The organism is Kitasatospora dryopteridis (genome assembly GCF_050749075.1).
Taxonomy (GTDB): domain Bacteria; phylum Actinomycetota; class Actinomycetes; order Streptomycetales; family Streptomycetaceae; genus Kitasatospora.
In genome coordinates this window covers 3998900-4055471 of sequence record NZ_CP192749.1, presented here as the reverse complement: position 1 = coordinate 4055471, position 56572 = coordinate 3998900, and the positions used below count along the sequence as shown (strand labels likewise).

The window sequence follows — 56572 nt, the reverse complement described above, 5'->3', positions numbered from 1 at the left end:
CGGACCGGGTGCTGCTGCTCGCCGCCGACCTGCCGTTCCTGGACCGGCGGACGGTGCACCGGCTGCTCGACGCCCTGGACGACACCGAGGCCGAGGCCGCCGTCCTGGTCGACGCCGGGGGACGGGACCAGCCGCTCGCCGCCGCCTACCGGACGGCCGCGCTTCGCGCCTCCCTCGCCGCCCTCGGCACCCCTGCCGGGCAGCCGCTGCGGCGGCTCACCGGCCCGCTGCGGACGGTCCGCCTCGCCGACACCGACGCGGTCGCGTACGACTGCGACACCTGGGAGGAGCTCGCCCTGGCCCGCGACCGCGAACGGCGCGAGCGCGCCGAACCCTGAGCTCACCGGCCGTCCGGGCCGGACGTGAGGAATCGGACTCGTGCCGCACACGGCGGCCGCTGCACCGCCGGCACCCGGATCGGGCAGCATGGGGCCATGGAGCGCACGCTGGATGACTGGATCGCCGAGGTCCGCACCGAACTCGGCCTGGAACTCGACGTCGACGTGCCCGGGCTGCTGGACCTCGCCCGGGTGGTCGCGCACGGGGTCGCCCGCCCCGCCGCGCCGCTGACCGCCTTCCTGGTCGGGTACGCGGCGGCCGCGCAGGGCGGCGGTCCGGAGGCGGTCGCGGCCGCCGCTGCCCGCACCTCGGCCCTCGCCGAGCGGTGGGCGGCCGAGGCGCCGCCGGAGCAGGCGTGACGGGCGCCCTCGCCGACGTGAACCGCCCGCGCACCGAGCCGGCCGCAGCGCCGGCGGGAGACCGCCCCTGGCCGGTCGCCCGCCGGACGGCCAGGCTCGCCGTCGCGGCACCGCTGTCGGCCGAGGCCGTCCCGCTCGCCGCCGCACTCGGGCGCACCCTCGCCGAGCCGCTGGCCGCCGTCACCGACCTGCCGGGATTCGACACCTCCGCGATGGACGGCTGGGCGGTCGCCGGCCCCGGGCCGTGGCGGCCCGAGGGACGGCTGCTGGCCGGCGGCACGCCCGCCCCGCTGGCGGACGGCGCCGCCGTGGAGATCGCCACCGGTGCCCAGCTGCCGCCCGGCGCCACCGGGGTGCTGCGCCGCGAGCACGGCCGCGTCGAGCACGGGCTGCTGCACGGCGCCGTCGGCCCCGGCCAGGACGTCCGCCCGCGCGGCCAGGAGTGCCGCCGCGGCGAGGTGCTGCTGCCGGCCGGCACCCGGGTCACCGCGGCGGTGCTCGGTCTGGCCGCCGCCGCCGGCCACGACCTGCTGCAGGTGCGCCGCAGTCCGACCGTCGAGCTGCTGCTGCTCGGCGACGAACTGCTGGGGTCCGGGGTGCCCGGGCCGGGCCGGGTGCGGGACGCGCTCGGCCCGCTGCTGCCGCCGTGGCTTGCCGCGGCCGGCGCCGAGGTGTGCGGGGTGCGCCGGGTCGGCGACGACCGCGGGCTGCTGCTGGAGGCGCTGCGCCACTCGCCCGCCGACGTGGTGCTCACCACCGGCGGTACCGCCCTGGGCCCGGCGGACTTCCTGCACGGCGCGCTGGCCGATGCCGGGGCCCGGCTGCTGGTCGACGGCGTCGCCGTCCGGCCCGGGCACCCGATGCTGCTGGCCTCGCTGCCCGGCGGCCGCCACCTGGTGGGCCTGCCCGGCAACCCGCTGGCCGCTGCCGCGGGGGCGCTCACCCTGGCCCTGCCGCTGCTGTCCGCGCTGGCCGGGCGCAACCTCCCGTCGGCCCGGACGGAGCCGGCCGCGGTGGACCTGCCGGGCCACCCCCGGGACACCCGGTTGGTGCCGGTGGTCCGGACGGGCGACGGCGTGGTGCCGCTGCGCTTCGACGGGCCGGCCATGCTGCGCGGCCTGGCGCTGGCCGAGGGGGTGGCCGTGGTGCCGCCCGGCGGCCTCGCCGCGGGCAGCCGGGCCGAGGTGCTGGAGCTGCCCTGACCGCCCGGTGCGGGGTCAGGCGTGGCTGTGGGCGTCCCTGATGACGATCACCCGGTCCGAGGGCTTCAGGACGGCGACCTCCGGGTCGGCGTAGTCCAGCAGCCGGCGGCCGCGGACGACCGCCACCACGAGGTCCGCGCACTCCCGCGGGGAGCGGCCGGCCTCCTCGGCGGTCACCGGCCGCTCCGCCACGTCCAGGCCGGTGCCGTGGGTCAGCAGGTCCTCCATGACCGCGCCGGCGTGCGGGCTGAGGATCGACATGCCGAGCAGCCGGCCCGCCGAGCTGGAGCTGGTGACCACCACGTCGGCACCGGACTGCCGCAGCAGCGGCGCGTTCTCGTCCTCCCGGACGGCGGCGACCACGGTGGCTCCGCGGTTCAGCTGGCGGGCGGTGAGGGTGACCAGCACGGCGGTGTCGTCCCGCTCCGGGGCGACCACGATCCGGGCCGCGCGGGGCAGTTCGGCCTGCATCAGGGTCTCCGTCCGGGTGGCGTCGCCGACCACTCCGGTCAGGCCGTCCATGGTGGCCTGGTCGATCGCCTTGCGCTGCGGGTCCACCACCACGATCGACGTGCGGCGGATGCCCTGGCCGAGCAGCGCGGCGACGGCGCTGCGGCCCTTGGTGCCGTAGCCGACGACCACGGTGTGGTCGCGCACCGTGGAGCGCCAGCGCCCGATCCGCCACTGCAGGCGGGTGCGCTCGGTGAGGACCTCGAGGGTGGTGCCGACCAGGATGATCAGGAACAGCACGCGCAGCGGCGTGATCACGAAGATGTTGGTCAGCCGGGCGCTGTCGCTGACCGGGGTGATGTCGCCGTAGCCGGTGGTGGAGAGGGTGACCGTGGCGTAGTACGCGGAGTCCAGCAGGTCGAGCGAGTCGTCGGAGTTGTCGTGGTAGCCGGCCCGGTCGAGCCAGACGATCAGCGTGGTGGCGACCAGGACGCCCAGGGCCAGCAGCAGCCGGCGGGAGACCTGCCGGAACGGCGGCGGGGGAGTCCGGGTCGGCAGGGACACCCGGCCGCCCGACTCCACCTCGGCGTCCTGCGATCGGCCGGTGCGGTAGGCGCGCAGCCGGGAGGTTCTGCCGTCGGGGCCGGGGGAGCGGGTGCCGTTCGTCACGGGCACCAGCATGGCGGTGCGGCGGCGCCGCGGGCCACTGCCGCGCGGGGCGGGTCCGGTGGAGACCGGGTGCCGGTCCGCGGCGGGTGCGGGCCGGTGCGGCGGGCCCGGCGGTATCGTCGCCTGCGGCGGTGCGGCCGTGCCGCCGCAGGTCGGCGGTTCGCTGGAGGTCCGGTGCGGGAGCACACTGTCGTGGTCGGCTACGGCACCAAGGGCCGCAGCGCGGTCACCGCCCTGCTCGGCCAGGGGCTGCGCAAGGAGTCGATCGTGGTGGTCGACCCGCAGCGCAAGGCGTGCGACCAGGCGGGCCGGGACGGCCTGACGGCCGTGCTGGGCGACGCCACCCGGACGGACACCCTGATGCGGGCCGAACTGCCGCGTGCCGAGAAGGTGGTGATCGCGCCGGACCGCGACGACACCGCCGTGCTGGTGGCGCTGACCGCGCGCCAGCTGAACTCCGAGGCGATGCTGGTGGCGGCCGTCCGGGAGGACGAGAACGCGCCGCTGCTGCGGCAGTCCGGTGCCGACGTGGTGGTCACCAGCTCCAGCTCGGCGGGCCGGCTGCTCGGCATGTCGATCCTCAGCCCGCACGCCGGCGCGGTGATGGAGGACCTGCTGACGGTGGGCTCCGGCCTCGACCTCACCGAGCGCCCGGTCACCAAGGCGGAGGCCGGCCGCTCCCCGCGCGAGTGCGAGGACCTGGTGGTGGCGGTCGTCCGTGGCCGCCGGCTGCTGAACTTCACCGACCCCGAGGTCGCGGTGCTGCAGCTCACCGACCGGATCATCACCGTCCGACGCGGCGTCAACCACGGCTGACCGCAGGCCGGTACCGGCGGGCCGACGGTCGGCGGCAGCGGCGGCGCGCGTAGCGTGGCGGGCATGCGAGCCATCACCATTCCCCAGCCGGGCGGGCCCGAGGTGCTGACCTGGGCGGAGGTGCCCGACCCGGAGCCCGCGGCGGGCGAGGTCCTCGTCGAGGTCGCCGCGACCGCCGTCAACCGTGCGGACCTGCTGCAGCGGCAGGGCTTCTACAACCCGCCGCCCGGCTCGTCCCCCTATCCGGGCCTGGAGTGCGCCGGGCGGATCGCCGCGCTGGGCGCGGGCGTGGCCGGCTGGGCGGTCGGCGACGAGGTCTGCGCCCTGCTCACCGGCGGCGGCTACGCGGAGCGGGTGGCCGTTCCGGCGGGCCAGCTGCTGCCGGTGCCCAAGGGCATCGCGGTGGAGGAGGCGGCGGCGCTGCCGGAGGTGGCCTGCACGGTCTGGTCGAACGTCTTCATGGTGGCCCACCTGCGTCCGGGCGAGACCGTCCTGGTGCACGGCGGTGCCAGCGGCATCGGCACGATGGCGATCCAGCTGGCCAAGGCGGTGGGCGCCCGGGTGGTGGTCACCGCGGGCGGCCCGGAGAAGCTGGCCCGCTGCGCCGAGCTGGGCGCGGACGCCGGTGTCGACTACCGGCAGCAGGACTTCGTGGAGGCCGTCCGGGAGTTCACCGGCGGCGCCGGGGCGGACGTGATCCTGGACATCATGGGCGCCAAGTACCTGCAGCGGAACGTGGAGGCCCTGGCCGTCAACGGGCGGCTGGTGGTCATCGGCCTGCAGGGCGGTGTGAAGGCCGAGCTCGACCTCAATGCGCTGCTGCGCAAGCGCGGTGCGATCGCGGCGACCAACCTGCGCGGCCGCCCGGTGGCGGAGAAGGCGGCGATCGTGGCCGCCGTCCGCGAGCACGTGTGGCCGCTGGTGGAGTCCGGGGTGGTCCGCCCGGTGGTGCACCGGGTGCTGCCGGTCTCGGAGGCGGCCGAGGCGCACCGCCTGATCGAGCGGGGCGAGCACGTCGGCAAGGTGGTGCTGCGGCTGGGCTGACCGTGGCGCGGGCGGCGGCGGGCACGGGGAGTGAGCGTACGAAATGCCCGTTTTGTCGGACTGTGTGACGCTGGTCCGGAGCTGTCCCGCCGCCGACCGCGCCACTGCGCGGCCGCCCGTCGGAAGGACCTCCCGCCGTGGCTGCACCGCCGTACGCGTTCCGCGCTCTTCCTTCCGCGTTCCCCGTCGTGTACCGCCGGGCGGCCCTCGTCGGGGCGGGCCTCGTCCTTCCGGTCCTGCTGGCGGTTCCGGCCGTCGCCGCCGACGGTGCGGAGACCACCGGCGCGCCCCGCTCCACGGCCGAGGCGGCCGTGCAGCAGGCGCTCGAACAGGCGGCCTCGGCCCTCCCGCAGCCGGTCGTACCCACTACGGCGCTGCCCACGGCCCAGGGGGGTTCCGGCATGTCCGGACTCCCCGTCAGGCCGCCCGTGAACACCCCGGCGACCGTGCCCGAGCCGTCCGCCCCGGCTTCCTCGCAGCAACCCTCGTCCGAGGCTCCGGCGAGCCCCGCCTCCCCGTCCGGCCAGGACGCGCAGCCCGGGCCCGAGGACGGCGACGACTGCGCCGAGGAGGCGGAGGAGGCCGGGGACACCACGACGGAGCCGACCACCGCGCCCGCCGCCCCCGCCACTGTGCACTCCTCCGCGGACCCGGGCACCGTGCCTGCGGCCGCCGCGCCGACGCACGTCCGGCACACCCGTCCCGCCGCCGTGGTCGGGCACCCCGCGCACGGCCGTGCCGCGGGGTCCGCCACCACCGCGGCCAGGCCCGCCGCACCGGAGTCCTCCGCCGACCTGGCCGAGGCGCTGCCCGGCGCCACCGCCGCGGCGCCCCTCCCGCAGGCCGCCGACGTCGCCGCCCCGCTGCGCTGGTCCGACCCCTCCACCCGCCAGCTGCCGCTCGGCGCCGGGCTGACGCTGATCGGCATCGGCCTGGCCATGGTCGGCCTGCGGATGCGCCGCGGCTGAGCCCGAACTCCCGCATCCGGCCCGGAACTCCCGCATCCGGGACTGGACAAGATCGCCGGGCACTCCCCGTACCGAACCCCGGTGAGGGAGAATGCCATGCATGACGAACCCGATGAACGAGCGCTCGCTGCAGCAGGCCGTCGAGGCGTCGGGCGGACAGCCGGACGACAACCCGAAGGTGCTGATCGTGGGCCCGGACGGCATGCCGATCGGCGCCGTCCCGGGCGGACTGGGCCGGGGTGACGACCAGGGGGAACCGCGCGAACTGCCGGTGACCGAGATGGTCGAGCAGCCCGCCAAGGTCATGCGGATCGGCAGCATGATCAAGCAGCTGCTGGAGGAGGTCCGGGCGGCCCCCCTCGACGAGGCCAGCCGCGCCCGGCTGAAGGACATTCACGCCAGCTCGATCAAGGAGCTCGAACTCGGCCTCGCACCCGAGCTGGTCGAGGAGTTGGAGCGGCTCTCGCTCCCCTTCACCGAGGACACCATCCCCACCGAGGCCGAACTCCGGATCGCCCAGGCGCAGCTGGTCGGCTGGCTGGAGGGCCTGTTCCACGGCATCCAGACCGCGCTGTTCGCCCAGCAGATGGCCGCGCGGGCGCAGTTGGAGCAGATGCGCAGGGCGCTGCCGCCCGGTCTGCACGGCATGGAGCCGGGCGAGGAGGAGGTCGGTCCGGGCCGCGGAATCCGTTCGGGTCCGTACCTGTAGCGGCCCCGTGTCGCAGCTGTTCGGCAACCGCGTTGCAGGCCGGACACAGCTGCGCCCCTGCACCCGATCACGTCGGCGCGAGCCGATACCCTGGGCCCCTGCCGGTCGGCCTGCGTGCTGCCGGCGGGGGTCGGCGGCGCCGCGGGCCCGCGGACCGGGCAGGCCCCGGACGAGAGACCTGGAAGCAGGGGGACATGAGCGAGGACGGCACCACGGTCGAGGGCCACGCCCTGGGCAACGGTCGGTACGTGCTGCAGCGCCTGCTCGGGCAGGGCGGCATGGCTTCCGTGCACCTGGCGTACGACACGGTGCTGGACCGCCAGGTCGCGGTGAAGACCCTGCACACCGAGCTGGGCCGGGAGGCCTCGTTCAAGGAGCGCTTCCGCCGCGAGGCGCAGGCCGTCGCCCGCCTCCAGCACACCAACATCGTGCAGGTCTACGACAGCGGCGAGGACATCGCCGCGGACGGCGCGGCCACCCCGTACATCGTCATGGAGTACGTCGAGGGCCAGGCCCTGCGCGACGTGCTGAACGACGCGATCGCGCAGCACGGCGCGATGCCGACCGCCCAGGCGCTGAAGATCACCGCCGCGGTGCTGTCCGCGCTGGAGGCCTCGCACGACCAGGGCCTGGTGCACCGGGACATCAAGCCGGGCAACGTCATGGTCAACACCAAGGGCATCGTCAAGGTGATGGACTTCGGCATCGCCCGCGCGCTGCAGTCCGGTGTCACCTCCATGACGCAGACCGGCATGGTGGTCGGCACCCCGCAGTACCTGTCGCCCGAGCAGGCGCTCGGCAAGAGCGTCGACGCCCGCTCCGACCTCTACTCGGTCGGCTGCATGCTCTTCGAGCTGCTGACCGGCGGCCTGCCGTTCGACGGCGACTCGGCCTTCTCCATCGCGTACAAGCACGTGCAGGAGCCGCCGCCGGCGCCGTCGACGATCAACCGGGCGGTCACGCCCGCGGTCGACGCACTGGTCGAGCGTGCGCTGCGCAAGGACCCGGCGCACCGCTTCCCGACCGCGGAGGCCATGCGCGAGGAGGTCGAGCGGGTCGAGTCCGCCGCGCAGGCCGGCGGCGCGTCGCTGCAGGCCTCCACCCCGCTGGTGATCAGCGAGGGCCCGCGCTCGGTGCACGCCGCACCCTCGATGACCAACTTCCCGCAGGTCACGGGGGACATCCGGACGCCCACCCCGCAGGTGCAGCAGCCGTACCAGCCGCCGCAGGCCAGCACGCCGCCGCCGTACCCGCAGGCCCAGGCACCGCACACCCCGCAGCCCTTCCAGCAGGCCCAGGCGCCCCACACGCCGCAGCCGTTCCCGCAGGCACCGCACACCCCGCAGCCGTTCCCCCAGGCGCACACGCCGCAGCCCTTCCCGCAGGCCCCGCAGCCGTACCAGACCCCGCGGCCGTTCCCGCAGCAGGCGCACCCGACCGGGCCGATGCCGGCCCAGCCCGGCCCGTTCGTGGCCAAGCCGCAGCCGGCGAACAACAACGCGGGCTGTTCGACGGCGCTGGTCGTGGTCGGCGTGATCTTCGGCGTGATCGTCCTGGCGGTGATCATCGTGCTGATCGCGGCCGCCAAGGGCGAGCAGAACAAGAACAGCACCTACGGCAGCAGCTCCTCGGCACCGGTGGTCTCGCGGGTGCTGGAGCTGCCGCAGGACGGCCGGAACTGATACGCCGGCCCGAGCCGTGCGTTCCACGGTGACCGCACCGAAGCGGTAGCGTTTCACAGGACGTAACCGACAGGGCGACTGCGCGCCGAGCGAGGGCCCGGGGCGAGGAGCGATGGCACAGACCGATCGGCCGGACGACGGCGAGGGCGCGGACGTCCGGGCCTCCACCGAGGACGAGGCGGCCCGGGAGCCGGAGACCGCCGCGACCGAGGTCGTGCAGACCCCGGCCTTCGGGCACACCCCGGGCCGCGGTACCAAGGCCGCGCTCGGCACGGTCGGCGACGGCCGCTACCGGATCACCGGCCGGCTCGGCCGCGGCGGCATGGCGGAGGTCTTCTCCGCCCAGGACGTACGGCTCGGCCGCACCGTCGCCGTCAAGCTGCTGCGTGCGGATCTGGCCGAGGACGAGATCGCCCGGCTGCGCTTCACGCGCGAGGCGCACGCCGTCGCCGCGCTCAACCACCACTCGATCGTGGCGGTGTACGACACCGGCGAGGAACTGCTCGACGGCGAGTCCACGCCGTACATCGTGATGGAGCTGGTCGAGGGCCGGACGGTCCGCGAGCTGCTGGTGGACGAGGAGGCGCCGCCGGTCGACCAGGCGCTGATCATCATCGCCGGGGTCCTGGAGGCGCTCGCCTACAGCCACAAGCACGGCATCGTGCACCGCGACATCAAGCCCGCCAACGTCATCATCACGACCGGCGGCGCGGTCAAGGTGATGGACTTCGGCATCGCCCGCGCGCTCACCGGCGCGGCCACCACCATGACGCAGACCGGCATGGTGATGGGCACCCCGCAGTACCTGTCGCCCGAGCAGGCGCTCGGCCGGGCCGTCGACCACCGCTCCGACCTCTATGCGGCCGGCTGCATGCTCTACGAACTGCTGTCGCTGCGGCCGCCGTTCACCGGTGAGACGCCGCTGTCGGTGGTCTACCAGCACGTGCAGGACAACCCGGTGCCGCCGTCCCGGGCCAACGGGCGGGTGCCGGCCGAGCTGGACGAGCTGGTGCTCCGCTCGCTCGCCAAGAACCCGGACGACCGCTTCCAGACCGCCGACGAGTTCCGGGCCCACGTGCAGCACGCGCTGCGCACCATGCACGGGTCGCAGGGTGCCGGCTACGCGGCCGGAGCCGCCGCGGCGGCCGCGGCCGCCGCCGGTCTGGCGGCCGCGGGGCAGGGCGGCCACGGCCACCCCGGCCCCGAGGGCACGCCCGGCGGCGGCACCGCCGTCACCGAGCCGGTCGGCCGGACGGAGCCCACGGACCCGACGGCGGCACTGCCCTTCCAGGTCACCTCGCCCTACCAGACGCCGTCCCGCCCCTACCCGCCGACCGGCGGCCAGGGCTACGGGGACCACGGCTACGGGAACCAGGGCTACGGCGGCGGCGACGGGCCGGGCGACTACGAGGAGGACCGGCGCAGCCCGTGGGGCTGGGTGCTGGGCGTCCTCGCGGTGCTGGTGGCGGCCGGCGTCGGCATCGGGCTGGCGCTCAGCGGCGGCGGCGGGGGCGGGGGCAACACGCCGACCCAGCAGAACACGCAGACCACCGCCCCGGCGGACACCGGGCAGCCCACCGAGCAGCCGACCACGGCCGCCCCGTCGCGCACCCAGAACGAGACGACCCGGCCGACCGAGCCGACCTTCGGGACGCACTCGCCGACCGGCAGCCCGACCGCGACGGGTTCGGCCTCGCCCTCGGCCTCGCCGACGGAGACCACGTCGCCGTCGCCGACGCCGACCCAGACCAAGCCGACCCAGACGGTCCAGCCGAGCGACACCGCGACCCCGACCGCCAACCCCACGGCGACCTCGACCCAGTGACGCCCGGCCCGGTCAGTTGGTGAAGGCGTCCAGGACCTGCTCGTACTCCTGGCACCACCAGCGCAGCTGGCCGGCCGCGGCGGGGAACAGCGGGTCGGCCCGGTGGTCGCTGCGCTGGTAGTGCCACTGCAGCATCCACAGGTCGTTCAGCCGCTCCCACCAGACCCGGTGCACGGCGGCGGCCAGCTGGGCCGGTCCGGCCCCGGAGACCTCCCGGTAGGCGCGGGAGTAGGCGCGCACCCGGCAGAGGTCCAGCACGCCGGTGCCGCGGTCGTTGAAGACCAGGGTGGCGGCCCGGACGGCCTCCTCCGCGGTGGGGTGCAGGCCGAGCTTGTCCCAGTCGAGGACGGCGGCGACCCCGCCGTCCCGGTAGAGCAGGTTGAGCCCGTGGAAGTCGCCGTGCGTCCAGCCGGTGGGCGGGGCGGCGGCCGGCGCGGGGCGGCGGTGCCGGTGCGTGGAGATCAGGTCGAGCCGCTCGGCGAGGTGCTCCTCGGCGAGGGCGTCGAAGGGCTCCTGCGGCCGGTGCCGGGCGGCGAGCCGGCGCAGGTCGGCGACGAGCCGCGCGGTCTCGTCCGGGTCCGCGGCCAGCCGCCCGGCGGGCTGGCGGACAGGGGCGCAGACCTCGGCCAGTGCGCCGTGCAGCCGGCCGAGCAGCGCGCCGAGGTCGGCGCACTGCGAGGGGTCCAGCGAGGTGCCGTGCCGGTGGCCGCCCTCGATCCAGGGGAAGAGGCCGAACAGCCGGTCCCCGTGCGCCACGACGGTGTCCCCGCCGAGGGCGGGCAGCGGCCGGGCCACCGGCAGCCCGCGGGCGTGCAGCGCGGTGGTGGCCAGGTGCTGGGCGGTGACCGCGTCCCGCGAGGCGGTGGCGAGGTCGACGTAGCACTTGAGGAAGTACCGGCCGTCGGTGGTGGTGACCCGGTAGCCGCGGTTCAGCAGGCCCTCGGCGACCGGCCGGACGGAGACCGGCGGTGCGGTGCCGAAGCGGCGGAGCACGCCCGCCAGGGAGGTGTCGGCGACCGGCGGGCTGAGCGTGCCGACGGGCGGGGCGGACGGGTCGGGACGGGCCGGTGCGGCGGCGTGGCGGAGCGGCCGGGTGCGGCGGGCGGCGGGGGCGAGGAGGGAGACGGTGCCCTCCCCGAGGACGGGCGGGGAGGCCGGACTGGGAATCACGGAGTGAGCGTAGTCAGGGCGCGCAGGGGTGGTTGACAGATCGTCAGCCGTGTGCCTTTGCCTCCGGCGGGAGGTTGCGGGCCACGTAGGCGGCGGCCTGGGTGCGCCGCTTCATCCCCATCTTGGCGAGCAGGCTGGAGACGTAGTTCTTCACGGTCTTCTCGGCGAGGTGGAGTTCGTTGCCGATCTGCCGGTTGGTCATCCCCTCGCCGATCAGGTCGAGGATGCGGCGCTCCTGCCTGGTGAGCTGGGCGAGCCGCTCGTCCTCCTTTCCGCTGCCCTCGCGCAGCCGTTCCAGGACGCGGCCGGTGGCCACCGGGTCGAGCAGCGAGCGGCCGGCCGCGACGTCCCGCACCGCGGTGATCAGGTCGGTGCCGCGGATCGCCTTCAGTACGTACCCGGAGGCGCCCGCCATGATCGAGTCGAACAGGGCCTCGTCGTCGGAGAAGGACGTGAGCATCAGGCAGCGCACCCCGGGCACCCGGGAGCGGACCTCGCGGCAGACCTCCACGCCGTTGCCGTCCGGCAGCCGGACGTCGAGCACCGCGACGTCGGGCTCCACCGCGGGAATCCGGGCGAGCGCCTCGGCAGCCGTACCGGCCTCGCCGACCACCTCGATGTCCGCCTCGGTGGACAGCAGATCGTGCACGCCGCGCCGCACAACCTCGTGGTCGTCGAGGAGGAATACCCTGATATGTCCGTTTCCTGTCATGGGGGAATCCTTCCACGCCACCGTGTCGAAATCCCTGCTCCCGGCCGCTCCCCGGGGGACAGACCGGCGCGGAGGACACCGAATCGATGCCCGTTACCCCCTTACGCGGAGAGCTTTGCCCGGATACCGTGCGCTGGTGTCCTGACGGCCACCGACGCGAGACCCGCACCACACCGGCGGTTCTCGCAGGGGAACAAGTAGGACGTCCTAGCGCAAGCGCGCCAAGGGGCGCCGCTGGGTAACGTTCTCGTGAGGGACGCCGTCGGAGAAGGATCACCACCTGCCGAGCAGCCGGTGCGCACACCCAGCGCGCTTTGCCCGGAGGTGACCGGACCGGTCACCGGCGACCCCGGGCGGCCGGACAGACCGAGGAGTGAACGTGACCGTCAAAAGCACGGCGAGGGCGCGCAAGAAGGCCGCCCCCGGCGTCCCTGACAACCTCCGCGCAGGCACGGGAGCCGCGCCGGAGCTCGTACAGCTGCTGACGCCGGAAGGCGACCGGGTCGAGCACCCGGACTTCCCGCTGGCGACCACCCCCGAGGAGCTGCGCGCGCTCTACCGCGACCTGGTGCTGGTCCGGCGGTTCGACGCCGAGGCCACCTCGCTGCAGCGCCAGGGCGAGCTGGGCCTGTGGGCCTCGCTGCTCGGCCAGGAGGCTGCGCAGGTCGGTTCCGGCCGTGCGATGCGTCCCGGTGACTACGCCTTCCCGACCTACCGCGAGCACGGCGTCGCCTGGTGCCGCGACGTCGACCCGCTGAACCTGCTCGGCATGTTCCGCGGCGTGAACCACGGCGGCTGGGACCCGAACGAGAAGAACTTCCACCTCTACACCATCGTGATCGGCGCGCAGACCCTGCACGCCACCGGGTACGCGATGGGCATCACCAAGGACGGCGCGGACGACGCGGTGATCGCCTACTTCGGCGACGGCGCCTCCAGCCAGGGCGACGTCAACGAGGCCTTCACCTTCGCCTCGGTCTACAACTCGCCGGTGGTCTTCTTCTGCCAGAACAACCAGTGGGCGATCTCCGAGCCCACCACCAACCAGACCCGCATCCCGCTCTACCGCCGCGCCTCCGGCTTCGGCTTCCCGGGCGTGCGGGTGGACGGCAACGACGTGCTGGCCTGCCTCGCGGTGACCCGCTGGGCCCTGGACCACGCCCGCACCGGCAACGGCCCCGTCCTGATCGAGGCGTTCACCTACCGCATGGGCGCCCACACCACCTCGGACGACCCGACCCGCTACCGCGGCTCCGAGGAGACCGAGGCCTGGAAGGCCAAGGACCCGATCACCCGCCTCAAGGCCCACCTGGAGAAGGAGGGCCTCGCCGACGACGCGTTCTTCGCCGGCATCGAGGCCGAGAGCGACGCCCTCGGCCTGAGGGTCCGCGAGGGCGTGCGCTCCATGCCCGACCCGGACCCGACTCTGATCTTCGACCACGTCTACGCGGAGCCGCACGGCCTGGTGGCCGAGGAGCGGGCCGAGTACGTGGCCTACGCGGCCTCCTTCGAGGGCGGGGAGCACAACTGATGGCAGACCGGCTCAGCATCGCCAAGGCGCTCAACGACGCCCTGCGGAAGTCGCTGGAGAACGACCCGAAGACCGTCCTCATGGGCGAGGACATCGGCAAGCTCGGCGGCGTCTTCAGAATCACCGACGGCCTGCAGAAGGACTTCGGCGAGGACCGGGTCATCGACAGCCCGCTCGCCGAGTCCGGCATCATGGGCACCGCGATCGGCCTGGCCCTGCGCGGCTACCGCCCGGTGGTGGAGATCCAGTTCGACGGCTTCGTCTACCCGGCCTTCGACCAGATCGTCTCCCAGCTCGCCAAGATGCACGCCCGCTCCCTCGGGCACGTCAAGCTCCCGGTCACCGTCCGCATGCCGTACGGCGGCGGCATCGGCGCCGTCGAGCACCACAGCGAGTCGCACGAGGCCTACTTCGCGCACACCGCCGGCCTCAAGGTGGTCACCCCCTCCAACGCGCACGACGCGCACTGGATGCTCCGCCAGGCCATCGCCTCGGACGACCCGGTGATCTTCCTGGAGCCCAAGCGGCGCTACTGGGACAAGGGCGACGTCGGCGACAGCGCCGACCTGCCGCTGCACTCCGCGCGGATCGTCCGCCCCGGCACCGACGCGACCCTGATCGCGTACGGCCCGATGGTCAAGGTCTGCCAGGAGGCGGCCGAGGCCGCCCGCGAGGACGGCCGCAGCCTGGAGGTCGTCGACCTCCGCTCGCTCACCCCGGTCGACTTCGCCACCCTCGAGGAGTCGGTCAAGCGCACCGGCCGCGGCATCGTGGTCCACGAGGCGCCGGTCTTCCTCGGCATGGGCGCCGAGCTGGCCGCCCGGCTCACCGAGAAGTGCTTCTACCACCTGGAGGCGCCGGTCCTGCGGGTCGGCGGCTACTACGCCCCGTACCCGCCGTCGCGGGTCGAGGAGTCCTTCCTGCCCGACCTCGACCGGGTGCTCGACGCCGTCGACCGCGCGCTCGGGTACTGAGAGGAGCGACGCACATGACCACCGAAGTTCGCGCGCTCCGCGAGTTCAAGATGCCCGACGTCGGCGAGGGGCTGACCGAGGCCGAGATCCTCTCCTGGTACGTCAAGGTGGGCGACACCGTCACCGACGGCCAGGTCGTCTGCGAGGTCGAGACCGCCAAGGCCGCGGTCGAGCTGCCGATCCCGTTCACCGGCGTCGTCGAGCAGCTGTTCTTCCCGGAGGGCTCCACCGTCGACGTCGGCACCGCGATCATCGCGGTGGCGGTCGCCGGTGCGGCCCCCGCGGAGGCGGCTCCGGCCCCCGCCGCTGCGCCCGCGGCACCGGCTGCGGCGGCCCCGGCCGCCGAGGAGGCCGTCCCCGAGCGCCGTGAGGTGCTGGTCGGCTACGGTCCGCGCACCGGCGGCACCCAGCGCCGGGCCCGCCGGACCACCGCCGCCGTACCGGCGGCCGCCGCTCCGGTTTCACGTGAAACGCCGGCCGCCGCGCCGGCCCCGGTCGCCCCCGTGGCGCCCGCCGCCCCGGTCCAGGTGCCCGCCCAGGCGGGGGAGCGGCCGCTGGCCAAGCCCCCCGTCCGCAAGCTGGCCAAGGACCTCGGCGTCGACCTGCGCACGGTCGTCCCGACCGGTCCGGACGGCGTGATCACCCGCGAGGACGTGCACGCAGCCGTGGCACCGGCGCCGGCGCCGGAGGCTCCGGCCGCTGCCGCCCCCGCCCCGGTCGCCGCGCCCGCCGTCGTGCCGGTCGTCTCCGGCGCCGGCGACGTGCGCATCCCGGTCAAGGGTGTCCGCAAGGCCACCGCCGCCGCGATGGTCTCCTCGGCCTTCACCGCGCCGCACGTCACCGAGTTCGTCCAGGTCGACGTGACCCGCACGATGAAGCTCGTCCGCAAGCTCAAGGAGACCGGCGAGCTCGGCCAGGGCGTCCGGGTCTCCCCGCTGCTGCTGGTCGCCAAGGCGCTGCTCACCGCGGTGAAGCGGCACCCGGAGATCAACGCCGCCTGGGACGAGGCCGCCCAGGAGATCGTGATCAAGGGGCAGGTCAACCTCGGCATCGCGGCCGCCACGCCGCGCGGCCTGATCGTCCCCAACATCAAGGACGCGGGCGGCAAGACCCTGACCCAGCTCGCCGTCTCGCTCGGCGAGCTGGTGGACACCGCGCGCGAGGGCAAGACCTCGCCCGCGGACATGCAGGGCGGCTCGGTCACCATCACCAACGTCGGCGTCTTCGGCGTCGACACCGGCACCCCGATCCTCAACCCTGGCGAGGCGGCCATCCTCGCCTTCGGTGCGGTCCGGGAACTGCCGTGGGTGCACAAGGGCAAGGTGGTGCCCCGTCAGGTCACCACGCTGGCGCTCTCGTTCGACCACCGCCTGGTCGACGGCGAGCTCGGCTCCAAGGTGCTCGCGGACATCGCCGCGATCCTGGAGTACCCGAAGCGCCTGATCACCTGGGGCTGATCGCCCGGGTCCGATCCCTCGGTGAACGCCGCCGGCCCCGTCCCCTCCGTGGGGGCGGGGCCGGCGGCGTTCCGGGGACGGTCAACGGCGGGCGAGCTTCCGGGCGGCGAACAGGACACCGCCGCCCAGGGCGAGGGCTGCCGCGCCGGAGGCGAAGAGGAAGGCGGTCGGGGCGGACGGGCCGGTCTCGGCGAGTTCGGTGGCCGGGGCGGCGGGGGCAGTGGTGGCGGCGCCGCAGGCCGCCCAGGCGGCGGTGCCGCCGGACAGGACGGGCAGGCCGACGCCGATCGTGAGAGCGGCTGCGGTGGTGACGGCAGCATTGCGGACAAAACGGGAGATAGCGGGCGCGCGCATGACTGGTCCCCCAGGGAGGTGTGCTGACGGTGTGCGGGTGAAGGCTGCCCGGCGCATCGGCCCCCCGGCCGTTGTCCGCCGGTCCCGCTCTCCGTGCCTTCATCCTCATGGACGTCCATCTGCCCGAGGGGTTGCAGGTGGTCCGGAGAAATTTTTTCGGGTGCCGGGGAAGTCTCCGTGATACTGCTGCCCATGTCCGATCGTCAGACCGCGGTGCAGGTCGAGGCCGCCCCCGCCCCGCCCGAGCCCCGGCCCTCGCTGCGCCGGGACGTCTCGCTGCCCGCCCTGCTGGCCGGACTGGTCTGCATCGCCGTCTCCTTCTCCGGCCCGCTGGTGGTGGTGCTCGCCGCGGCCGCCGCCGGGCACCTGGACCAGGCGCACACCGCCTCCTGGATCTGGGCGGTCTCCATCGGCAGCGGGCTGACCTGCCTGCTGCTCAGCTGGTGGACGCGGACGCCGGTGATCACCGCCTGGTCCACGCCGGGGGCGGCCCTGCTGGTGGGCAGTCTCGGCGCGTACCCGTACCGGGAGGCGGTGGGCGCCTTCCTGCTGTCCTCGGTGGCGGTGGCGGTGCTCGGCGCGACCGGGCTGTTCGGGCGGCTGGTCCGGGCGATCCCGTCCGGCATCGTCAATGCGATGCTGGCCGGCATCCTCTTCACCTTCGGTGCGGGCATCTTCGCGGAGCTGCGCGGTGCGCCCGTCCTGGTGCTGGGCAGCTTCGCCGCCTTCCTGCTCGCCAAGCGCCTGGTGCCGCGGTACGCGGTGCCGGTGGCGCTGCTGGTCGGCGCCGTCCTGGCGGCGGCCACCGTCGGCCTGCCGCTGCACATCGGGGCGGGCGGGCCGACCCGCCCGGTGCTCACCGTGCCGGCGTTCTCCTGGGCGGCGACCGTCGGCCTGGCGCTGCCGCTGACCATCGTGGCGCTCGCCTCGCAGAACGCCCCGGGCCTCGCCATCATGCGGGCCTCCGGCTACCGGCCGGACGACCGGCTGCTGGTCGGCGCGACGGGTGCGCTCTCGGTGCTGCTGGCCCCGTTCGGCTCGCCGGGCGTCAACCTGGCCGCGATCACCGCGGCGATCTGCACCAGCGAGGAGAGCCACCCGGACCTGCGGCGGCGGTACGTCGCCGGGATGTCCGCGGGCGTGCTCTACCTGGTGGTGGGCAGCTTCGGCGGGGTGCTGGTGAGCCTGTTCACCGGGCTGCCGCACGTCCTGATCGCGGTGATCGCCGGGGTGGCGCTGCTCGCCTCCTTCCAGGGCAGCCTGGCCGGGGCGGTCGCCGACGAGCGCGGCAGGGACGGCGCCGTGGTGACCTTCCTCGCGACCGCCTCGGGGGTGACCCTGTTCGGCATCGGCGCTCCCTTCTGGGGTCTGCTGCTCGGGCTGGCCACCCACGTCGTCCTGCACCACCGCCGCGGCTGACCCGCCGGGCCGCGTCCCGGGTATTCCGCCGGAATCCACCGCATCCGTACGCGGAGGGTTCGTGGGCGCCTTTCACGGAAACCGTCGACCGAACGGCCGAGCCCGGGCTGCGATCATGATGTGCGCGCGGTAGGAGAAGGTGCCCCGAACGGCGGAATTCCGTGCGGGTACGGGCAATTCGGATCGAAATTCGCGACCGCCGGATCGTATGGCACGGCGGGCCCCGCGGGTAGGCTGAGGCGGCTCGATCCGGGTGCGGTGGGGAATTCGGAATCACCCGCTCCGGTGCACGTGAATTTCTTCCGACGGGCAGCGGTGAGTGGCTGGTGACGAGGCATTGAGTAACCTGATTCGGGAACCGGCGCAGGAATTCGACGCGGAGGAGACGGCGGAGGGCCGGCCTCCGGGCCGTTCGCGGATGGTGCTGCGGCGCCGCGCCCTGGTCGTGGTCGCGGTCTCCGCGGCGCTGGTCGCCTGCGGTGGGCTGGGCGCCGCCACGATGATCAAGTCGCCCGCGGAGCGGGCCGCGGACACCGCGCCCCCGCCCAGCACCCTGCTGACCGCCGAGGCCGCCCTGAAGGTGCTGACCCGCTCCACCGTCACCCGCGGCCAGGTCTACCCGCCGACCCAGTACAACATCACCCCGGCCTCCGGCTCGCCCGAGATCACCCAGCTCTACGTCTCCGCGCTCGCCGTGAAGCCCGGCGACGCGGTGGGCAACGGGCAGTTGCTCGCCGAGGTCTCCGGACGGCCGCTGTTCGTGCTGAAGGGCGCGGTGCCGGCCTACCGGGACCTGAAGCCCGGTGCCGAGGGCCCGGACGTCGCCCAGCTGCAGGCCGCGCTGGCCGGCCTCGGCCACGGCCGCGGCTCCGACGCCGAGGGCACGTTCGGGCCCGGCACCGCCCGCGCCGTCACCGACTTCTACCGGAAGCTCGGCCACTCCGCCCCGACCGCCGGCGCCGCCGCCCGGCAGGCGGTGGACACCGCCCGGCGGACGGTGGAGGCCGACCAGCACCAAATCGACGCACTGAAGGCACGCCAGGGCACCGGCACCGGCGCTGCCGATGCTGCGGGCCAGCTGGAGGAGGCCAGGCAGAAGCTCGCCGACGACAAGGCGGCGCTGGCCGCTGCCGAGGCCGCGAACGGCCCGGTGGTGCCGGCCGGCGAGGCGGTCTTCCTGCCCGTCGTGCCGGCCACCGTGACCGCGGTGAACGCCCCCGTCGGTGCCCCGGTCGCGGGCCCGTTGCTCTCGCTGACCAGCGGCGACCTGGTGGTGACCGGCCAGCTGGCGCCCGCCCAGGCCCCCGGCATCGCCCCCGGCATGGAGGTGGAGATCCTCGCCGAGGCCTCGGGGACGACGGCCAAGGGCCGGGTCGCCGGGCTGGACGCGCCGACCACCGCGCCGCCCGCGGGCCGGGTGATCGCCATCGGCGGCGGTGCGGCGCCCGGTGCCGCCGGCGCCGCCGGGACGGGCGCCGCGGATGCGGGGGCCGCCGGAGGTGCGGCCGCGCCGGCCGCTCCCGCAGCGGGCCCGCCCGGCGCCCCGTACGTGCCGCTGCGGATCGACCCGGCCGAGCCGCTGCCCGCCGCGTTCGCCGGCCAGAACGTGCGGATCACCGTGAAGCGCAGCGCCACCGCCGATCCGGTGCTGTGCGTGCCCGTGGCCGCCGTGTTCACCGACGCCACCGGCCGGACGGCCGTCACCCGGATCGACTCGGCCGGCCGCCGGATCACCGTGCCGGTGACCCCCGGCGTGAACGCCGACGGGTACGTGGCCGTCACCCCCGTGCAGAACGCGCAGCTGCAGCCCGGCGACCCGGTGGTGGTCGGCCGGTGAGCGAGATCGTCCGGCTCGAGGGCGTGGGCCGCAGCCACGCAGGGCCACCTCCGGTCACCGCGCTCCACCCGTGCGACCTGACCGTGCACAGCGGCGAGTTCCTGGCGGTCACCGGCCCGTCCGGCTCGGGCAAGTCCACCCTGCTGCACCTGCTCGGGCTGCTCGACACCCCGACCGTCGGCCGCTACACGCTGGACGGCATCGACACCGGGCAGCTCTCCGACCGGGACCGCTCCACCCTACGCGGGCGGCGGATCGGCTTCGTCTTCCAGTCCTTCCACCTGCTGCCGCACCGCACCGCGGAGGAGAACGTGCTGCTCGCCGGGGTCTACAACCGCACCCCCCGGGAACGGCGCCGGGCGGCCGCCCGGGACGCACTGGACCGGGTCGGCCTCGGACACCGGGCGGACGCCCTGCCGACCACGCTCTCCGGCGGCGAGCGGCAGCGGGTCGCGATCGCCCGGGCCCTGGTCAACCGGCCCGACCTGCTGCTCTGCGACGAGCCCACCGGCAACCTGGACTCGGTATCCGCCTCCGCCGTTCTGGACCGCTTCGAGCAGCTCAACGACGAGGGCTTCACCCTGGTGATGATCACCCACGACCCCGCCGTCGCCGCCCGGGCCCGCCGGGTGGTGCGGATCGGCGACGGCCGCCTCACCGAGCCGGCGGCGCACCGGTGAGCGGCACCGGCCCGGTCGGCCCGCCCTCCCGGCTGTCGCCGCGCGACCTGTTCGGCGAGGCGCTGGCGGGCGTGCTGCAGCGCCCCGGCCGCTCCGCGCTCACCGTGCTCGGCACCGTCCTGGGCATCGGCGCCTTCGTCGCCGTGCTCGGGCTGACCGCCACCGCCTCCGGGCAGATCGGCGCGAGCTTCGACCTGACCAGGGCGACCACCGTCACCGTCGCCGACCACCCGTCGGCCCAGGGCGTGGCCCCGGGCGCCGACCCGCCCACCGCGTTCCCCACCGACGCCGACGCCCGGGCCGGGCGGATCGACGGCGTCACCGCGGCCGGTGTCTGGTGGCGCATCCCCTCGGACGACCTGCGGATCTCCGCCTCCCCGGCGGCCGGCGGCGGGACCCAGGGCCTCGCCCTGTTCGCCGCCACCCCGGGCGCGGTCGCCGCCGTCCACCCCACGCTGGCCGCCGGGGTCACCCTCGACCCGTACGCGCAGTCCGCCTCGCTGCCCGTGGTGCTGCTCAGCAGCACCGCCGCGGCCCGGCTCGGGGTGACCCGACTGGACGCCCAGCCCGCGATCTTCATCGAGGGCCTGCCGTACACCGTGATCGGCATCTACCGGGACGTCCAGCGGCTGCCGGACACCCTGCTCGGCATGATCATCCCCGGCTCCACCGCACTGGAGCGCTTCGGCAACCCCGGCACCGGGGACGACCGGGCCGCCCGGCTGATCGCCGCCACCCGGGTCGGGGCGGCCGCCGTGGTGGCCGACCAGCTGCCCGTGGCACTCCGCCCGGACGCCCCGGACCTGCTGACCGCCACCGCCCCGCCGGACCCGCACGGCCTGCGCGACCGGGTCACCTCCGACCTCACCGGCCTGTTCCTGGCGCTCGCCGCGATCTGCCTGGTGGTGGGCGCCGTCGGCATCGCCAACACCACGCTCGTCGCCGTCCTGGAACGCACCCCCGAGATCGGCCTGCGCCGCGCCCTCGGTGCCCGCACCCACCACATCGCCGCGCAGTTCCTCACCGAGTCGGCCGCGCTCGGCGCCCTCGGCGGCCTGATCGGCACCTGCCTCGGCGTGCTGACCGTCCTCGCGGTGGCCGCCGCCCGGGACTGGACGGCCGTCCTGCAGCCCTGGGCCACCCTGCCGGCGCCGCTGGTCGGAGCGGTGATCGGCCTGCTCGCCGGCGTCTACCCGGCCGTCCGGGCGGCACGGACGGACCCGCTCGCCGCGCTGCGCAGCAGCTGACCGGGGCGGCGGGCAGCCGCCGGCCGGGAGCGTCCGCGGGCGCCGGCGCGAGCCGACACGCCGGGGTGCCGTTGGTCCGGTCCGGCGAACTTCGGATGCGTCCGGTCGGCCGGGCGTGTCGTCGTGGGTACGTGTGTGCGACCACCACCCGGCCCCCGCCGGGTGACCGGAGCCCGGAGGACGCACCCGCATGCCGCCTGGCAACCCTGGCCGGATCGTCCGGAGTCTGGCCGCCCTCGTGCTGATGTCGGCCGCCGTGCTGCCCGCGGCGCTCGAGGTCGCGGCCCCCGCGCCGTCTGCGGTGATAGGGCCGCCCGCCGGCCCGCTCGCCGAACGCGGAGCACCGCCGGCCCCCGACCGGATCGACCTGCGGGCCCCCGGTGCGGCCCCCAGCGTGGACATCCGCCGGGCCGGGGACCCGGCCAACAGGATCACCCTGGTGCTCCTCGGCGACGGCTACACGGCCGCCCAGCAGCCGCTGTTCCGGGAGCAGGCCGACCGGGCCTGGCGGGCGCTGATGGAGATAGAACCGTTCCGGACGTACCAGAGCTTCTTCAACATACGGCGGGTCGAGGTGGTCTCCCCGGTCGCCGGCATAGCCGAGGACGACGACGGCGGGCCCACGGACACCCCGCTCGGCATGCACTTCTGGTGCGAGGGCACCGCCCGGCTGCTCTGCGCGGACGAGTCCGCGACCGCCCGCTACGCCGGGGAGGACGCCGGCCCGCAGTACCTGATAGCGCTCGCCAACTCCGAGGAGTACGGCGGTGCGGGCGGCACCGGCGTCACCACGCTGGCCGGCGGCAGCCCCGACGCCGGACGGATCATCCAGCACGAGATCGGCCACACCGTGGGCGACCTCGGCGATGAGTACGACAGCGCCCCCGACGACCCCGGCTACGCCAACCTCTCGGCCGTGGACGCCGACGAGATGCTCCGCACCCACGCCAAGTGGTGGCGCTGGCTCGGCGCCACCTCGCCCGACGGCGGCGGCGTGGTGGGCGCGTACCGCAGCGCCAACGGGCTGTACCGGCCGACCGCCGACTCGGTCATGCGGACCCTCGGCGGCACGTACAACCTGCCCTCCCGGGAGGCGATCGTCGAGCAGCTCTACCGCCGGGTGAAGCCGCTGGACGGCGCGGCGCCCGCCCCCGGCCCGGTTGCCGGGCGGCCGCGGCTGCAGGTGAGCGCGGTGCCGCTGGAGGGCCCGCGGCAGCTGCAGATCGAGTGGACGGTGAACGGGAAGCCGGTGCCCGCCCCCGGCGGCAGCTGGCTGGACACCGCCACCCTGGGCCTCGCACCGGGAGCACGGGCGACCGTCACCGCGACCGTCCGGGACACCACCGACTGGGTGCGCGACGAGGCCTTCCGGGACCGGTACATGACCCGCACCGTGAGCTGGACGCTGACCGGCTGACGGGCGGGCCCGGTGGTCCGTCGGCGTCCGGTTCGTACCCTGCCCGATTGGTCAGGTCATGGGATGACTAGGCTCTGGTGCCATGAGCGCGGACCCTGCCGACACCGCCCGCCCCCTTCCCCCACTCCATTCCTCCCCGCCCCTGCTCCGGCCCGTCCCGCCGGGAGGGCGCGCCGCCTGGGCGGCCTGGGCGGTCGGCGCCTCGGTCTACCTGCTCGCCGTCGTCCACCGCACCAGCCTCGGCGTCGCCGGCCTGGACGCCGCCGCCCGCTTCGGCATCGGTGCCTCCGCGCTCTCCACCTTCGCCGTCCTGCAGGTCCTGGTGTACGCGGCGATGCAGATCCCGGTCGGCCTGCTGGTGGACCGGCAGGGCGCCCGGCGGGTGCTGCTGCTGGGCGTCCTGCTGATGAGCACCGGACAGCTGGCCTTCGCCTTCGCCGACTCCTTCGGCCCGGCGCTGGCGTCCCGGGCGGTGCTCGGCTGTGGCGACGCGATGACCTTCATCAGCGTGCTGCGGATCGCCGCGCACTGGTTCCCGGCCGCGAAGAACCCGCTGATCGCCCAGCTCACCGGGCTGGTCGGGGTCGGCGGGAACCTGGTCACCACGGTCGTGCTCGCCCGGGCCCTGCACGAGCAGGGCTGGACGGCCACCTTCGCCGCCATCGCGCTGGCCGGCGCCGGCGTGTTCGCGCTCGTCGCGCTGGTGCTGCGGGAGGGCCCCGGACACGGCCGCAGGGCCCGGCACGACGGCTCCGCACCGGGCCTCCCGGTCGGCCGGCAGATCCGGGACGCCTGGGCCGAACCCGGCACCCGGCTCGGCCTGTGGGTGCACTTCACCACGGCCTTCCCGGCCGCCGCCTTCGGCCTGCTCTGGGGCATGCCCTACCTGGTCGAGGGGCAGGGCATGAGCCGGGCCGCCGGCGGCGGCCTGCTGACCCTGCTGGTCGTCAGCAACATGGTCTTCGCGCTGGTCTTCGGCCGGACGGTCTCCCGCAGCCCGCGCACCCGGATGCCGCTCAGCCTCGCCGTGATCGCAGCCACCGCCCTCTGCTGGGCGGCCGTCCTGGCCTGGCCCGGCGGCCGCCCGCCGCTCTGGCTGCTGCTGGTGCTGATCGCCGTCATGGGCAGCAACGGCCCGGCCTCGCTGGTCGGCCTCGACTACGCCCGCTCCCACAACCCCGCCGAACGCCTCGGCACCGCCTCCGGCATCGCCAACATGGGCGGCTTCGTCGGCACCGTGGTGGCCCTCCTCGGCATCGGCGTCCTGCTGGACACCCTCGCCTCCGCCGACGGAACCCACACGGCCGAGGCCTACCGCTGGGCCTTCTGCTGGCAGTACGTCCCCATGGCGGTCGGCACCGCCATGATCCTCCGCCTCCGCCGCGGACTCGCCCACTGAGGCACACCGCCGGCCCGCCCCACGCGGGGCGGGCCGGCGGCCGGATCAGGCCGCGCCGATCTCCCGGAGCAGATCCGCGACGTCGAGCGGCGTCCCGGAGAAGCGCACCCGACCGAGCTCACAGTGCACCGTGCCGCCCGGGTGGTTGCGGCGGCCGGTCTCCGCGAGGTGCCGGACCAGCTCGACCAGCTTCAGCCTCGGACAGCGCGGCAGCGCCACACTTCCGCGGATGCCGACCCGCTCCACGCTCGGGCACCGGTAGTACGGCCCGAACGGAGGCCCGCTGTCCTCCTCCCGGCTCGGGACGCGGAACTCCATCTCGCCGTGGCGGCAGTGCACCGTCCCGTCCGAGCGGACATGGGCGCCGATTCCGTCACTGAAGGTGACGTCGGTAAGGATCTCCACCTGCTGGCCGACCGCCTCGGCCAGCGTCTCGCCCATCCTCCGGCGGTGGTGCCCCAGATCGAAGCCACCCCGGCGGACGGCGGGCAGGAGATCGCCGGTGACCCATTCCTGGAAGGGCTCGGCGGTCGGTTTGTCGGACCGCATGATCAGCCGGTAGAGGCCGGCCTCGCTGATCACCCCGACCACCGGGTTGCCGCGCCCATAGGGTTTTCCACCTGCGGAAACGTCGTAACCCTCAGGCCGGCTGAGGGTTACGGTCCGAAGGTCGACCCGTTGGATGTGGACCTTGTGCAGCCCCCTCACGGTCTCGCTCGGGTTGGTCAGCCCGAGAATCCTGCACACGTCCGCGGTGACGAACCACGGCTCCCCGTTGATCATCACCACCCTGATCGGCTGCCCGGTGACCGGGAAACTCGACGGCACCAACACCATGTCGGCCTCGTCGCTCATGCCGCCCCTCCTTCACTCTCGGTGATGGGTGCTGCACGAATCAACGAGGCCGAACAGATGAAGTGGCGGTCGGCAGGCGTCGCACGGGGGTGCGAGGGCGCACGCCACCCGGGTACGGGGCGCGAGCCCGGGCGGACGCCCCGGGTGTCAGGGGGTCAGGGTGAAGTGGGCGAGGATGCGGGCGGCGAGTTCGGTGTCGCCGTCGACGCGGATGGCGGCGGCGGCCGTTTCGGGGCGGATGCGGCCGCAGGCGAGCCGGAGATAGGTCTCCCAGTCCAGGTGGAACTGGACGTCGGGGGCGAGGCCGACTGAGGTGTCGACGGTGCCATGGCCGGAGGCGTCCACGCGGACGGTGCGCAGGAACTCCAGCGGCCCGGCGACGTCGAAGACCACCGTGGTCCCGGCCGGGGCGCCGGCCAGCTTGGCGACCACCTTGGGCAGCCCCTGGACGAGGTAATCGCGGGTGACCGCGGCGCCGGGGGAGTCCAGGTTGCCGGGCACCCGGAGGGCGCGCCGCAGGTCCTGCTCGTGCACCCACACGTCGAAGGCGCGGTTGCGCAGCAGCTCGACGTAGGGGATCTCCCGGGAGAGCGGCCCGGCCGGCCAGCGGACCAGGTCGTGCGGCTGGTGGCGGGCGTTGCGCAGGGCCCGCATCCGGCGGATGACGGTGTACTCCAGCTCGCTGGTGATCTCCACGGGGGTGTGGCAGCGGCGCTTGTCGACCGGCAGCTCGACGTACCGGGCGAACTCGGTGGTGACGTGCCGCAGGTCGCGGGGGAGCGAGTGGATCGGCCGCGGGTCGCCGAGCAGCTCGGACTCGACGGCGATGATGTGCGAGGCGATGTCGCGCACCGACCAGCCGGGGCAGTCGGTGGGCCTGTTCCAGGAGTCGGTCGGCAACGGGGCCAGCAGTTCGGCCACCGATTCGATGGACTGCGTCCAAGCATCGGTGTAAACCTGCACGGTCTGGTTGTCCGCCACAAGCATCTCCGGGCCTCCGTCAGCTTCCAACACGCTCCGCCGGCCGCCGCCGGGACCTGGGGGCGCAAGTGCTACCCGCACGTTACGCTGTCGGGTCACAGCGGGACAGCGCTTTCGGGTGATGATCGTAGGACTCTTGCCGTGGACGGTGGTACTGTGCGCGCTTCATTGATCCAACTCGCGGTCTCCGACACCGAGCCGCCGGCCGAGCGGCGCTCCCGCGCGGCTGCGCTGGTCAGGGCCCAGGAGGGTGCGGATCTGGTGGTGCTGCCGGAGCTCTGGGCGCTCGGCGGCTTCGCCTACGAGGCATGGTCGGCGGGGGCCGAGCCGCTGGACGGCCCGACCGCCGAGGCCATGTCGGCCGCCGCCCGGGCGGCCGGGGTGTGGCTGCACGCAGGTTCGATCGTCGAACGCGATCCGGACGGCCCCATCTACAACACCTCGCTGCTCTTCGCGCCGGACGGCGCCCTCACCCACACCTACCGCAAGATCCACCGCTTCGGCTTCGACAGCGGTGAGGCGGTCGCCATGGGCGCGGGCCAGGAGATCGTCACCGCCGACACCGGCGTCGGCCGGCTCGGCCTGGCCACCTGCTACGACCTGCGCTTCCCCGAGCTGTTCCGGGCCCTGCTGGACGACGGCGCCGAACTGCTGGTCGTCCCGGCCGCCTGGCCGGAGCGCCGCCGCGAGCACTGGACGCTGCTCGCCCGGGCCCGCGCGGTCGAGGAGCAGGCCTTCGTCCTGGCCTGCAACACGGCCGGTACCCACGGCGGCGTGCCGCAGGCCGGGCACAGCCTGGTGGTGGACCCGTGGGGCCGGGTGCTCGGCGAGGCCGGGGCGGACGAGGAGGTGCTCACCGTGGACCTCGAGCCCGCCGAGGTGGGCAAGGCGCGGGCCGACTTCCCGGTGCACCGGGACCGGCTGCTCGGCATTCCGGCACCCGTCCAGCGCTGACCCGGCCGTGGCCGGGCGGCCGGACCTGCCCCGGCCGGGCTGTCCGGTTATGGGCGTGATGAGGCACTGTGCACCCCGGGGGCGTGTTTGAGAAGATGAGCCGCCATCGCGTTCCGCGCTGGCTCCGTGACACCGCCGGAGGAGGGTGGCCCGCATGTACGGCACCGGTGCCGCCCGTCCGCCGATCCAGCGCAACAGCCTGCGCGAGCAGATCGCCGACGCGCTGCGCGAGGAGATGATGGCCGGCCGCCTGGCGGCCGGCCGGAACTTCACCGTGAAGGAGGTCGCCGAGCTCTACGGGGTGTCGGCGACCCCCGCCCGCGAGGCCATGGTCGACCTCGCCGCCCAGGGGCTGCTCCGCGCCGAGCACCACCGCGGCTTCACCGTCCCGGCCTTCACCTGGCTGGACTTCCTGGAGATCTTCGAGGCGCGGACCCTGCTGACCGACAGTGCGCTGCGCAGGCTCACCGCCCACCCGGCCCGCGGCTCCGGCGGCTACGACTGGTCCCGGATGCCCTCGCTGCGCCGCCGGGCCGACGCCGCCTCGCGCGCCTCCCGGGCCGGCCAGCTGGACGTGCTGGTCGGCTGCGACCTGCGGTTCTGGCAGGAGGCGGCGGCGCTGCTCGGCAACGCCCGGGTCGCCGACTATCTCGGCTGGCTGCGGGTGCAGGCCTGGATGTTCGCCGCCCCCTACCTGCGGCAGGCGGCGGACCTGGGCGGCGTCTGCTGGGACCGCCACGGCGACCTGGTCGACCGGATCGAGGCCCGTGACATCGCCGGGGCGCACCAAGTGGTCAACGACTACAACCTGTTCACGCTGGAGCTGCTGGCCCGGCTGGCCGGCGAGGACGTCGAGTCGGTGCCGGTGATCGGTCTGCTGCGCACCCCGGTCGCCGGGCCGGAGGCGGCCGTCCCGCGTCCCGCCGCCCCGGCGGCGCTGCCGGACGAGGCCACCCGGGTGCCGCTGCCGCGGTCGGTGCCGCCGGGCCGGTTCGGCCGCCCGGTGCGGCCCTCCGGGCCTGTCCAGGGCCGGCCGGGGCCGTCCTGAGCCCGCGGCCCCGCCCGCCCCGTCGGCGGCCGACCCGAGGGCGACGTGCGGCGCCGGCGTCCGGGTAGGGTGGGCGCTCGTTCCCCGACCACCGTCGGCCGCGCGCGGCGCCCGACCCCCGGAGAGGATGGGCCGGCCCATGGCCTGCGACCTCTGGCTCGTCCCGCTCGTGGACGTCCTCACCTACAGCCCCGAGAACCCCTTCCGGGACGATCTCGTCCGCTACAACTCCGTGCTGGCCGGCCACGGACTGCCCGAGGTGCCGGTGCACGGCTACGCGCCGGGCATCACCGGGGACGTCGAGCCGATAGCCGCCTTCGACTACGACTCGCTCCACTTCCTGCGCCGCGCCTACCTGTTGGGCGTGACGGGTTTCCAGATCACCCCGGTGGACGCGCTCGGCGGCGACTACGAGCAGCTGCTGGAGATGTTCGAGTCGACGGCCGAACAGTCGCACCTGGTCTGGCACTTCGACCACGCCGGGGCGTACGTGCCGGTGGAGTTCCCCGTCCCGCTGGTGGACGACGAGCTGCTGGCCACCGGCGGGCCGCTCGGCTCCTCGTACGGACTGCTGCGCGAACTACAGGCGGTGGCACCGGTGTTGGGCATCGACGTACTGGAGCCGCCGGCCCCCACACGGCCGCTCTCGCCGACCGGCCTCGAGCAGCCGTTCGCCCCGCCGCTGGACGACGCACACCACCCGTACGCACGGGAGCGGCACGCCTGGGCCGGGCTCTACGCGGCGGCCACCCGCAGCGTCACCCAGGGCTCGATGATCGTCTTCGCCTGACCGCCGCAAGGCGCCCCGCCCCGCCCCGAAGCGCCCGCCGACGCGAGGGCGACACCCGCCCCGAGCCGAAGGGCCCGCCGGTGCCGAAAGTGAGGAGCGAGGGAGCGCAGCGACGGAGCGACGACCGTCGGCGCCGGGTCCAGAGGGCCCGGAGGCGAGCGGGCGACAGCACAGTGCCCGGAGGCGAGCGGGCGACAACACAGGCCCGGAGGCGAGCGGGCGACGATCAGCGCAGCGGCCCCTCCGGGGGGCGCTGGCGGGGCATGGTGGGCCGGGTGCCCGGCGGGGGCAGGACGCGGACCTGGGCGCCGAACCCGCCCTCGGAGCGGCCGCCCCAGACGCCGGGCGCCTGGGTGGGCAGCTGGGTCATCGAGGCGCGGAACTCCAGCATCCACTCCGAGGTCTCGGTGCGGACCATGTCCGAGACGTCCTCGCAGAAGCGCCGCAGCACGCCCAGGCAGCGCTCGGCGGCCTCGCCGGCGGTGCCCTCGGTGGGGCCGAGCACCTCGCGGACGCACTCCGAGGCCCAGTCGAACTGGAAGGCCTCCAAACGCCGTTGCAGCGCCTGGGCGGTGGAGACGTCACGCATCCAGCCGGAGGTGAGGCCGAAGCCGCGGTCGGTCAGCAGGCAGGCGGCGGAGAGTGCGAGGCCGAGGTAGCCCCAGCCGGCCGCCCCGTCCAGCACCCCGGTCAGCCCGACCAGCGGGGCGCTCACGCCGCCGACCGCGGACACCCCGGCGCCGAAGCGCAGCAGCCGCGCCCATCGGCGCTTCCAGACGCGGTCCCTGCGGTACCAGTCGATGGCCTCCACGGCCCGCTCCTCGGACCACCGGTAGAGCTCCTCGAGCCGCTCGGCCGGCTCTCCCCAGTCCCCCAAAGGGAATTGGCGGGCACTCAGATCGGTGCGGCGGCGCGTGGGGGTGCGGCCGGCCGCGGCCACCGAGGGCTGGTCCTCCTCGCCGACGTCCTTGCCCCAGGGACTCTCCTCGGGTTGCATTTCCGGCTGGCTCACCTGTGGGGCTCCCTGTGGCGGGTGACAGTGCAGTCCTGGCTGGACGCCCGGCTGACGCCGCGTCGGGCCGACGCGTCGTCGGACATGGCTCCGTGCGGCGGTGCGAGCCGCCCATGGTGCCGTGCTCCGGCGCGTCGCCGGTTTTCGTCCATCAGCATTTCTTACCCCCAAATGGCTTACCGTGTGGGCGCTTCGGCTGTGATCGTTATCCGAATTCGGGTCCGGAAGCCAAGGTGAGAGGGTTTCGCCGGGCGGCGAGATTTCACTCTTCCGAGCGAGGCCCGAGCGGCCTGCGGGCATGACCCCGGGGCTGCGGCGCAGCCCCGGACCGGCGCCGGATTGGACGATCCTCCAGATCGGATGCGGAGAAAAGCGGCACGATTGGAGGTTTCGCCACGGCCGCCGGGAGGGCGGAACCGGCCACCGACTACCCTTGCCAAGCGTGAAGGTCCTCGTAATCGGCGGCGGCGCCCGCGAACACGCCCTGTGCCGCTCACTGTCCCTCGATCCCGCTGTCACCGAGCTGCACTGCGCCCCGGGCAACGCCGGGATCGCGCAGGTCGCCACGGTGCACCCGGTCGACCAGCTGGACGGCGCGGCCGTCACCGCCCTGGCCGCCGAGCTCGCCGCCGACCTGGTCGTGGTGGGCCCGGAGGCGCCGCTGGTGGCCGGTGTGGCCGATCCGCTGCGCGCGGCCGGCGTCCCCGTCTTCGGCCCGTCCGCGGAGGCCGCCCAGCTCGAGGGCTCCAAGGCCTTCGCCAAGGACGTGATGGCCGCCGCCGGCGTGCCGACCGCCCGCTCCTACGTCTGCACCACCGCCGAGGAGGCGGCCGCCGCGCTGGACGCCTTCGGCGCCCCGTACGTGGTCAAGGACGACGGCCTCGCCGCCGGCAAGGGCGTCGTGGTCACCTCCGACCGCGCGGCCGCGCTGGAGCACGCCGCCTCCTGCGAGCGCGTCGTGATCGAGGAGTACCTGGACGGCCCCGAGGTCTCGCTGTTCGCGATCACCGACGGCACCACGGTGCTGCCGCTCGTCCCCGCGCAGGACTTCAAGCGCGCGCTGGACGGCGACGAGGGCCCCAACACCGGCGGCATGGGCGCCTACTCGCCGCTGCCGTGGGCCCCCGAGGGCCTGGTCGACGAGGTGCTGGCCACCGTCCTCCAGCCGACCGTGGACGAGCTGCGCCGCCGCGGCACCCCGTTCTCCGGCCTGCTGTACGCGGGTCTGGCGCTCACCTCCCGCGGCACCCGGGTGATCGAGTTCAACGCCCGCTTCGGCGACCCCGAGACCCAGGTCGTGCTGGCCCGGCTGCGCACCCCGCTGGCCGGCGTGCTGCTGGCGGCCGCCGACGGCACCCTCGGCGAGCTGGAGCCGCTGCGCTGGGACGAGGGCGCCGCGGTCACCGTGGTCGTCGCCTCCGAGGGCTACCCGGCCGCGCCGCGCACCGGCGACCCGATCGAGGGCCTGGACGAGGTGGCCGACGAGCACACCTACGTGCTGCACGCGGGCACCCGCAGCGGCGACGGCGGCGAGGTGCTCAGCGCGGGCGGCCGGGTGCTCTCGGTGACCGCCACCGGTGCCGACATCGCCGAGGCCCGCGAGCGCGCCTACCGCGGCATCGCCCGGATCTCGCTCAAGGGCTCGCACCACCGCACGGACATCGCGCTGAAGGCCGCGCAGCAGTAGGCCCGGCCGCTCGCGCCGAGGGCGCTGCGCCGTGGGGACACCCCCATGGCGCAGCGCCCTCACCCGTTTCCGGATCCGCCACGCCCGGCCCCGGGGGCCGTACCTGGCCGGGAATCCAGCCCTTCGGGTGACTCATCGGGCATCCGGCTGACGCAACGGGGGCTGCAGTCGTAGGGTGCGCTGAATCGCGCCCGCCCGGGGCACCGCTGCCATGGCCGCCACCGGGTGGTGCGACGCTCCCGGGGGGATGCTGGGGGCGTCCGGATCGTTCGCGCCGTCACCAGGACGAGTGGAATGCAGTGCGATCCGGAACACCCATCTGCACGAGGGCGTCAAAACTGTCAGAAGAGCCATGCAGGATGCACAACCGGGGGCGGCTGCCGCCGTGTCCCGGTCGGATACTGATCATTTCGAGTCGCTCGGACGTCCCGGCCCCCGGTCATCGTCATCCCGGTCCGCCGACGCCCGACTGCTCCGAAGGGGGTGCCGCGCCGAATGGCTGCTGTCGACGCCGCACGCGCGCATGCCCAGGCCGTGCTGCGAATCCGCGGCTGGGCCCTGGCCGCCACCGTTCTCCCCGCCGCCCTGGCCGTGGTGCTGTTCGCGGGCCGGTTCACCGGCCGGATCGGCGCACCCGGTGCGCCCGACGCGGGCCCGTGGGACGCCGTCCGATGGGTGGTGGCCGGGGTCGCCGTCCTGGCCCTCGCCCTCGGCTGGCTGGTCCGCCGCTCGCACCACACCGCCGTGCCGCCGGTCACCCCGGCCGTCCCGGTCCGCCCGGAGGAGGCTCCCGAGCTCTACCGGCTGCTGGCCGACCTCGCCGAGCGGCTGGAGGTGCCCGCCCCGTCGGGCATCGCGCTGACCCCGGACTGCGACAGCTGGCTGGAGGAGCCGTCCGGCCCCCGCCGCCGCGGCCTCCCGCACCCGGCCCCCGTCCTGGTGATCGGCTCGCCGTTCCTGTGGTGGATGCGCGCCGGTGAGCTGCGGGCGCTGCTGGCCCCGGTGGTGGCCGGCACCGCGGCGGCCGCCGACCACGACATCGCCGCCGCCCGCCGGTTCGTCCGCAGCCTGGACGCGTCGCTCGGCGAGCCGCACCGCGGGCCCGCCGCACTGATCGACCGGATCAACCGGGCGCTGCTCTCGGCCTGCCGGGAGCACTCCGCCGAGCTGGAGCGCTCGGCCGCGGCCTGGGCCTCCCACCAGGCCAGGGCGGTCGACTACGGGCTGCGGATCGCCGCCCAGGAGCAGGTCGGCCTGGCCTACGCCGGGTGGGACCGCCTGCTCACCCGGGTCGCCCTGCCCGCCTGGCGGCTCGGCCGCCACCCCGAGCACCTGAACGCGGGCGTGGTGGCCGCCCTCACCGAGCTGGCCCGCCGCGACCGGCTCGCCGACGGGTACGAGACCCGGCTCGGCGACCGCCCCGCCTGCGACCTGCTGGAGGAGCCGGGCCGGGTGGACGCGGCCGTCTCGCTGCTCGCCGCCGAGCTGCTGCACCAGGTGCCGTCCGGCGGCTGGCAGCCGCTGGACTGGGAGGCGTACGCGGCGGAGGTCGCGGCCCGCGGCTGGCGGGAGAAGTCCGCCGGGCTGGAGGCCGCGCTCAACGGCGCCGGGCGGGCCGGCGGGCCGCCGCTCGGGCGGGTGCTGGCCCGGCTCGCCTCCGGCGGCGGTGACGACCTGGCCGAGGCCCTGGCCGCCCGCAGCGACCGCGCGGCCGTGCCCCGCAGCGGGCGCGACCTGCTGGCCGAGCACCTCACCGCGATGGTCTGCTGCGCCGTGGTGGACGCGGGTGCCGCCGTGCCGGGGCTGGACTGGCTGGACGGCCCGGTGCTGCTGATGGGCGGCGTCCGGCGGGCCGACCTCGCCGCGGTGGTCGCCCAGGCCGTCGAACTGGGCAAGGACGCACCGCTCCGCGGCTGGCTGGAGACGGCGGGCGTGCGGCTCGCGCGCCCCGTCCGCAGTTGATGACGAATCAGGCCGAATCGGGCGTCTTGCCTACCAGTTGCTACGGTGGGGTGACGCAGTGCCAGCAACCTGTGGTGTGCTGGACCGCACGCACATCCGTGTGGCACATGCCAGCCGCGGACGGGCGGGTCGAGCCCGATGCCGGCGACCGTGGGAGGGGCCCGTGGGGACGGAACTCAACCGCCGGTGGGAGTCCGGCACGCTGGCACACGGCGTGTCCGACCCCTTCGGCCAGGGGCCGCTGCCGTGGCTGCGCAGCCCCGACCAGTACCTCGCCGACGGCGGGGTGCCCTGGTACGTCAGCGTCGACGCGCCGGGCCAGCAGCCGTTCACCGCGCCCCGCCCCGCGGTGCCGGTCAACAGTCCGGCCAACGCCGACGACGTGGACCAGCAGATCAAGGGATTCGCCTCGGCCGGCGTGGTGCGGCCCGGCGGTTCCGTGGACTTCCGGGTCACGGTCAACCCGCCCCGCGAGTTCACCGTGGACGTCTACCGGATCGGCCACTACGGCGGCGACGGTGCCCGGCACGTCAGCTCCAGCCCGCTGATCTCCGGCCTCGCCCAGGCCGCACCACTGGTCGTCGGCCGCACCGTCTCCTGCCACCACTGGTGGCAGTCCTGGCGGCTGCACATCCCCCCGAGCTGGCGCGCCGGGGCGTACGTCGCCGTGCTCACCACCGCCGACGACCGGCACCGCAGCCACATCCCGTTCACCGTCCGCGACGCGGACCCGGCGCACCCGGCCGAGCTGCTGCTCGTCCTGCCCGACGTGACCTGGCAGGCCTACAACCTCTTCCCCGAGGACGGGCACACCGGCGCCAGCCTCTACCACGCCTGGAACGCCGAGGGGCGGCTGGTCGGCGAGTCCGAGGCGGCCGTCACCGTCTCCTTCGACCGCCCGCACGCGGGTGCCGGGCTGCCGCTGCACGTCGGCCACGCCTACGACTTCATCCGCTGGGCCGAGCGCTACGGCTACGACCTCGCCTACGCCACCGCCACCGACCTGCACGCCGGGCAGGTCGACACGTCGAAGCACCGGGCGATGGTCTTCCCCGGGCACGACGAGTACTGGTCCGAGCCGATGCGGCGGGCCGTCGAGGAGGCCAGGGACACCGGCACCTCGCTGGTCTTCCTCTCCGCCAACACCATGTACTGGCGGGTCGACCTGTCGCCCGGCCCCTCCGGCGAGCCCCACCGGTTGCTCAACTGCCGCAAGCGGCAGCGGGTCCCGGCGGGCAGCCCGGCCGCCGGGCTGTCCGGCAGCGCCAGCGCGCTCTGGCGCGAGGCCGGCGAGCCCGAACAGGCCCTGCTCGGCGTGCAGTACGCGGGGCGGGTGCCCGTGCCCGCGCCGATGATCGCCCGCAACACCGCGCACTGGCTCTGGTCCGGCACCGGCCTCCAGGAGGGCGACCCGCTGCCCGGCCTGGTCGCCGGCGAGGCCGACCACTACCACCCGCGGGCCCCGCTGCCGGACCACCTCGAGCGCACCCTGCTCGCCCACTCCCCGTACCGGGACAGCGCCGGCCGGCTGCGGCACCAGCAGACCTCCCTCTACCGGGCGCCGAGCGGCGCGTACGTCTTCGCCGCCGGCACCTTCGCCTGGTCGCCCGCACTCGACCGCCCCGGGCACACCGACGACCGCATCCAGCGGGCCACCGCCAACCTCCTCGACCACCTCTGCAAGGAGGCCAGGCAGCTCTCGTGAAAGACTCGGGCCGTCAGCCCCCTTCCCTGAGGACGAGACGACCTTGAGCGGATTTGTCACCAAGCCCGAGCCCGTCCAGGTTCCCGGCCTGGTCCACCTGCACACCGGCAAGGTGCGCGACCTGTACCGCGCCGCCAACGGCGACCTGGTGATGGTGGCCAGCGACCGCACCTCCGCCTTCGACTGGGTGCTGCCCAACGAGATCCCCGACAAGGGCCGCATCCTCACCCAGCTGTCGCTGTGGTGGTTCGAGCGGATCGCCGACATCGTGCCCAACCACGTGATCTCCACCGAGCTGCCGGCCGGCGCCCCCGCCGACTGGAAGGGCCGCACCCTGATCTGCCGCAGCCTGGAGATGGCGCCCGTCGAGTGCGTCGCCCGCGGCTACCTCACCGGCTCCGGCCTGGAGGAGTACCGGGTCTCCCGCACCGTCTGCGGCATCGCCCTGCCCGAGGGGCTGGTCGACGGCTCCGAGCTGCCCGCCCCCATCTACACCCCCGCCCTCAAGGCGGAGGTCGGCGAGCACGACGAGAACGTCCCCTACGAGGAGACCGCCCGCCGGGTCGGCGCCGAACTCGCCGCCAACCTGCGGCAGACCACCCTCGCCGTGTACACCCGGGCCCGGGACATCGCCCGCGAGCGGGGCATCATCCTGGCCGACACCAAGTTCGAGTTCGGCCTGCTCGACGGCGAGCTCGTCATCGGCGACGAGGTGCTGACGCCGGACTCCTCCCGGTTCTGGCCCGCCGACCAGTGGGAGCCGGGCCGCGCCCAGCCGTCCTTCGACAAGCAGTTCATCCGCGACTGGCTGGCCTCGCCGGAGTCCGGCTGGGACCGCAAGAGCGAGCAGCCGCCGCCGGAGCTGCCGGCCGCGATCGTCGAGCGCAGCCGCGCCAAGTACATCGAGGCCTACGAGCGCATCACCGGCACCACCTGGGCCTGAAGGGGCAACCCATAGGGGCGCGGGGAGCCGCGCAATCCCGGATGCGGGCATCGCGACTGAATCGGGCAAGCCCTGATTCGTACGGTGACCGGCATCCGGATTGCGCAGTTCTCCCCCCAGCCTTCGGCCGGGAGGTGCCCCCACGCGCCCCTGTTCTCGCCTGGCCTGTTCCCGGAGCTAGATCCAGCCGTGTTCGCGGGCCAGGCGGACGGCGGCGTGGCGGTTCTCGGCGCCGAGTTTGCCGGCGGCGGAGGACAGGTAGTTGCGGACGGTGCCGGGGGAGAGGGCGGCGCGTTCGGCGATCTCGGCGATCGAGGTGCCGTGGGCGGCCAGCTCCAGGACGTCCGTCTCGCGGGGGGTGAGCGGGCTGTCGCCGGCGCTGATGGCGTCGGCGGCGAGTTCGGGGTCGACGTAGCGGCCGCCGGCCACCACGGTGCGGATGATGCCGGCGAGGTCGGAGGCGGAGACGGTCTTCGGGAGGAAGCCGCGGACGCCGACCTCCAGGGCCCGCTTGAGGTATCCCGGCCGGCCGTGCCCGGTGACGATCATCGTCCGGCAGGAGGGCAGGACGTGCCGGAGTTCGGCGGCGACCTCGATCCCGTCCAGGCCCGGCATCTGGAGGTCGAGGACGGCGACGTCCGGCCGGTGGGCGCGGGCCATGGCGAGGGCCTCCGGCCCGGAGGCGGCCTGGGCCACCACCTGGAGGTCGTCCTCCAGTCCGAGGAGGGTGGCGAGGGCGCCGCGGATGAGGTGCTCGTCGTCGGCGAGCAGGACGCGGACGGGTTCGGTCACGGGGCGGCCACCTCCAGGGCCGGCAGGTTCAGCGGGAGCGATGCGGTGAGGCGGAACCGGCCCGGGTCGGCGGGCGGGAGGGCGAGCCCGCCGCCGTGGGCGGCGAGCCGTTCGCGCAGGCCCAGCAGGCCGGTGCCGGGGTGGTCGCGCGGTTCGGGGCGCTCGCCCACGCCGTCGTTCTCCACCTCCAGCCGGGCGTGGCTGCCGTCGAGCCGCAGGGTGACGGTGCAGTGCCCGGCCTCGCTGTGCCGCAGCACATTGGTGGTGGCCTCGCGGACGACCCAGCCGAGCACGGACTGGGCGACGGCGGAGAGGGAGGCGGCGTCCGGCCCGAGGTCGATGTCGCACTCGACGCCGGCGGCGCGCAGCACCGAGCGGGCGCCGGCGACCTCGGCGGCGAGGTCGGCGGTGCGGTAGCCGCGGACGACCTCGCGGACCTCGCGCTGCGAGTCCTGGGCGATCCGCTGGACCTCGACCATCTGGTCGGCGGCCTCGGTGCGTCCGCGGCGGGCGAGCTGGACGGCGAGCTCGCTCTTGAGGGCGATGGTGGTGAGGTTGCGGCCGAGCACGTCGTGCAGGTCGCGGGAGAAGCGGAGCCGCTCCTCGGCGACGGCGAGCCGGGCCTGGGCCTCACGGGCGGTGTCGAGTTCCCAGACCACGGCGACGATCCAGGCGGAGCTGCGCCAGGTGGCGCCGACCAGGACCATGGAGACGGCGTTGCCGACCGCCAGGCCGGCCGCGGCCCCGGCGGGCATGCCGCCGACCAGGGCGGCGGGGGCGCAGAGCAGCAGGCCGAGCAGGCCGATCGGGGCGCAGGCCTTGGCGGGTACGGCGATGGCCAGCGGGGCGAACCAGAAGACCAGCAGCCAGGTGGCCGCGACGACCCCGGAGGGGACGGGCTCGGTGCTGCCGGAGTGGTAGGTGCCGAGCACGGCCCAGTACCCGCCGAGGGCGGTCGCGGTGAAGGCGGTCAGCCAGCCGGTGGGCCGCGGGCGGCGGCCCAGGTAGTGCTCGAGCCCGGTGCGGCAGCACACGAGGAACAGCGCCGTGGTGGCGAGCGAGGCCGTGGCGATCGCGATCCGGGTGGGGGCGGGCAGGTCCTCGCCGTCCTGCCCGGTGAGCGCGCCGCCGACGACCAGCGGCTGGAGCAGGCCGGTCAGGTACAGCGACCAGCGGATGAAGATCTCGGTGCGCTTGGGCTTGCCGACCTCCCGCCAGCGCCGGGCCGGCTTCGGCATGTCCACGTCGTCCCCTCTCGACGGATGCACGGTCGTCAGATCCTCCCATCAGCGGCGGTCGGCGGAGTACGGGCGTGTTCCGGCGGAGTACGGGTGCGGTCAGCGGCGGGGCTCCCAGCGGAACCAGCGGCGGGCGGCCCAGACGCCGGCGGCCAGCCACAGGACGCCGAGTCCGAGGTGGGGGAGGGCCTCCAGCCAGCTGCCCAGGAAGCCGGTGGGCTCGTCGGAGCCGTCGGTGCCGAACCAGCCCAGGCGCATCAGCTGGAAGGCCGGGGTGGTGGGCAGCAGGCGGCAGGCGGTGGCCAGGCCGTCGGGCATGGTCTCCAGCGGGATGAGCAGGCCGGAGCCCATCTGGGCGAGGAACAGCAGCGGCAGTGTGGTGATGCCCGCGGTCTCCACCGTCTTGGTGAAGGCGCTGGTGGCGGCGGCCAGGGCGATCAGCAGTCCGGTGCCGAGGAGCAGGCCGAGGGCCATCAGCAGCGGGTTGACCGGGGAGGGCAGGCCGAGCCGGGCGGCGCCGACCGCGCCGATCAGGCCGCACTCCAGCAGGCCGAGGACGACCGAGGGCAGCGCGGTGCCGCCGAGGATCTCCAGGTCGCGGGCCTCGCCGGTGCGCAGCCGCTTGAGCACGAGCTCGCCGCGGCGGGCGACGTAGGCGGTGGTGAGGTTGTAGTAGACGACGAAGAGCAGGACCAGACCGGCGACGCCGTTGACCAGGTTGGCGTGCAGGTCGAGGTTCGGGGTGGTCGCGGCCTGCTGGTCGAGGATGCCCTTGAGGGCCACCATCATGACCAGCGGCATGGCGGCGGCCATGAAGAGCGCGGTGCGGTTGCGGAGCAGCAGGGTGGCCTCGGTGCGGCCGAGGGCGAGCAGGCGGCCCGCGGCGGTGGTCGGGGCGGGGGCGGCGGACGCGGTCATCGGGTGCTGCCGATCGTCTCGGGGGTGGCGGCCGCTTCGGCGGCAATGGCGAGGAAGGCCTCTTCGAGGGTGGCGCTGCGGGCCTCCAGCCCGCCGAGGGCGACGCCGTGGTGGGCGGCCCAGCCGAGGAGGTCGGTGAGGTCGCTCTGCAGCCGGCGGGTGCGGACGGTGATCCGGCGCCCTTCCGCGGTGACCTCGGCGGCGGGCAGGGCCGGCAGGCCGAGTGCCTCGTACGGGCCGCAGCGCTCGGGGAGCTCGAAGGCGATCCGGGCCGGGCGGTCGGCGATGACCTCGCCGACGGTGCCGGTGGCGGCGATCCGTCCGGCGTGCATGATGGCGAGCCGGTCGGCGAGCTCCTCGGCCTCCTCCAGGTAGTGGGTGGTGAGGAGGACGGTGGTGCCCTCGCCGCGGAGCTCGCGGATCAGCCGCCAGACGGCGGCGCGGGCCTCCGGGTCCAGGCCGGTGCTGGGCTCGTCGAGGAAGAGCACCTCGGGGCGGCCGAGCAGGGCGACGGCGAGGTCGAGGCGGCGGCGCTCGCCGCCGGAGAGCTGCTTGACCCGGACGCCGGCCCGGTCGCCGAGGCCGACCAGGCCGAGGGCCTCGTCGACGGGCCGGGCGCCGGTGGTGAGCCCGGCCCAGCCGCGGCAGGTCTCGGCGACGGTGAGGTCGCCGGGGAAGCCGCCCTCCTGCAGCATGATGCCGATCCGCGGCCGGACGGCGGTGCGCTCGCGGTGCGGGTCGCGGCCGAGCACGCGCACCTGGCCGGCGGTCGGGGCGGCGAGGCCCTCCAGGAGTTCCATGGTCGACGTCTTGCCCGCGCCGTTGGTGCCGAGCAGGGCGAAGAGCTCGCCGCGGTGGACGGTGAGGTCGAGGCCGCGGACGGCGTCGAAGCCGTTCGGGCCGGCCGGGCCGTAGCGGCGGTGCAGTTCCACGGCCTCGACGGCGGGCCCGGAGTGGCTGGTGTCCTTCATGCCTCCAGCCTTCCGGCGCGCGGCGCGCACGGTCAGTGCGCGCCGTCATCGGCTGCCCGTGCGCTTCCACGGGTCGGCGGTGACAAATGTCATGGCGCCCGGCGGGGCCGGACGCGGGAGGGGCCGGAAACCACGAAGGGCCCCCTCGTGAGAGGGGGCCCTTCGTATTCGGAGCGGACGACGAGATTCGAACTCGCGACCCTCACCTTGGCAAGGTGATGCTCTACCAACTGAGCCACGTCCGCATGCTGTTGAGTTGTACTGCCGGGTCGGGCGGAACTGCTGTTTGCTCGACACTGCGAGCGGACGACGAGATTCGAACTCGCGACCCTCACCTTGGCAAGGTGATGCTCTACCAACTGAGCCACGTCCGCGTGGTGCCTGGGCACCGATCGCCCCGCCCGGCTGCCTTTCGGCCCCCGGTTGCGGCGACGAGAAATACTCTACCCCATCGATCGGAGTGCTCGCCCCACCCTTTCCCCGGAGGGGTACCGGGGCGGGGCGACTGCTGCTGCGGCCGGACCTCAGTTGGCCTCGGCGAACTGCTCGTAGACGGCCTTGGGGATGCGGCCGCGGGCGGGCAGCTCCATGCCGTGCGACTGGGCCCACTTGCGCACGGCGGCCGGGTCCGGGGTGAGGGCGGTGCGCCGGAAGGACTTGCCGGTGCGGCTCTGCCGACGGCCGGCCGCGACGAACGGGGCGAGGGCCTCCCGCAGCTTCTCCGCGTTCTCCACGGAGAGGTCGATCTCGTACGACTTCCCGTCGACACCGAAGTGGACGGTTTCTGCGGCGGCGCCGCCGTCCAGGTCGTCGGAGAGCGTGACGACTACACGCTGAGCCATGGGTGTCAATCCTCTCGGGCAATTCGGCCGCCGGGTGCTGGTGCCCGGTGGCCCGTCCGCCGGCGGTGCGGGCGCATGACGGCAGGCAGGCATGCCGTGCCGAAAGACAGCCGCTTGCTGCCGCCGGTCGCCCTATTCTGCACCCAAAGGGGCTGGAAATCGAAGGCCCCGGCATTCCTTTTTTCCGGATATTCACGAGGCTTCACGAGGAGGAGGATTGCCGCCGATAGGCGTGGCCGACATGTCCGGTGTGCCGGTATTCGGGCGTTCTCGGTGGGGCCGCCCGGGCGGGGATTGGAACCGGAGAAAAGGGGCGCCCCGGAGGATGCCCGGGAGAGCTTGGAACGCCCGGAGCCCTTGCTGCGTAAGGGGCGTTTGTCTACGCGCGTCGCTAGGAGCGGCCCGCGGAGGGGCCCGAAATCCCAGGTAGTCTGAAGGTCCCCCGCCTTCACGCAATCACCACCGGGAGTGCCAGTGGCACGCGTCGTAGTCGACGTCATGCTCAAGCCGGAGATCCTCGACCCCCAGGGACAGGCGGTGCAGCGTGCACTGCCGCGTCTCGGCTTCGCCGGGATCGCCGACGTCCGCCAGGGCAAGCGTTTCGAGCTGGAGCTGGAAGGGCCGGTCGACGACGCCGCGCTGGCCCGCATCCGCGAGGCCGCCGAGACGTTTCTCGCCAACACCGTGATCGAGGACTTCACCGTCCGCGTCGAGGAGGAGGCGAAGTGACCACCCGCGTTGGCGTCGTCACTTTCCCCGGATCCCTCGACGACCGCGACGCACAGCGCGCGGTCCGCCTCGCCGGCGCCGAGCCGGTCGCCCTCTGGCACCGCGACAAGGACCTGCACCAGGTCGACGCGGTCGTTCTGCCGGGCGGATTCTCGTACGGCGACTATCTGCGCTGCGGGGCCATCTCCCGCTTCTCGCCGGTCATGGACACCATCATCGAGCAGGCCCGGCAGGGAATGCCCGTCCTCGGTATCTGCAACGGCTTCCAGGTGCTCTGCGAATCGCACCTGCTGCCCGGTGCGCTCACCCGCAACGACTCGCTGCACTTCATCTGCCGCGACCAGAAGCTGCGCATCGAGAACGCCGACACAGCGTGGACGTCCGATTACAGCAGCGGCCAGGAAATCGTCGTGCCGCTGAAGAACGGCGAGGGCCGCTTCGTCGCCGACGAGCACGTCCTCGACGAACTCGAGGCCGAGGGACGGGTCGTGGCCCGTTACCTCGACGTCAATCCGAACGGTTCGTACCGCGACATCGCCGGCATCACCAACGCCGCCGGCAACGTCGTCGGCCTGATGCCGCACCCGGAGCACGCCGTGGAGCCGCTCACCGGCCCGACCACCGAGGGCCTGGGCTTCTTCACTTCCGTCCTGAAGCAGCTGGTGAACGCCTGATGAGCCTCGACACCGTCAAGAACGCCGAGCAGACCCCGGACGCCGCCCAGCCCTGGGCCGAACTCGGCCTCAAGGAGGACGAGTACGCGCGCATCCGGGAGATCCTCGGCCGCCGCCCGACCGGCGCCGAGCTCGCGATGTACTCCGTCATGTGGTCGGAGCACTGTTCGTACAAGAGCTCCAAGGTCCACCTGAAGCAGTTCGGCGAGAAGGCCCCCGAGAACGACGCCATGCTCGTCGGCATCGGCGAGAACGCCGGCGTCGTCGACGTCGGCCAGGGCTACGCGGTCACCTTCAAGGTCGAGTCGCACAACCACCCGTCGTACATCGAGCCCTACCAGGGCGCGGCCACCGGCATCGGCGGCATCGTCCGCGACATCCTCGCGATGGGCGCCCGCCCGGTCGCGGTGATGGACCCGCTGCGCTTCGGTGCGGCCGACCACCCGGACACCCGCCGGGTGCTCCCGGGCGTCGTCGCCGGCATCGGCGGCTACGGCAACTGCCTGGGCCTGCCCAACATCGGCGGCGAGGTCGTCTTCGACCCCTGCTACCAGGGCAACCCGCTGGTCAACGCGCTCTGCGTCGGCGTCATGAAGCACGAGGACATCCACCTCGCCAAGGCCTCCGGCCCCGGCAACAAGGTCATCCTCTACGGCGCCCGCACCGGCGGCGACGGCATCGGCGGCGTCTCGGTGCTCGCCTCGGAGACCTTCGAGTCCACCGGCCCGGCCAAGCGCCCCGCCGTCCAGGTCGGCGACCCGTTCCAGGAGAAGCTCCTCATCGAGTGCACCCTGGAGATCTTCAAGGAGAACCTGGTCGCCGGCATCCAGGACCTCGGCGGCGCCGGCCTCTCCTGCGCCACCTCCGAGCTCGCCTCGGCCGGCACCGGCGGCATGCGGATCGACCTCGACACCGTGCCGCTGCGCGACAACACGCTCTCGCCCGAGGAGATCCTCATGAGCGAGTCGCAGGAGCGCATGTGCGCCATCGTCGAGCCGGACAAGGTCGAGCGCTTCCTCGCCATCTGCGAGAAGTGGGACGTCATCGCCACCGTCATCGGCGAGGTGACCGACGGCGAGCGCCTGGAGATCTTCTGGCACGGCGAGCAGGTCGTGGACGTGCCCCCGCGCACCGTCGCCCACGAGGGCCCGACCTACCACCGTCCCTTCGCCCGCCCGAGCTGGCAGGACGCGCTGCAGGCCGACGCCCCCACCGCCGAGCGGCTCGCCCGCCCGGCGAACGGCGCCGAGCTCAAGGACGCCCTGCTCAGGGTCGCCGGCTCGCCGAACCAGGCCTCCAAGTCCTGGATCACCGACCAGTACGACCGCTACGTGCTCGGCAACACCGTGCTCTCGGTGCCCGAGGACTCCGGCATGATCCGGATCGACGAGGAGACCAACCTCGGCGTCTCGGTCGCCACCGACGGCAACGGCCGCTACGCCAAGCTGGACCCGTACACCGGCGCCCAGCTGGCCCTGGCCGAGGCGTACCGCAACGTCGCGGCCGGCGGTGCCAAGCCGCTCGCCGTCTCCGACTGCCTCAACTTCGGCTCCCCCGAGGACCCGGACGTGATGTGGCAGTTCGCCGAGGCGACCCGCGGCCTCGCCGACGCCTGCCAGGTGCTCGGCACCCCGGTCACCGGCGGCAACGTCTCGCTGTACAACCAGACCGGCGAGGTCGCCATCCACCCGACCCCGGTGGTCGCGGTGCTCGGCGTCATCGACGACGTCACCCGCCGCACCCCGATCGGCTTCGGCGAGCAGGGCCAGCTGCTGTACCTGCTCGGCGACACCGAGGACGAGCTCGGCGGCTCCGCCTGGGCCCAGGTCGCCCACGACCACCTCGGCGGCCTGCCGCCCAAGGTCGACCTGGAGCGCGAGCGGCTGCTCGGCGAGATCCTGATCGCGGCCTCCCGCGACGGCATGATCGACGCCGCGCACGACCTCTCCGACGGCGGCCTCGGCCAGGCCCTGGTCGAGAGCTGCCTCAAGGGCGGCAACGGCGCCCGCGTGGTCGTCCCGGAGGGCACGGACCCGTTCGTGTTCCTGTTCTCCGAGTCGGCCGGCCGTGCGGTGGTCTCCGTGCCGCGCAGCGAGGAGGTCCGGTTCAACGACATGTGCGGTGCCCGCGGCCTGCCCGCCGCCCGGATCGGCGTCGTCGACGGCGACGCGCTGGAGGTCCAGGGCCAGTTCACCGTCACGCTGGCGGAGCTGAAGGACGCCCACACCGGCGTCATCGAGGCCCTGCTCGCCTGACCGGCGTACGTCCCGAGGGGCGGCCGGCTCTCCGGAGCCGGCCGCCCCTCGGCGCTACGCTGCCCGTATGCCGACCAAGACCCGCACGTACGACCCGGCGAAGGTGCGCACCGCGCTCGCCGGGCAGACCGAGGCGCTGCGCGGCGCCGTCCGCGGCCTGACCGGGGACCAGCTGGACCTGCCGACCCGCCTCGGCGACTGGCGGGTACGGGAGTTGGTGTCCCACCTGGGCATGGTCGTCAGCTGGGTGCCGACCCACCTGGACGACCCGCTGCCGGACGCCGCGGCGATCACGCCGCTGGACTGGGCCCGCAGCACCCGTACCGCGGCCGCCACCATCAACGACATCGCCGAGGAACTCGCCGCCGGCCCCTTCGCCGGGACCCAGGACGAGGTCGCCGCCGAGTTCGACCGCCGCTGCGACGAACTGCTCGCCGTGCTCGCCGGCCCCGCCGCCGCGGAGCCCGGGCGGCGGATCGCGATGCGCTTCGGGCCGATGCCGCTCGCCGACTTCCTGGTCACCCGGCTGGTGGAGACCGTGGTGCACGCGGACGACCTCGCGGACGCACTCGGCCTCGACGCCTTCCCGCACGACCGGCAGGCGGTGGCCGCCGCCACCCGGCTGCTCGCCGACGCCTTCGCCGACCAGGCGCCCGGCGGCGCCGTGGAGTTGAGGATTCCGCCGTACGCGGTCGTGCAGGCCGTGGCGGGCCCCCGGCACACCCGCGGCACCCCGCCGAACGTCGTCGAGACCGACCCGCTCACCTGGGTCCGGCTCGCCACCGGACGCCGCGCCTGGCCGGACGCCGTCGAGGCCGCCGAGGTGCAGGCCAGCGGCGAGCGCAGCGACCTCGGCGGCCTGCTGCCCGTGCTGGGCTGACGCACCGCCGCCGGCCGCCCGCCACACCGCCGCCCGCGGACCGGTCGCCGTGGCGGTGGGGTGACGGGTGGTAAGTAAGGCCGACCGGCACATGGGGGATGGGAGAAGGAGCGGCGTCAGGGCCGAGTCCGGGCGGCGACTGAGGAGAAGCCGGCCGGGCGACAGCTGTGGCACTGCGACGCCGCCCCCCATGTGCCGGTCGGTCTAAGCTCATGGGTCGTTCACCGGGCTACGAGGGGACCAGGGCATGAGTGACGGCGCGCTTCGGATACCGCCGCTGAGGGCGGGCCGCAGGCCGGCCGGGCGGGCGCTGCTCGGCTGGCTCGCGGACGAGCGGGCGCCGCGGCTGTGCCGGGTGGCCGGCTCGGCCGGAGCGGGCAAGACCCACCTGCTCTCCTGGCTCGCCGAGGCCGGCGCCGGCGAGGACGTGCCCGAGCACCGGCGGGTGCACGCGGTGCTCGCCGGGGAGCGGCTCACCGTCGACAGCGCCCTCTGGCAGCTCGGCCGGCAGCTCGGCCACCTCGTCCGCCGCCCGGACGAACTGCTCGCCGCACTCGAGGACGACGGCCGGCGCATCGTGGTCTGCGTCCCCGACCTCGGCCGCGCCGTGCACCCCTCCCACCTGGTGGCCGGGCTGCTGCGGCCGCTGGCCGAGTCCGAGCTGGTGCGGATGGTCGTCGAGGCGCCCGACGGCGGCGCCGCGGCGGTCGCCTTCGGCACGGTGGTGCCCGAGCCCGCCGTCCTGGACCTCGACCTGCCGCAGTGGACGGAGCCCGCGCGGTTCGCCGCCTGGGCCGCCGCGGCCGGGGCCGACCCCGCGGCCTACCCCAGCCCCGGTGCGGCCGACGGAACGGCCGGCCGCCCGGCCGAGACGGGCGCTGAGCTGATCGCCCGGGTGCCGCGCCACCCCGACGGCCGGCCCGACCTCGCTGCCGCGGACGCCGCCCTGCTCGGCGACCTGTGGACCGCCGCCGCCCGCGACGGCTCGGCCGAAGGCCTGCTCGTCGACGCCCAACTCCTCAGCCGCGCCGAACCGGTGGCGGTCACGGCGGCCCTGGACCAGGTGTACGGCGCCGTCCCCGCCGCCTGGACGGCGGCCGGCCCGGCACTGGTCGGCGAGCCCGACCCGGCCGTCCGTGCGGCCGTGCTGCGGACCCGGCTGATCGGCATGGACGACGAGGCCGCCGAGCGCCTGGCGGCCGTCCCCGCGCCCTGGCGGGCGGTCTGGGCGATGTGGCCGGACTCCTCGAAGGGTTGGCCGGGACCGGTGGCCGGCCTCGCGGTCGGCACCGGCGGCTACGCCGGGCAGCTGCTGCTGGCCGACCCGTCGGGCGTCGTCCGCACCGTCGACGCGCCGACCGGCCGTCCGCTGGCCCGGGTCGCGCTGCCCGCCGCCGCCCGGCCGCTGCGCGGGCTGACCGCGGCCGCGGACGGCACCGTCGTCCTGCTGGACGCGGAGGGCACCGCGACCGCACTGCCCCAGCCGGGCGCCGCCCACCCCGCAGAGGCCGTCGAGGCGGCCCTGGAGGCCCTGCGGGAGGCCGTCCGGGGCGGGTTGAGCGCGATCGCCGCCACCGGCGCGGAGGGCCTGCCGGCCGTCGGCGACGACACGGGCGCCGTCCACCGGTACGGGACCGGCGTCGGGGCGGTCGGTGAGAAGCTGCACGAGGGCCCGGTGACGGCGCTGGCCGGCACGGCCGGGCTGCTGGTCAGCGGCGGGTTCGACGGCTCGGTGCGGGTGTGGGCGAACGGCGCCGACGCCCCGGCCGACGAAGCCCTCGACCGCCGCGGGGGCCAGGTCACCGCGCTCGCCGCGGCCGACACCCCGGCCGGCCCGGTGGTGGCCGCGGCCTGGGCGGACGGCCTGGTGCGGGTCCGGGTGCCGGGGGCGGCGGAGCCGCTCGACGTGCGGCTCGGCTCGCAGGTCTGGGCGCTGGCCCTCACCGGGGGGCTGCTGGTGGCCGGCACCGCGGAGGGCGTGGCGGCGATCGCCTACTGACCGGGCGGGCGACCCCGGGTGGACCGCCAAGTGCCTCGGACGGGCCCTACGGGACGCTCGGGCCGCTGATGTAGACGCCCTCGGCGGTGTACGGCCAGGCGTTGGAGACGCAGCCGTTGAGGCCGTAGATCTGCTGCATCATGGCCGGCGCGGGCTTGCCCTTGCCGGGGCAGCCCTCGTGGCCGTGGCCGATCCGGTGCCCGACCTCGTGGTTGACGATGAGGGCCCGGTAGTCGTCGAGCGTGCCGCTGAACTGCGGGGAACCGGTCAGCCAGCGCTTGGAGTTGACGACGACCTGCTTGCCGACGTCGCAGTTGACCTCGCCCTTGGTGTCCAGGCCGGCCGATCCGCAGATCCGGTCGACGGTGTCGGGCGAGGCCACCTTGACGGTGAAGTCGTACACGCCGTCGGAGACCAGCTTGAAGCCGTTCTTGCCGTCGGCCGTCCAGCTGCGCTTGTCGCTGAGGATCGCCTGGACCTGCTGGGCGGCGGCCTGCGGGTCGATGCCGATGCCGTCCTCGACCTCCACGCGGTAGCGCCGGGTCGTCCCCTTGCCGACCGCGCTGCCGCTGGCGGTGGCGATCGTGAAGGTGCCCTTGCCCTTCTCGGTGACCGCGCTGGGGCTGGGGGTCGGGCTGGGGGTCGGCGTCGGGGTGGGTGCGGGAGCCGGGCTCTCGGGGGCCTTCTGGGTGGTCGTCGAGGAACTGCTCAGCGGCGGGATCGGCCGGGCCTGTGCGGTCGGGCCTCCGGAGCCCGTGCCGTCCTTGTCGCCGAGCACCATGAACGCCGTGACGCCCAGCACCGTGAGTGAGCAGAGCAGGCCTATGCCGAAGGCCGTGCGCCGCCGCGCCCGCCGCCGCCGCTGCTGACGGGCGCGGCGTCTGCTGGGCGCGGGTGCGTTCCTGGTGGCGGAGGCTGCTCGCACGAGGGACTCTCTGGTCGGGGACAGGATGTGACGGAGTGTCATGTGTTGCAGAATCGATACCGTCGATCCACCCTCGCACGCAAGCGACCCCCATGTCCACATACCCGGTATGCACGGTGCCGTTTGGACGGTGCCGTCACGGGTCCCGTCCATCGCGGAAGGACGCGTTCCGGTCCGGCTCGGTTGCAGGCCGTCCGGCCGTGGAGGGCCCGGGCCCGTTCCCGTACGGCGCCGGTGCCGGCCGGTGTCAGTAGCGGGAGAAGGTGCGGGAGGGCCGGCCGCTGCCGGGGGCGAGGTCGACGAGGCGCACATCGCCGTCGGGGCCGGTGAGGCGCAGCCGGTCGGGGCCGGCCCAGTCCACCGAGGCGACGCCGAGCGCGGGGTCGTCGCTGCTGAACTCGCCGACCTGCCAGCGCCACAGGGTGAGTCCGGAGCCGTCCTCCACGGAGACCCGGGTGAGCGTGTCGATCCAGTCGGAGGCCTGCTCCACCACCACGGTGCGCTCCGCGTTCCCGGGCGCGGGCTTCCGGTCCGTCACCTCCCAGTCCGGGACGAGCCCCATGGCCTGCAGGCCCACGGCCCCGGCGGTCAGGGTGGCGGCGACCAGCACGGTCTCGGCCCGGACGATGCGGGAGCGCGTCCGCAGGAACAGCGCCGCGGTGAGCAGGACGAGGGCAAGGACGCCCGGCACCACCGGGTGGTCGCCGACCCGGGCGACGAACGCCGGGCCGCCCGAGCTGCCGACCCACAGGCCGATGCCCTGGACGGCGATCAGGGTCAGGCCGGCCGCCGCGAGTGCCGCGGGTCTCGGTCGCCGGGTGTCCGCCATGTGCCTTGCTCCTGCCCGTGCGGCCGCACCCGTCGTGCGGCGGTCCGTCAGGCGCACAGTCTGCCCTGCCGCCCGCGGGCCCGGGACGCGCGGTGGCGGAGCGATCGGCGGAGCGTTCGGTGCTGCGGCGGGGAGGCTCAGCCCCGGTCGAACGTCCAGGACATGACGGTCTGGCGTTCCTCCGGGTCGCCGCCGGCCGCGCGGTACGTCGCGAGAGCGGCCGCGTTGTCCCCGCCGGTGACCGTCCACATGCCGTAGCAGCCGCGTTCGCGGGCCAGGCCGGCGAGGGCCGCGACGAGGGCCCGGCCGACGCCGCGTCCGCGGTACGGCTCGTCGACACCGAGTTCGTAGAGGAACATCTCGGTGCCCTTGTCGGGGTGGGTCGTCTCCACCCCGGTGGCCATGCCGGCCGGGGCGCCGTCCAGGTAGGCGATCAGCAGGTGGTGGCCTTCGTCGGCGAGGAAGCGCCGGGTGGCCGCCGGCTCGGGGGCCGCGTCGAAGAGGTGCGCGGCGGCGGTGACGGCCGCGGGGTCGGTGATGCGGCGGATGTCCACTGGTGCGGGTTCCGTTCGCGCGGGCCGGGCCGGCCGGGTGCCCGCGGGCGGTCCCGGGACCGCCCGCGGGTCCGCCGTGGCCGGCGGCGGTGGGTCAGCCCAGGGTGTCGGCGGCGGTCGGCGAGCTGTCGCGCAGGAACTGGGCGCAGCGCTCGGCCTCGTCCTTCTCGTCGATGGAGGCGGCGGCCCGGCCGAGTGCGTGCAGGGCGCGCAGGAAGCCGCGGTTGGGCTCGTGCTCCCACGGCACCGGGCCGTGGCCCTTCCAGCCGTTGCGGCGCAGCGCGTCCAGACCCCGGTGGTAGCCGGTGCGGGCGTAGGCGTACGACTCGACGACCCGGCCTGCGGCGTACGCGTCGTCGGCGAGCTGCGCCCAGGCGAGCGAGGAGGTCGGGAACTTCGCCGCGACCTCGGAGGGCGAGGCGCCCTGGGCCAGCGCCTCCAGCGGCCCGGGCTCGGCCGGCAGGTGGGTCGGCGGGGGGCCGCCGAGCAGGTTCTCGTGAATGCTCATGCGGTCCAGTCAACCACTGTCGGGCGGCGTGCCCGGGTACCGCCGGGTGGGACGGTGCCCGGGCACGCCCGGGGGCGCGGTCCCGAGGGGTCAGGCCACGCGGGTCATGGTGGCGCTGTGCAGCTGGCCGAGGCGGGTGCCGGTGGCGGTCTGGAAGGTGAAGTAGACCTGCACGGTTTTGTTGTTGAAGTTCATCACGTGGCTCACGGTGACGCCGTTGGGCTCGACCCAGTTGGTGAAGTAGAGGTTCCAGCCGACCTGGGAGGTGGCCAGGGTGGCGTCGAAGACCTCGCCGACGCCGTTGCCCTGCACGGTCTCGGAGTGCAGCTGGGTGCCGTCCGCGGAGTAGGTGTTCTTGTAGACGTTCCCGTTGTCCACGGTGATCAGGAACGTCTTGCCGGCGAACGGGGGCAGGGCGTTGTAGCCGGCGGTCGAGGCCGCGGCCGTGCTGCCGTCGTCGGCGGAGGCCTGGCCGGCGACGAGGGTGGCGCCGCCGGCGGCGATGGCGAGGGCGGCGGTGAGGGCGACGAGGCGGCGCTTCATGGGGCTGGTCCTTCCACGGTTGGACGGTGAGCTGGCGCGGTGGGGTGGTGCCCGGCCGAAGCTACCGACCGGCCGGACGGGGGTGTTGCCGGTCCGCGCACCGGCCGTCGTGGATCTGCGCACGCGTGCGACGCCGCAGGTGGGAGGGGGTGCGGCGGCTCGGGGAGGGCCGGGTCCTGCGGAGCATCGGAGCTGCCGATTGCTATTGATACCTTCGGGAAGGTTTGTTTCCATCGGGGAGGTGTCCCCGACGCGTGCCCGCGCATTCGGCGGCGACCGCGTGCAGCGACAAGAGCCCGACCTTCCCCAGCGACACCGCCGGGCAGGTGTTCCGGCGCCCCAGACGATGGATGAACCAGAAGGGCCAACTCCAGCCCACTGGAACGGAGTTCGAGATGATCAAGCTGCAAGACGCCCTGCGGCACGCCGCTGAAAGGCCGGACCGTGTCGCCCTGGTGGACGGCGGACGCCGGATCACCTGGTCCGAACTGGCCGACGAGATAGCCAAGGTGGCCGGCGGCCTGGCCGCCGTGCTGCCGGAGGGGCGCCCCGCCCGGGCCGCCTTCCTCTGCTGCAACGGCTGGGAGCTGGTCGTCACCACGGCCGCCTTCGAGACCCTGGGCGTGCCGATCACCGGTCTCGACTTCGAGGCCTCCGCCGAGGCCACCGCCGACGCCCTGGAGCAGCTCCGGCCGACCGTGGTGGTCAGCAGCAAGCTGCACCGCCCGCTGCTGATCGCAGCCGGCTGGGCCGACCGCGAGGGCGTCCTCCAGGTCCACCTGCACGGCGTGGGCGAGGAGTTGGCGGCCCCCGAGCCGATCGTGCCGGACCCGCAGGCGGGCGAGCCGGTGGCGTACTCCACGCTGGCCGCCGCGCAGACCGCGGTCACCGCCCCGATCTCGCAGCCCTACGAGTCCTTCGCGGTCAGCTACGACGCGGCCGGCTCGCCCCGTCTGGTGATCCGCCGCCGCTCCTACGAGGCCCGCCGACTCGCCGAACTGGTCGACGAGTTCGCCTTCGACGAGGACGACACCTACCTGGTCACCGTGCCGATGTACCACGCCTCCAGCCCCGGCTGGGCGCGGGTGTTCTTCGCCCTCGGCGGCACCGTCGTCCTGGGCCCGTACCACGATCTCGCCGAGATGTGTCGGCTGATCACCGACGAGGGCGTCACCGCCACGCTGATGGTGCCCCCGGTGCTCTCCCGGCTGCTCGCCCACCCGGCCTCCGCCGAACTGCGCGAGACCTCCCGGCTGCGCTTCCTGCTCACCGGCGGCCAGCACCTCAACCGCTGGATCGTGAACGAGGCCTGGGACCGCTTCGGCCCCGTCCTGCACCACTACTACGGCTCCACCGAGACCGGCCTGGTCACCGTGCTCGGCCCGGACGAGCTGGCGCTCTCGCCGTGCCGCTCCGGCCGTGCCATGCCGGGCATCGGCATCGCCGTCCTGGACGGCGAGCACCGCCCGCTGCCGCCCGGCGTCCGCGGCCGGGTCGCGGTCGCCAGCTACCAGCTGATGGACGCCTACGGGGACGCCCCCGCACCCTCCGTCCTGGTCGACCTCGGCGACGGCCAGGGCCCGCGGCCCTTCCTGCTCACCGGCGACGACGGCGTCATCGACTACGAGGGCCGGCTCGAGCTCACCGGCCGCACCGCCGGTGCCGTCCGGGCCCGCGCGGCCGGCGACCGCGACGCGGCCTTCTTCGGCCTGGAGACCGAGCTGCTGGACCAGCCGGCCGTCCGCGACCTCGCCGTGCTGCGGGTGAACGTGCCCGACCACGGCCCGGTGCTGGCAGTGCCGTTCGTCCCGGTGGCCAGGGACCTGGAAGCGGCCGCGTACCGGGCGGTCAGCGCCGTCTGCGCCCGCCGCACGCCGTGGATCCCCGCACACGTGATCCCGGTCGACGCCATCCCGTACAGCCCCACCGGCACCATCCGCACCGGCGAGCTGCTCACCGAGATCATGCCGCTGGTCAACCTCTACATCCACCTGGACAAGCAGTCAGCTACGGAGATTCCCGCATGACCACGCCGGTTCCGCCGCACACTCCCGAGGACGAGCTGGAAGAAGCCGACCTCGAAGCCCGGCTCCTGCTGCTGGAGCGGGCCCTCACCGAACTGCCCGCCGCCCGCCAGACCGCGATCCTGATCGGCGAGATCCCCGACTACGGCGATCTGCTGCTGGTGGCCTTCGTGCCCGCCGACGCGGAGCGCGAGGAGTCCACCCAGCGGGCCGCCCGGGCCGCCTGCGCCCGGCTCGTCCCGGTGCTGCCGGCCCTGGTGATCCCGGTCGACGACATCCCGTACACCCTCGACGGCGAACTGTGCGGCCAGCAGCTCTTCGACGAGATGCTCCCGCAGATCGCCCGCGACATGCTCCTGCCCAAGGAGATGTCGGCCTGATCCCCGGAGCCCCGGGGGCACGAAACCCCGGGGCTCCGGCTCGCTCTTCACCTTCAGCCGGCGAAGGCCGCCAGGCCGGTGCGGGTGTATTCGGCGGCTGCGGCGTCCCAGCTGAGGGCGCCGTGCGCGGCCAGGGTGTGGACGTCCCGCCAGGACCGCTGGAGGGCCGAGTCCTGCCACTGGGCGGCCACCCCGCCGGCCCGGAACAGCCGTTCCACCGCGGCGACCGCGAACTCCACGGCCAGTGCCGTGTCCCGCATGTTGTGGCCCACCGCCCGGTCGCCGACCGGTCCGGCGTCGGCCCGCGCCGCGGCGTCCGCGAGCAGTGAGGCGGCGATGTCGATCTCGGCGGAGGCCCGTGCCATCACCTCGCAGCGCGCCGGGCTGACGGCGGGGCCGCCCGGCCCGTGCGCGTCCGCCAGCGGGGCCGCCCAGGCCCGCAGCGCGCAGCGCGCAGCGCCCACGGCGGGTGCGGCGAAGGCCAGTCCGGCGACCATCCGCGGCGGCACGCTGTGGCAGCGCGCCCGGCCGGCCCGGCCGGACTCCCGGACCAGGTCCATGAAGGCCGTGCAGCGGTGGGCCGGGACGGCCAGCGGCTCGGAGACGCTCACGTCGTGGCTGCCGGTGCCCCGTAAGCCGTTGCTGTGCCAGGTGTCGTGCACCGTGACGGCCTTCCGGGGGACGGCCGCGATGACGAAGTCGCCCGGCAGCGCGTCCGGATCGGGCAGTGCGAGCAGCACCCACGCCGCGTGCCGGACGCCGCTGACGCACCGCCAGCGGCCGGTGATCGTGATCCCGCCGTCGGCCGTCCTGGTCAGCCGGCCGGTCGGGGGCACCAGGGCGGCCGCGATCGGCACGTCCGGGGTGTCGCCCCAGATCTCCCGCTGGCCCTCCTCCGGCAGGAAGGCGGCGAGCCGCCCGTGTGCGGCCTGCAGCGCCGCACACCAGGCGGCGGAGGTACAGCCCTCGGCGAGGGCGGAGGCGGCGGCCACCAGTTCGGCGAAGCCGCCCTCGGTGCCGCCCCAGCGGCGTGGCACGAAGTGCCGGGCGAAGCCGGCGCGGGTCACCTGCTCGGCCAGTGCGGCGTCGAGGCTGCGCCGGCGGTCGGCCTCGACGGCCTGGCCGAGTGCCGTGGTGCGCAGGGTGTCCGCGGCGGCGGCGAGGGCCCCCGGCAGTGCGGCGGGCCCGGCTGTGGTGCGCGGATCGTCCAGAATGCTCATCTTTTCTCCCCCTGTCGTGGACGTGCGTCAGGTGTCGGGACGACCCCGACGGCCCAGCCCCGGTGGTCGCGGGCGGAGCGGGCGCGACGGCAGTCGCCGGCGCGGACAGCGTGGCCGACGGCGGCGGGCCGCGGAAGGCGGCCGCCACCGTCGGTACGGACGGAGGTACGCGAGGGCGCGCGCGCAAGGCGACGCGCCGTCGTGTCGCAGAATATTGGGAACATACCTTCGTGACGTTATGATTCGCGCGAAATCCGGCACGACCGTGTGCCGGCACCCCTGGAGGTTGAGCCATGGCGGCCAGCGGGCATCCGGACGGCGGCAGTACCGTCCGCAATGCGGTGGGTCGGGGAACGCCGACGCTGAAGCAGGCGCGTGCGGTGCGCACCCGGGCGACGGTCCTGGAGGCCGCCGCAAGACTGTTCGCCCGCAAGGGCTTCAAGGTCGTCACCATGCAGGAGATCGCCGAGGAGGCCGGGGCCACCAAGGGTGCGGTCTACTTCCACTTCCCCAACAAGGAGGCGCTGGCGGCCGAGTTGGTGGGCGGTTTCTACGCGGCCGCGCCGAAGACCACCGAGGCGATGGACGACCCGGGCCTCGAGCCGCTGGAGACCGTCCGCCGGCTGACGATGGCGACGGCGTACCGGGTGCGCGACGAGGTGGTGGCGCAGGCGGCGGTGCGGCTGCAGACCGAGCGCATGATCACCGACGCCGACCTGCCGCTGCCGTTCGTCGACTACATCAACGTCTACACCCTGCTGCTGGAGAAGGCCAAGGAGGCCGGTGAGCTGCCGCCGGAGACGTCGGCGGAGACGCTGGCGAAGACGGTCGTCGCCTCGTTCTTCGGGGTGCAGCACGTGTCGTGGATCCTGCACGACCGCGCCGACGTGGTGGAGCGGGTCGAGGAGCTGCTGGACCTGATCCTGCCGAGGCGGTAGGGCCGGCCCTCCCCGCCCTGAGGGCCTTGTGGCCCTTCCGGGCCTCCGGCCCGGTCCGCCCGTGACGTGCGCGGCCCCCGCCCCGGGCGGGGGCCGCGGCATTTCCGGGCCCGTTCGTGCGGAGCGGTGCCCACCGCTTTTCCCTTGTGCAGGTGGGCAGTTGGCGAAGGTCAACGCTTGGCAACATACCTTCCCGGAGGTATATTTTCTTTCGGTCCCAGCGTCGGACCCTGGCCAGTGCCCTGTCGTTCACAGCCCCGTGGGGGAAGGCTCGCGATGGACACCTTTGCACCAGATCAGCTGACCCATCCGACGGCCGGACTGCTGCCGCGGCAGCGGGTTGCCGCAGATCTCGACTTCCATCGAACGGTGTCGCGCAAACTGGTCCACAAGGCCGCCGTGTCCGAGGTGTTCCTCACCGATTCGGCCAGAGCCGCTGCGGACAGCTACCTGCTGGCCGCCCAGTGGCCCCGCGACCACGCGGTCTTCCAGCCCGGACCGGGCGGGACCGCGGACAGCATGGTCATCATCGAGACGGTCCGCCAGGCCACCATGTTCACCTTCCACGAGTACTACGGCATACCGTTGGAACTCCCTTTCGTCGCCCGTAGTTTCGACTTCCAACTGACAGATTGTCAGGCGGCTCGGGCCACCGCGGCCGCTCCGCAGGAAGTCACCCTCGACCTTGCCGTCGACATGCAGGCCGGGTGCCGGGTCGGGCGGCGGATGCCGTTCCGCACGCACACCGTCGTCCACGCGGGCGCCGGCCGTCCCTGCGCCCGGGTGACCATCGGCGGCGAGATCCTCGCCCCGGCCCTCTACCAGCGACTGCGGGGCGCCCGCCCCGCTGGAACGGACCTTCCGCGGGGCACCGCGGGACGTCCGGCCGCCACCCCGGCCCAGGTCGGCCGCCGGCGCCCCGACGACGTGGTGCTGCTCGCCGCCGAACCGGGCGACGGGGCCCGCTGGCGGCTGCGGGTCGACCAGGACCACCCGACCTTCTTCGACCACGGTTCCGACCACGTCCAGGCCGTGCTGCTGCTGGAGGCCATCCGGCAGAGCGGGCTGCTCGCGGACGCCCCGCACGACGGCGCGTCCAACGAGGTGCTCACCGGCCTGCGGGTCGAGTTCCACGCGTACGGCGAGTTCGGCGCGC

49 protein-coding genes, 2 tRNA genes and 3 pseudogenes (2 of these 54 cut by a window edge) are annotated in these 56572 nt (G+C 74.6%); 34 read left to right on the top strand and 20 right to left on the bottom strand.

What is annotated here, in order from left to right:
- The 3 genes and pseudogenes from mobA to ACQ614_RS18510 all read left to right on the top strand — a co-directional run.
- Positions 1-305, top strand: a pseudogene (mobA, locus tag ACQ614_RS18520) (molybdenum cofactor guanylyltransferase) (its annotated part extends 253 nt beyond the left edge of the window); the annotation flags it as partial.
- A 105-nt stretch (positions 306-410) separates the two neighbouring features.
- Positions 411-698, top strand: a pseudogene (locus tag ACQ614_RS18515) (DUF6457 domain-containing protein); the annotation flags it as partial.
- 17 nt (positions 699-715) lie between these two features.
- Positions 716-1900: a molybdopterin molybdotransferase MoeA gene (locus ACQ614_RS18510; RefSeq protein WP_431683957.1), complete on the top strand. Its 1185-nt coding sequence runs from the start codon at positions 716-718 to the stop codon at positions 1898-1900.
- 15 nt (positions 1901-1915) lie between these two features.
- On the opposite strand, the gene ACQ614_RS18505 is transcribed toward ACQ614_RS18510, so the two are convergent.
- A complete protein-coding gene (locus tag ACQ614_RS18505) occupies positions 1916-3019 on the bottom strand; it encodes a potassium channel family protein (RefSeq protein WP_431679649.1) in 1104 nt (367 codons plus the stop codon).
- Between the two features lie 161 nt (positions 3020-3180).
- Here ACQ614_RS18505 and ACQ614_RS18500 point away from each other — a divergent pair.
- The 6 genes and pseudogenes from ACQ614_RS18500 to ACQ614_RS18475 form a co-directional block, all read left to right on the top strand.
- A pseudogene (locus tag ACQ614_RS18500) lies at positions 3181-3835 on the top strand (potassium channel family protein); the annotation flags it as partial.
- A gap of 63 nt (positions 3836-3898) precedes the next feature.
- Positions 3899-4879: an NAD(P)H-quinone oxidoreductase gene (locus ACQ614_RS18495; RefSeq protein WP_431679648.1), complete on the top strand. Its 981-nt coding sequence runs from the start codon at positions 3899-3901 to the stop codon at positions 4877-4879.
- A 137-nt stretch (positions 4880-5016) separates the two neighbouring features.
- The gene (locus tag ACQ614_RS18490) at positions 5017-5847 is read left to right on the top strand and encodes a hypothetical protein (protein WP_431679647.1); all 831 of its coding nucleotides are present in this window, start codon (positions 5017-5019) and stop codon (positions 5845-5847) included.
- A gap of 100 nt (positions 5848-5947) precedes the next feature.
- On the top strand, positions 5948-6556 hold the full coding sequence (locus ACQ614_RS18485) for a bacterial proteasome activator family protein (RefSeq protein ID WP_431679646.1): 609 nt from the start codon (positions 5948-5950) through the stop codon (positions 6554-6556).
- Positions 6557-6750: 194 nt separating this feature from the next.
- Positions 6751-8238, top strand: coding sequence for a protein kinase domain-containing protein (locus tag ACQ614_RS18480; protein WP_431679645.1), 1488 nt, complete (start codon positions 6751-6753; stop codon positions 8236-8238).
- A gap of 112 nt (positions 8239-8350) precedes the next feature.
- A complete protein-coding gene (locus ACQ614_RS18475; RefSeq protein WP_431679644.1) occupies positions 8351-10063 on the top strand; it encodes a protein kinase domain-containing protein in 1713 nt (570 codons plus the stop codon).
- A 12-nt stretch (positions 10064-10075) separates the two neighbouring features.
- Here the strand turns inward: ACQ614_RS18475 and ACQ614_RS18470 are convergent, their stop codons facing one another.
- Together ACQ614_RS18470 and ACQ614_RS18465 are read right to left on the bottom strand one after the other, a co-directional pair.
- Positions 10076-11233, bottom strand: coding sequence for a phosphotransferase enzyme family protein (locus ACQ614_RS18470; protein ID WP_431679643.1), 1158 nt, complete (start codon positions 11231-11233; stop codon positions 10076-10078).
- Between the two features lie 43 nt (positions 11234-11276).
- The gene (locus ACQ614_RS18465) at positions 11277-11945 is read right to left on the bottom strand and encodes a response regulator (RefSeq protein WP_431679642.1); all 669 of its coding nucleotides are present in this window, start codon (positions 11943-11945) and stop codon (positions 11277-11279) included.
- A 379-nt stretch (positions 11946-12324) separates the two neighbouring features.
- On the opposite strand from ACQ614_RS18465, the gene pdhA reads away from it, so the two are divergent.
- Genes pdhA through ACQ614_RS18450 form a run of 3 tightly spaced genes read left to right on the top strand, consistent with a single transcriptional unit; the run spans position 12325 to position 15907 of the window.
- A complete protein-coding gene (pdhA, locus tag ACQ614_RS18460; RefSeq protein ID WP_431679641.1) occupies positions 12325-13476 on the top strand; it encodes a pyruvate dehydrogenase (acetyl-transferring) E1 component subunit alpha in 1152 nt (383 codons plus the stop codon).
- The gene (locus tag ACQ614_RS18455; RefSeq protein ID WP_363498320.1) at positions 13476-14450 is read left to right on the top strand and encodes an alpha-ketoacid dehydrogenase subunit beta; all 975 of its coding nucleotides are present in this window, start codon (positions 13476-13478) and stop codon (positions 14448-14450) included. The genes pdhA and ACQ614_RS18455 overlap by 1 nt, the downstream gene beginning before the upstream one ends.
- Positions 14451-14464: 14 nt before the next feature.
- The gene (locus ACQ614_RS18450) at positions 14465-15907 is read left to right on the top strand and encodes a dihydrolipoamide acetyltransferase family protein (RefSeq protein ID WP_431679640.1); all 1443 of its coding nucleotides are present in this window, start codon (positions 14465-14467) and stop codon (positions 15905-15907) included.
- Positions 15908-15988: 81 nt separating this feature from the next.
- Here ACQ614_RS18450 and ACQ614_RS18445 read toward each other — a convergent pair whose 3' ends face one another.
- A complete protein-coding gene (locus tag ACQ614_RS18445; protein WP_431679639.1) occupies positions 15989-16261 on the bottom strand; it encodes an LPXTG cell wall anchor domain-containing protein in 273 nt (90 codons plus the stop codon).
- 192 nt (positions 16262-16453) lie between these two features.
- Here ACQ614_RS18445 and ACQ614_RS18440 point away from each other — a divergent pair, with 192 nt between their 5' ends.
- The 6 genes from ACQ614_RS18440 (at position 16454) to ACQ614_RS18415 (ending at position 24260) form a co-directional block, all read left to right on the top strand.
- Complete coding sequence (locus ACQ614_RS18440; RefSeq protein ID WP_431679638.1) at positions 16454-17680, top strand: benzoate/H(+) symporter BenE family transporter; 1227 nt, start codon at positions 16454-16456, stop codon at positions 17678-17680.
- A gap of 337 nt (positions 17681-18017) precedes the next feature.
- On the top strand, positions 18018-19517 hold the full coding sequence (locus tag ACQ614_RS18435) for a peptidoglycan-binding protein (RefSeq protein ID WP_431679637.1): 1500 nt from the start codon (positions 18018-18020) through the stop codon (positions 19515-19517).
- Complete coding sequence (locus tag ACQ614_RS18430) at positions 19514-20197, top strand: ABC transporter ATP-binding protein (protein WP_431679636.1); 684 nt, start codon at positions 19514-19516, stop codon at positions 20195-20197. Before ACQ614_RS18435 ends, ACQ614_RS18430 begins: the two co-directional genes overlap by 4 nt.
- A complete protein-coding gene (locus ACQ614_RS18425; protein ID WP_431679635.1) occupies positions 20194-21444 on the top strand; it encodes an ABC transporter permease in 1251 nt (416 codons plus the stop codon). The genes ACQ614_RS18430 and ACQ614_RS18425 overlap by 4 nt, the downstream gene beginning before the upstream one ends.
- A gap of 190 nt (positions 21445-21634) precedes the next feature.
- Entirely contained in the window at positions 21635-22861 is a 1227-nt protein-coding gene (locus ACQ614_RS18420; RefSeq protein ID WP_431679634.1) for a M64 family metallopeptidase, read from the top strand.
- 82 nt (positions 22862-22943) lie between these two features.
- Positions 22944-24260 (top strand): MFS transporter, encoded by a 1317-nt coding sequence (locus ACQ614_RS18415; protein ID WP_431679633.1) that lies wholly within the window; start codon positions 22944-22946, stop codon positions 24258-24260.
- Positions 24261-24305: 45 nt separating this feature from the next.
- On the opposite strand, the gene ACQ614_RS18410 is transcribed toward ACQ614_RS18415, so the two are convergent.
- Together ACQ614_RS18410 and ACQ614_RS18405 are read right to left on the bottom strand one after the other, a co-directional pair.
- Positions 24306-25115 (bottom strand): BRO-N domain-containing protein, encoded by an 810-nt coding sequence (locus ACQ614_RS18410; protein WP_431679632.1) that lies wholly within the window; start codon positions 25113-25115, stop codon positions 24306-24308.
- Between the two features lie 147 nt (positions 25116-25262).
- The gene (locus tag ACQ614_RS18405) at positions 25263-26096 is read right to left on the bottom strand and encodes a maleylpyruvate isomerase family mycothiol-dependent enzyme (protein ID WP_431683956.1); all 834 of its coding nucleotides are present in this window, start codon (positions 26094-26096) and stop codon (positions 25263-25265) included.
- A 156-nt stretch (positions 26097-26252) separates the two neighbouring features.
- On the opposite strand from ACQ614_RS18405, the gene ACQ614_RS18400 reads away from it, so the two are divergent.
- From ACQ614_RS18400 to ACQ614_RS18390, 3 genes are all read left to right on the top strand, one after another.
- On the top strand, positions 26253-27050 hold the full coding sequence (locus tag ACQ614_RS18400) for a carbon-nitrogen family hydrolase (protein ID WP_363498353.1): 798 nt from the start codon (positions 26253-26255) through the stop codon (positions 27048-27050).
- A gap of 154 nt (positions 27051-27204) precedes the next feature.
- Positions 27205-28098 (top strand): GntR family transcriptional regulator, encoded by an 894-nt coding sequence (locus ACQ614_RS18395; RefSeq protein WP_431679631.1) that lies wholly within the window; start codon positions 27205-27207, stop codon positions 28096-28098.
- A 139-nt stretch (positions 28099-28237) separates the two neighbouring features.
- Positions 28238-28888 (top strand): hypothetical protein, encoded by a 651-nt coding sequence (locus tag ACQ614_RS18390; RefSeq protein ID WP_363498359.1) that lies wholly within the window; start codon positions 28238-28240, stop codon positions 28886-28888.
- Positions 28889-29114: 226 nt separating this feature from the next.
- Here ACQ614_RS18390 and ACQ614_RS18385 read toward each other — a convergent pair whose 3' ends face one another.
- Entirely contained in the window at positions 29115-29900 is a 786-nt protein-coding gene (locus tag ACQ614_RS18385; protein ID WP_431679630.1) for an SLATT domain-containing protein, read from the bottom strand.
- Between the two features lie 442 nt (positions 29901-30342).
- On the opposite strand from ACQ614_RS18385, the gene purD reads away from it, so the two are divergent.
- From purD to ACQ614_RS18365, 4 genes are all read left to right on the top strand, one after another.
- Positions 30343-31587 carry a phosphoribosylamine--glycine ligase gene (purD, locus tag ACQ614_RS18380; RefSeq protein ID WP_431679629.1) on the top strand — a complete coding sequence of 415 codons (1245 nt, stop codon included), beginning with the start codon at positions 30343-30345 and terminating at the stop codon, positions 31585-31587.
- Between the two features lie 495 nt (positions 31588-32082).
- Positions 32083-33549: a hypothetical protein gene (locus ACQ614_RS18375; protein ID WP_431679628.1), complete on the top strand. Its 1467-nt coding sequence runs from the start codon at positions 32083-32085 to the stop codon at positions 33547-33549.
- 163 nt (positions 33550-33712) lie between these two features.
- Positions 33713-35254, top strand: coding sequence for a N,N-dimethylformamidase beta subunit family domain-containing protein (locus tag ACQ614_RS18370; RefSeq protein WP_431679627.1), 1542 nt, complete (start codon positions 33713-33715; stop codon positions 35252-35254).
- Between the two features lie 43 nt (positions 35255-35297).
- Positions 35298-36197, top strand: coding sequence for a phosphoribosylaminoimidazolesuccinocarboxamide synthase (locus ACQ614_RS18365; RefSeq protein WP_431679626.1), 900 nt, complete (start codon positions 35298-35300; stop codon positions 36195-36197).
- Between the two features lie 177 nt (positions 36198-36374).
- Here ACQ614_RS18365 and ACQ614_RS18360 read toward each other — a convergent pair whose 3' ends face one another.
- The 7 genes from ACQ614_RS18360 to ACQ614_RS18330 all read right to left on the bottom strand — a co-directional run bounded on the left by ACQ614_RS18360 (position 36375) and on the right by ACQ614_RS18330 (position 40958).
- A complete protein-coding gene (locus ACQ614_RS18360) occupies positions 36375-36989 on the bottom strand; it encodes a response regulator (RefSeq protein WP_431679625.1) in 615 nt (204 codons plus the stop codon).
- Positions 36986-38227 carry a sensor histidine kinase gene (locus tag ACQ614_RS18355; protein WP_431683955.1) on the bottom strand — a complete coding sequence of 414 codons (1242 nt, stop codon included), beginning with the start codon at positions 38225-38227 and terminating at the stop codon, positions 36986-36988. Before ACQ614_RS18355 ends, ACQ614_RS18360 begins: the two co-directional genes overlap by 4 nt.
- Positions 38228-38326: 99 nt before the next feature.
- Complete coding sequence (locus ACQ614_RS18350; protein ID WP_431679624.1) at positions 38327-39145, bottom strand: ABC transporter permease; 819 nt, start codon at positions 39143-39145, stop codon at positions 38327-38329.
- The gene (locus ACQ614_RS18345; RefSeq protein ID WP_431679623.1) at positions 39142-40116 is read right to left on the bottom strand and encodes an ABC transporter ATP-binding protein; all 975 of its coding nucleotides are present in this window, start codon (positions 40114-40116) and stop codon (positions 39142-39144) included. Before ACQ614_RS18345 ends, ACQ614_RS18350 begins: the two co-directional genes overlap by 4 nt.
- Positions 40117-40288: 172 nt before the next feature.
- A tRNA-Gly gene (locus ACQ614_RS18340) sits at positions 40289-40361 on the bottom strand.
- A 56-nt stretch (positions 40362-40417) separates the two neighbouring features.
- Positions 40418-40490, bottom strand: a tRNA-Gly gene (locus ACQ614_RS18335).
- Between the two features lie 150 nt (positions 40491-40640).
- Complete coding sequence (locus tag ACQ614_RS18330) at positions 40641-40958, bottom strand: histone-like nucleoid-structuring protein Lsr2 (protein WP_363494828.1); 318 nt, start codon at positions 40956-40958, stop codon at positions 40641-40643.
- 474 nt (positions 40959-41432) lie between these two features.
- On the opposite strand from ACQ614_RS18330, the gene purS reads away from it, so the two are divergent.
- The 5 genes from purS to ACQ614_RS18305 all read left to right on the top strand — a co-directional run bounded on the left by purS (position 41433) and on the right by ACQ614_RS18305 (position 47495).
- Positions 41433-41687, top strand: coding sequence for a phosphoribosylformylglycinamidine synthase subunit PurS (gene purS / locus ACQ614_RS18325; RefSeq protein WP_363494830.1), 255 nt, complete (start codon positions 41433-41435; stop codon positions 41685-41687).
- On the top strand, positions 41684-42361 hold the full coding sequence (purQ, locus tag ACQ614_RS18320; RefSeq protein ID WP_431679622.1) for a phosphoribosylformylglycinamidine synthase subunit PurQ: 678 nt from the start codon (positions 41684-41686) through the stop codon (positions 42359-42361). Before purS ends, purQ begins: the two co-directional genes overlap by 4 nt.
- On the top strand, positions 42361-44616 hold the full coding sequence (purL, locus tag ACQ614_RS18315) for a phosphoribosylformylglycinamidine synthase subunit PurL (RefSeq protein WP_431679621.1): 2256 nt from the start codon (positions 42361-42363) through the stop codon (positions 44614-44616). Before purQ ends, purL begins: the two co-directional genes overlap by 1 nt.
- Positions 44617-44683: 67 nt before the next feature.
- Positions 44684-45496: a sterol carrier family protein gene (locus ACQ614_RS18310; protein ID WP_431679620.1), complete on the top strand. Its 813-nt coding sequence runs from the start codon at positions 44684-44686 to the stop codon at positions 45494-45496.
- 247 nt (positions 45497-45743) lie between these two features.
- Positions 45744-47495, top strand: coding sequence for a hypothetical protein (locus ACQ614_RS18305; RefSeq protein WP_431679619.1), 1752 nt, complete (start codon positions 45744-45746; stop codon positions 47493-47495).
- Positions 47496-47541: 46 nt separating this feature from the next.
- Here the strand turns inward: ACQ614_RS18305 and ACQ614_RS18300 are convergent, their stop codons facing one another.
- From ACQ614_RS18300 to ACQ614_RS18280, 5 genes are all read right to left on the bottom strand, one after another.
- Positions 47542-48420, bottom strand: coding sequence for a DUF3152 domain-containing protein (locus ACQ614_RS18300; RefSeq protein ID WP_431679618.1), 879 nt, complete (start codon positions 48418-48420; stop codon positions 47542-47544).
- A 247-nt stretch (positions 48421-48667) separates the two neighbouring features.
- Positions 48668-49249, bottom strand: a complete 582-nt coding sequence (locus ACQ614_RS18295) for a hypothetical protein (RefSeq protein ID WP_431679617.1) — start codon at positions 49247-49249, stop codon at positions 48668-48670.
- A 137-nt stretch (positions 49250-49386) separates the two neighbouring features.
- Positions 49387-49803, bottom strand: coding sequence for a GNAT family N-acetyltransferase (locus ACQ614_RS18290; RefSeq protein WP_431679616.1), 417 nt, complete (start codon positions 49801-49803; stop codon positions 49387-49389).
- Between the two features lie 94 nt (positions 49804-49897).
- On the bottom strand, positions 49898-50311 hold the full coding sequence (locus tag ACQ614_RS18285; protein WP_363494846.1) for a DUF3151 domain-containing protein: 414 nt from the start codon (positions 50309-50311) through the stop codon (positions 49898-49900).
- A gap of 90 nt (positions 50312-50401) precedes the next feature.
- Positions 50402-50854 (bottom strand): MoaF-related domain-containing protein, encoded by a 453-nt coding sequence (locus ACQ614_RS18280; protein ID WP_431679615.1) that lies wholly within the window; start codon positions 50852-50854, stop codon positions 50402-50404.
- Positions 50855-51249: 395 nt separating this feature from the next.
- On the opposite strand from ACQ614_RS18280, the gene ACQ614_RS18275 reads away from it, so the two are divergent.
- The gene (locus ACQ614_RS18275; RefSeq protein ID WP_431679614.1) at positions 51250-52881 is read left to right on the top strand and encodes a class I adenylate-forming enzyme family protein; all 1632 of its coding nucleotides are present in this window, start codon (positions 51250-51252) and stop codon (positions 52879-52881) included.
- The gene (locus ACQ614_RS18270; protein WP_363494851.1) at positions 52878-53258 is read left to right on the top strand and encodes a hypothetical protein; all 381 of its coding nucleotides are present in this window, start codon (positions 52878-52880) and stop codon (positions 53256-53258) included. Before ACQ614_RS18275 ends, ACQ614_RS18270 begins: the two co-directional genes overlap by 4 nt.
- 53 nt (positions 53259-53311) lie before the next feature.
- On the opposite strand, the gene ACQ614_RS18265 is transcribed toward ACQ614_RS18270, so the two are convergent.
- Positions 53312-54478, bottom strand: a complete 1167-nt coding sequence (locus ACQ614_RS18265; RefSeq protein WP_431679613.1) for an acyl-CoA dehydrogenase family protein — start codon at positions 54476-54478, stop codon at positions 53312-53314.
- Between the two features lie 293 nt (positions 54479-54771).
- Between ACQ614_RS18265 and ACQ614_RS18260 the strand changes: the two genes are divergently transcribed.
- Together ACQ614_RS18260 and ACQ614_RS18255 are read left to right on the top strand one after the other, a co-directional pair.
- Complete coding sequence (locus ACQ614_RS18260) at positions 54772-55416, top strand: ScbR family autoregulator-binding transcription factor (RefSeq protein WP_431679612.1); 645 nt, start codon at positions 54772-54774, stop codon at positions 55414-55416.
- Positions 55417-55785: 369 nt separating this feature from the next.
- On the top strand, positions 55786-56572 hold the 5' portion of the coding sequence (locus tag ACQ614_RS18255; RefSeq protein ID WP_431679611.1) for a ScbA/BarX family gamma-butyrolactone biosynthesis protein. 143 nt of this gene lie beyond the right edge of the window; only the first 787 of its 930 coding nucleotides appear in the window; it begins with the start codon at positions 55786-55788; the stop codon falls past the right edge of the window.

Coding starts and splice junctions, on each gene's coding strand:
- ACQ614_RS18450 (WP_431679640.1), top strand. CDS start 14,465: ATGACCACCGAAGTTCGCGCGCTCCGCGAGTTCAAGATGCCCGACGTC.
- ACQ614_RS18305 (WP_431679619.1), top strand. CDS start 45,744: ATGAGTGACGGCGCGCTTCGGATACCGCCGCTGAGGGCGGGCCGCAGG.
- ACQ614_RS18410 (WP_431679632.1), bottom strand. CDS start 25,115: ATGAGCGACGAGGCCGACATGGTGTTGGTGCCGTCGAGTTTCCCGGTC.
- ACQ614_RS18445 (WP_431679639.1), bottom strand. CDS start 16,261: ATGCGCGCGCCCGCTATCTCCCGTTTTGTCCGCAATGCTGCCGTCACC.
- ACQ614_RS18345 (WP_431679623.1), bottom strand. CDS start 40,116: ATGAAGGACACCAGCCACTCCGGGCCCGCCGTCGAGGCCGTGGAACTG.
- ACQ614_RS18295 (WP_431679617.1), bottom strand. CDS start 49,249: ATGGCGGACACCCGGCGACCGAGACCCGCGGCACTCGCGGCGGCCGGC.
- ACQ614_RS18280 (WP_431679615.1), bottom strand. CDS start 50,854: ATGAAGCGCCGCCTCGTCGCCCTCACCGCCGCCCTCGCCATCGCCGCC.
- ACQ614_RS18355 (WP_431683955.1), bottom strand. CDS start 38,227: ATGCCGAAGCCGGCCCGGCGCTGGCGGGAGGTCGGCAAGCCCAAGCGC.
- ACQ614_RS18275 (WP_431679614.1), top strand. CDS start 51,250: ATGATCAAGCTGCAAGACGCCCTGCGGCACGCCGCTGAAAGGCCGGAC.
- ACQ614_RS18285 (WP_363494846.1), bottom strand. CDS start 50,311: ATGAGCATTCACGAGAACCTGCTCGGCGGCCCCCCGCCGACCCACCTG.
- ACQ614_RS18270 (WP_363494851.1), top strand. CDS start 52,878: ATGACCACGCCGGTTCCGCCGCACACTCCCGAGGACGAGCTGGAAGAA.
- ACQ614_RS18375 (WP_431679628.1), top strand. CDS start 32,083: ATGGCTGCTGTCGACGCCGCACGCGCGCATGCCCAGGCCGTGCTGCGA.
- ACQ614_RS18390 (WP_363498359.1), top strand. CDS start 28,238: ATGGCCTGCGACCTCTGGCTCGTCCCGCTCGTGGACGTCCTCACCTAC.
- ACQ614_RS18480 (WP_431679645.1), top strand. CDS start 6,751: ATGAGCGAGGACGGCACCACGGTCGAGGGCCACGCCCTGGGCAACGGT.
- ACQ614_RS18455 (WP_363498320.1), top strand. CDS start 13,476: ATGGCAGACCGGCTCAGCATCGCCAAGGCGCTCAACGACGCCCTGCGG.
- ACQ614_RS18495 (WP_431679648.1), top strand. CDS start 3,899: ATGCGAGCCATCACCATTCCCCAGCCGGGCGGGCCCGAGGTGCTGACC.
- ACQ614_RS18485 (WP_431679646.1), top strand. CDS start 5,948: ATGACGAACCCGATGAACGAGCGCTCGCTGCAGCAGGCCGTCGAGGCG.
- ACQ614_RS18395 (WP_431679631.1), top strand. CDS start 27,205: ATGTACGGCACCGGTGCCGCCCGTCCGCCGATCCAGCGCAACAGCCTG.
- ACQ614_RS18350 (WP_431679624.1), bottom strand. CDS start 39,145: ATGACCGCGTCCGCCGCCCCCGCCCCGACCACCGCCGCGGGCCGCCTG.
- ACQ614_RS18465 (WP_431679642.1), bottom strand. CDS start 11,945: ATGACAGGAAACGGACATATCAGGGTATTCCTCCTCGACGACCACGAG.
- ACQ614_RS18415 (WP_431679633.1), top strand. CDS start 22,944: ATGAGCGCGGACCCTGCCGACACCGCCCGCCCCCTTCCCCCACTCCAT.
- ACQ614_RS18420 (WP_431679634.1), top strand. CDS start 21,635: ATGCCGCCTGGCAACCCTGGCCGGATCGTCCGGAGTCTGGCCGCCCTC.
- purL (WP_431679621.1), top strand. CDS start 42,361: ATGAGCCTCGACACCGTCAAGAACGCCGAGCAGACCCCGGACGCCGCC.
- ACQ614_RS18265 (WP_431679613.1), bottom strand. CDS start 54,478: ATGAGCATTCTGGACGATCCGCGCACCACAGCCGGGCCCGCCGCACTG.
- ACQ614_RS18475 (WP_431679644.1), top strand. CDS start 8,351: ATGGCACAGACCGATCGGCCGGACGACGGCGAGGGCGCGGACGTCCGG.
- ACQ614_RS18330 (WP_363494828.1), bottom strand. CDS start 40,958: ATGGCTCAGCGTGTAGTCGTCACGCTCTCCGACGACCTGGACGGCGGC.
- ACQ614_RS18310 (WP_431679620.1), top strand. CDS start 44,684: ATGCCGACCAAGACCCGCACGTACGACCCGGCGAAGGTGCGCACCGCG.
- ACQ614_RS18260 (WP_431679612.1), top strand. CDS start 54,772: ATGGCGGCCAGCGGGCATCCGGACGGCGGCAGTACCGTCCGCAATGCG.
- ACQ614_RS18440 (WP_431679638.1), top strand. CDS start 16,454: ATGTCCGATCGTCAGACCGCGGTGCAGGTCGAGGCCGCCCCCGCCCCG.